Raw genomic sequence first — 57091 nt, forward strand, 5'->3', positions numbered from 1 at the left:
CCTCGAAGCCCCCGGCGGCCGGCTCGCCGCCATCGGCGGCCATCCCCCCGACCTGCGGCGGGAGCTCACCGGCTGCCCGTTCGCCGCCCGATGTCCGCTCGCCACGGAACTCTGCGAGCGACAGGCCCCCGAGCAGCGCACCGCGCCCGGCCTCCCGGACCACCGGGCCGCCTGCCACCACACCGACCGGCTCGAAGGGAGCCCCGTCGATGCCTGACAACGCCCTGGAGGCCGTCGGCCTCCACCGCGCCTTCGGGAGCGTCCCCGCCGTCGACGACGTCTCCTTCGTCCTCCCCGAAGGCGGCTCCCTGGGCATCGTCGGGGAGTCCGGCTCAGGGAAGACCACCACCGCCCGCATCGTCGTCGGCCTGGAGCGGGCCGACGCCGGAGAGGTACGCGTCCGGGGCCGGGCCCGGGCCACCGGCGGCGGCGGCCGGGCCGGGCGCCTGGCCCGCGCCCGCGAGGTCCAGATGGTCTTCCAGGACCCCTACCTCTCCCTCGACCCCCGCACCAGCGTCGAGCAGGTGCTGCGCGAGACCCTGCGCCTGCACTTCCCCGGCACCGACCACGACCGGCGCGTCCGCGAACTCCTCGACCAGGTCGGCCTGGGCACCCGGGCCGCCGACGCCCGTCCCCGGCAGCTCTCCGGCGGCCAGCGCCAGCGGGTCGCCATCGCCCGCGCCCTCGCCGTCGAACCCGCCGTCCTCGTCCTCGACGAGGCGGTCGCCGCCCTCGACGTCTCCGTCCAGGCCCAGATCCTCAACCTGCTCGCCGACATCCGCGAACAGACCCGGATCGGCTACCTCTTCATCACCCACGACCTCGGCGTGGTCCGCCGCGTCACCGACGACGTCATCGTCATGCGCCGGGGCCGCGTCGTCGAGGCCGGCCGCACCTCCGAGGTGCTCGCCGCGCCCGGACACCCCTACACCCGGCTGCTGCTGGAGTCCGTGCCCCGCCCCGGCTGGGACCCCGCGGCCATCGCCGCCGCCCGCCGCGCCCTCTGAACCCTCCCGGGCGCGCCCGCCGCCCGCCGCGCCCCCGACCCCTCCGGCGCACGCGCCCCCGTCCGCCGTGCGCCCACCGCCCGGGGCCTCCTCGCCTCGTACGCCCACTTCTCCCTCTGCGACGACGCCGTCATCAGCGCCCGCTTCGGCGACCGGCGGGCCGAGGAGGCGGCCCGCGCCACCCTCGCCCGCCTCTCTCCGGACCGCGTCGTCGAGCAACTCGACATCGACCGCCTCGGCACCGGTGGCGGCGGCACCCACTGCGTCACCCGGCAGCAGCCCGCCGCCTGAGCGCCCCGTCCCGGCCGTCCGCACCGGACCGGCGCCCGGCACGGCCTCCTTCGCCGGGCCCGCGGCGGTGTGCGGGCATCCGGTGGCGCCGCTGCCCTGTGCCCCCGGCGCCGCGCGTTCCCCGGACCGCCGCGGCGTCGCTGCGTGCCCGGCCGGCGCACGCGCCGGGCCTCGGTCCCGGCGGGCCCTATCCGGCGCCGACGGGGGCGACCGCGGCGGGCGTGATCGTGACGGCCGTCGTCCGGCCGCGGGGCAGAAGGACCGCCGGGCGGCGTACCGACGACGAAATCCGCACTGAAATTTCAGTCAACTCATCGTGCGCGAAGGATTGACTGAAATTTGAGTCAGTTCCTACGGTGTCTGCATCCGAGTGGCGCCCGCACCTTCCCGCGGTGGCCGGCGGATTCGTGGAAGCACCCGTGAACAGGAGCCCGCATGGGGCCAGTTGCCTCGCAGACGAACGATCCCGCCCCCCTCGCCGGGATCGAGCAGCACTCGATCGACTGGGTGCCCCTCTCGGAACGGCACGGCAAGCCGTCGGACGTGGGGGCCATCTGGTTCGTCGGCAGTCTCAACCTCACCGGCCTGGCGACCGGCGTCGTGACCCTCTCGCTCGGCGGCTCGCTGGTCTGGACCGTCGTCGCCACCGTCCTCGGCTCCCTCTTCGGCACGTTCTTCATGGCCTTCCACTCGGCCCAGGGGCCGCAGCTGGGGCTTCCCCAACTCGTGCAGTCCCGACCGCAGTTCGGATACCTGGGCGCGGCGCTCACGGTCTGGGTCTTCGCCCTGGTCAACTACGTCGCCTTCAACACCTCCGACGCGCTCCTCTCCGGCCAGGCCGTGAACCTGCTCACCGGGATGCCGAACACCGTCGGCTACCTGCTGGCCGCCGGGGTGGCGACCGTGGTCGCCCTGTTCGGCTACGAGTGGATCCACCGCATCAACGGGTGGCTCACCTGGCCGTTCGTCGTGATCACCGCGGCCGTCACGGCGGCCGCCCTCTTCGGCGGCGGACTGCCGGACGGCGTCTGGGAGCCCGGCCCCTTCGAACCCGCCCCGTTCATGCTGGTGTTCGTCTTCGTCGCCGGCTTCCAGCTGGGCTGGGCACCGTACGTCTCCGACTACTCGCGCTACCTCGGACCCGACGTCCCGGTCCGCAGCACCTTCTGGTGGACCTACCTGCCGAGCGCGGTCTCCGGCATCTGGGTTTTCGTCCTCGGCGCCGTCGTCTCGGCCGCCGCCCCCGAGGGCACCGACCCCGTGACCGCCCTGAAGCTGGCGGCGGACCGGCTCTTCGACGGATTCGGCACCGTCGCGGTCGTCGTCCTGCTGATCGGCCTGCTCTCCATCATGGCGATCAACCAGTACGGCGGCAGCCTCACCATGATCTCCATCCTGGACTCCTTCCGCCCGGTCAAGCCCACGCGGACGCTCAGGATCGCCACCGTCGGCATCATGCTGGCCGCCGTCGGCACCGTCTCCACCCTCGTCGGCATCGACCGGTTCAACTGGTTCTTCGCCCACGTGGTGGTGGTCCTGACCTACCTCTTCATCCCGTGGACGGCCATCAACCTGGTCGACTTCTTCTTCGTCCGGCGCGGCCAGTACGTCGTCAAGGAGATCTTCAACCCCCACGGGATATACGGCCGGTGGGGCTGGCGCGGCAACCTCGCCTACGCGATCGGCCTCGCCTGCATGGCCCCCTTCATGGTCATCACCGGCCTCTTCGTCGGTCCCGCCGCACGGTTCCTCGGCGGTGTCGACTGCTCCCTCCTCGTCGGCCTCCCGGTGGCCGGCGGCCTCTACTGGGCCTTCGCCCGCAGCCTCGACCTGGCCACCGAGCGCCGGCTGGTCCGGGAGGAGGGGCTGCTGGACCGACTCCACTGACCGCGCCGCAACCCGCACCCGTACCCGTACCCGCACCCCCGTGATTCCCGCGTACCGAACCCCGCAGAGAAGGAGCACCACGTGAAGAACGCACACGACGGCGACCGACCGGGCCTCAGCCGCAGATCCCTCCTCGCCCGCACCGGAGCGGTCGCTGCCGCCCTCGCGGCGGGACCGGTCCTCGGCGCCCGGCCCGCGATGGCCGCCTCCTGGCGCGTGCCCGGCGAGGACGAGGCGCACCGCAGGACCTGGATGGCCTGGCCGTCCAGCACCACGATCTGGGGCGCCGACCTCTCCAAGATCCAGGCCGACATCGCCAAGCTCGCCAAGGAGGTCGCCGCGTACGAGCCGGTCGTCATGTGCGCGGACGGCTCCACCGCCGCCTCGCGCGCCAGGGCCGCGTGCGGCTCCACGGTCACGGTGACCGGCTCGATCCCGGTCTCGGACTGCTGGATGCGCGACACCGGTCCGCTCTTCCGCGTCGACGACGCCGGCGGCCTCGACTCCTTCGGCCTGAACTTCAACGCCTGGGGCGAGAACGCCACCCGCTTCTACGGCATCCCCGCCTCCGCCTACGACAAGGACCGCGTCGTCGCCCAGCGGGTCGCCTCCTACTCGGGCGTGCCCTTCGCGAAGTCGTCCGTGGTCGGCGAGGGCGGCGGGGTCGAGTACGACGGCGACGGCACCCTGATGGCCACCGAGAGCTGCTGGGTGAACTCCAACCGCAACCCCGGCAAGTCCCGCGCCCAGATCGAGGCGGAACTCCTCTCCCGCTTCGGCGCCTCCAAGATGATCTGGCTGCCGGGCGTGAAGGGCCAGGACGTCACCGACGGGCACATCGACGGCACCGCCCGCTACATCAGGCCCGGCGTCGTCATGGTGCAGCTCGCCGGAGCCGTCCGGCCGGACGTCTGGACCGCGAACGCCCGGGCCGTGCGCGACGTCCTGGTCGACGCGACCGACGCCCGCGGCCGCCGGCTCCGGGTCCTCACCATCGAGGGCCCCGACACGCTGCCCCGGATCCCCTCGGGCCGGCGCGCCGAGTTCCTCAGCTCCTACATGAACTGGACGGTGACCAACGGCGCGATCATCACCACCCAGTTCGGCGACACCGCCAAGGACGCGGCGGCCAAGTCGGCCATCGCCGCCGCCTACGGCCGGCCCGTCGTCCAGCTCAACCTCGACGGTCTCTACGGCAACGGCGGCGGAGGCGCCCACTGCGTGACCATGCAGGAACCCGGCCGCTGATCCGGTGAACCGCCGGTCCGGGCCCGGCGCGGGGGCCCGGACCGGCCCGCCGCGGCGCCCCGCCGCCGGGCCGGGGGCGGCTCCGGGCGCGCCGGGGCGCGGCCGGACGGCCCGGCCCGGCGGCCGGATAGCCTGGGCCGATGCTTACCGAAGTGACGGCGACCCGCTACGTCACGCCCTTGCGCGAGGGCGGATCGCTCCCAGGGATCGTCGAGGCCGACGACTACGGCACGTACGTCATGAAATTCACCGGTGCCGGACAGGGTCGCAAGACCCTCGTCGCCGAGGTGATCTGCGGGCAGCTCGCCCGGCGCCTCGGGCTGCGCGTGCCCGAGCTGGTCACCCTCCAGCTCGACCCGGTCATCGGGCTCTCGGAGCCCGACCAGGAGGTCCAGGAGCTGCTCAAGGCGAGCGGCGGGCTCAACCTGGGCATGGACTTCCTCCCCGGCTCGCTGGGCTTCGACCCGCTGGCGTACGGGGTCGATCCGGCGGAGGCCGGCAAGGTCGTCTGGTTCGACGCCGTGATCAACAACGTCGACCGGTCCTGGCGCAACCCGAACATGCTGGTCTGGCACGGCGACCTCTGGCTGATCGACCACGGCGCCACGATGATCTGGCACCACAACTGGCCCGGCGCCGCCGCCTCCGCGGCCAAGCCGTACGACGCCTCCGGCCACGCCCTCGCGCCCTTCTCCCCGGACGTCGCCTCGGCCGCCGCCGAGCTCGCCCCGCTCGTCACCCGCGAGCTCCTGGAGGAGGTCGCCGCCGACGTGCCCGACGCGTGGCTGGCGGACGAGCCCGGCTTCGACTCCACCGACGCCCTGCGCGCCGCCTACGTCGAGGCGCTGCTGCCCCGCGCGGCCACCATCCACGAGCGGATCACCCTCGGCCCGCGCACCGAGCGCCGCCCCCAGCAGCCGCCGGGCTGGCTAGCCGAGCGCCTCGCCCCCCGGCCGGCGGTGGGCGACCGCGCCGGCGCCGGGAGCGGCGCGAAGAACAGCGACACGAGCAGCGACACGAGCAGCGACACGAGCACCGAGAAGGACAGCACCCCGTGACCGACCGCGACGTCTTCGAGTACGCGCTGCTGCGCGTGGTGCCGCGCGTCGAGCGCGGCGAGTGCTTCAACGCGGGCGTGGTCGTCTACTGCCGGGCCCGCTCCTTCGTCGCCGCCCGCACCCACCTCGACGAGGCCAAGCTGGCCGCGCTCGACCCGGCGGCCGACGTCACCGGCGTCCGCGCCGCGCTGCGCGCCGTCGAGGGCGTCTGCCTGGGCGGCGACGCGGCGGGGCAGGCCGCCGGGGACGACGCCGGACGGCGCTTCCGCTGGCTGATCGCCCCGCGCTCGACGGTGGTCCAGCCGGGTCCGGTCCACACCGGCCTCACCGGCGACCCCGAGGCGGAGGTGGAACGCCTGCTCGACCTCCTCGTGCGGTGACGCGCCGCCACCCGCGCACGGTGACGGGGGAGTGACGGGGTGCACCCGGTGGGCCGTTGACACCGGGTGCCAGGGCTTCTAGCGTCTCGTCCTGCGGTCGATACTAAGCGGTCGCTCATGAGCCCGGGGAGAGCCCGGGACCCCTGAGGGCGAGGAGAAGCAAGCATGTCCACCACCGAGCAGCGCGTAGCCGTCGTCACCGGTGCCGCACGGGGCATCGGCGCCGCCACCGCGCTCCGTCTCGCGGCCGAGGGCCGCGCCGTCGCCGTCCTCGACCTCGACGAGGCGGCCTGCAAGGACACCGTCGAGAAGATCACCGCCGCGGGCGGCCGTGCCCTCGCCGTCGGCTGCGACGTCTCCGACGGCGCCCAGGTGGAGGCCGCGATCGCCCGTGTCGCCGCCGAGCTCGGCGCGCCGACGATCCTCGTCAACAACGCCGGCGTCCTCCGCGACAACCTGCTCTTCAAGATGTCGGAGGCCGACTGGGACCTCGTCATGAACGTGCACCTCAAGGGCGCGTTCCTGATGGCGAAGGCCTGTCAGAAGCACATGGTGGACGCGGGCTTCGGCCGGATCGTCTCGCTCTCCTCCTCCTCGGCGCTGGGCAACCGCGGCCAGGCGAACTACTCGGCGGTCAAGGCCGGCCTCCAGGGCTTCACCAAGACGCTCGCCAAGGAGCTCGGCAAGTTCGGCATCACCGCCAACGCCGTCGCCCCGGGCTTCATCGTCACCGAGATGACCGCCCAGACGGCCGAGCGCGTCGGCATGGGCTTCGAGGACTTCCAGGCCGCCGCCGCCTCGATGATCCCGGTCCAGCGCGTCGGCCGCCCCGAGGACGTCGCCAACGCCATCGCCTTCTTCACGGGCGACGACGCGGGCTTCGTCTCCGGCCAGGTCATGTACGTGGCCGGCGGCCCGCTCAACTGACCCGCGGGACCGGCGAGAGCAAGGAGTACGGCATGACCGCACAGCAGCCGCCGGAGCCCTCCGGCAAGGTCGCGCTCGTCACCGGCGCCAGCCGGGGCATCGGCTACGGGATCGCGGAGGCGCTCGTCGCCCGGGGCGACCGGGTCGTCATCACCGGACGCGGCGAGGAGGCCCTCAAGGAGGCCGTGGAGCGCCTCGGGGCGGACCGGGCCGTCGGGGTCGCGGGCAAGGCCCACGACACCGCCCACCAGGCCGCCGCCGTCGAGGCCGCGATGGACGCCTTCGGGCGCGTCGACTACCTCGTGAACAACGCCGGCACCAACCCGGTCTTCGGCCCCATCGCGGACCTGGACCTGGACGTGGCCCGAAAGGTCTTCGAGACGAATGTGATCTCGGCGCTCGGTTTCGCGCAGCGGACCTGGCACGCCTGGCAGAAGGAGAACGGGGGCGCGATCGTGAATATCGCGTCGGTGGCCGGAATCTCCGCTTCCCCCTTCATCGGGGCGTACGGGGTGAGCAAGGCCGCGATGATCAATCTCACCCAGCAGCTCGCGCACGAATTCGCGCCGGTCGTCCGGGTGAATGCCATTGCGCCGGCCGTCGTGAAGACGAAATTCGCCCAGGCGCTCTACGAGGGCCGTGAGGCCGAGGCGGCCGCCTCGTACCCCATGGGCCGGCTGGGCGTCCCGGAGGACATCGGGGGCGCCGCCGCCTTCCTGACCTCGGAACAGTCGGGATGGATCACCGGACAGACGCTGGTCGTCGACGGGGGCATTTTCCTGAACGCCGGAGTCGGGTGACCGATAACCGGACACTTTCCGGATCCAGTGTCCGGATTGGCCCCGGTTGCATCTCGATTGCCTCAAGTGCCCCGCCGGGCTCGCCCATTGACCTGGCGGGGTACTGCGGTATCGTCGGCCGACCCCAGGCTGAACGAGGAGCGTGCACGTGTTCAACCGGACGAGTCTGCAGGCCGCTGCAGCCCTTGCGTCCATATCCCTGGTATCCGGATGCGGTGTTTTCTCGGATACCGAATCCGCCGGGGAGCAGAGGATCACGATCGGGACGACGAGTTCCCCCTCGACGCTCGATCCCGCGGCTTCCTGGGACAGCTCCTGGGAGCTTTTCAGGAATGTCTACCAGACCCTGGTGAGTTTCCCCACGGGAAGTACTTCCCCGAAGCCCGACGCGGCCGAATGCAAATTCACGGACGCGTCCAGCCGCGTCTTCGAGTGCACGCTCCTCGAAGGGCTCAAGTTCTCCAACGGCCACAAGCTCGACGCCAAGGCCGTGCAGCATTCGATCGAGCGGATCCGCACGATCGACGCCGAGGGCGGCCCCAACGGCATGCTCGGTTCGCTCGACTCCATCGAGACCGTCGGCGAGCGCACGGTCGTCTTCAAGCTCAACAAGGCCGACGCGACCTTCCCCTTCGTCCTCGCGACCCCGGCGATGTCGATCGTCGACCCCGCCGAGTACCCGGCCGACAAGCTCCGCAAGGACGGCAAGGTCGTCGGCTCCGGTCCGTACGTCCTCGACGGGTACGAGGTGCGCAAGCAGGCCGAGCTGACCAGCAACCCGAACTACAAGGGCTTCGCCGACCGCAAGAACGGCGGCGTGACCATCAAGTACTTCGACGACTCGGAGGCGATGGTCAAGGCGCTGCGGGCCGAGGAGATCGACGCCACCTACCGGGGTCTGACCGCCGCGGAGGTCACCTCCCTGGAGGAGGACAAGGACGAGAACAAGGGCCTCCAGCTCGTCGAGTCCACCGGCGCCGACATCCGCTACCTGGTCTTCAACACCGAGGACGAGTCCGTCGCCAATCCGGCCGTCCGCAGGGCCATCGCCCAGCTCGTCGACCGCGACGAGCTGGTGAGCAAGGTCTACCGGGGCACCGCCGAGCCCCTGTACTCGATGGTGCCCAAGGGCATCGCCGCCCACACCACCAAGTTCTTCGACACCTACGGCCACCCCGACAAGAAGAAGGCCGCGAAGATCCTGGAGAAGGCCGGGATCGACGAGAAGGTCGAACTGAACTTCTGGTACACGACCGACCGGTACGGCTCCTCGACCGCCGCCGAGTTCGCCGAGCTCAAGCGCCAGCTGGAGGAGTCCGGCCTCTTCAAGGTCACCATCCAGGGCAAGCCGTGGACCGAGTACCAGGCCGCCTACCAGCAGGGGGAGTACCCCGTCTTCGGCCGCGGCTGGTTCCCCGACTTCCCGGACCCGGACAACTTCATCGCCCCCTTCCTGGGCAAGAAGAACGTCCTCGGCACCCCGTACCTGAGCCCGCGGATCACCGACGAGCTGCTGCCCAAGTCCCGCCGCGAGAGCGACCGGGGGGCCGTCACCGACGAGTTCGTCGAGGCCCAGTCGATCATGGTCGACGACGTCCGGCTGCTGCCGCTGTGGCAGGGCAAGCTGTACATCGCGGCCCGCGACGACATCGGCGGCGCCGAGCGCGCGCTCGACCCGCAGACCGTCATGCAGCTCTGGGCGCTGCACCGCCGGGCCAGCTGGTAGCCAAAGGCCCCCACCGCGCCGCCGGCACGCACGGACGCGTGCCGGCGGCGCGGTGCGTGCCGGCGGGCGTCGGTGCGGGAGGCCGCCGGGGGCCGTTGTCGGTGGGGCCCGGTAGGTTCCGTAGCGGAACTGCCGAACCACCGGAGGTTGTGGACCGTGACCGACATCAACATGCTGCCCGAGTCCTGGCGGGGCGTCCTCGGCGAGGAGCTGGACAAGCCGTACTTCGCCCAGCTCTCCGAGTTCGTGGAGCAGGAGCGGGCCGCCGGACCGGTCTACCCGCCGAAGGACGAGGTCTTCGCGGCCCTGTCCGCCACCCCGTACGACAAGGTGAAGGTCCTGATCCTCGGTCAGGACCCGTACCACGGAGAGGGCCAGGGCCACGGCCTGTGCTTCTCCGTCCGCCCCGGCGTGAAGACCCCGCCGTCGCTGCGGAACATCTACAAGGAGATGCAGGCCGAGCTCGGCCACCCGATCCCGGACAACGGCTACCTGATGCCGTGGGCCGAGCAGGGCGTCCTGCTGCTCAACGCGGTCCTCACGGTCCGCGCCGGCGAGGCGAACTCGCACAAGGGCAAGGGCTGGGAGAAGTTCACCGACGCCGTCATCACCGCCGTCGCCTCCCGGCCCGACCCCGCCGTCTTCGTCCTCTGGGGCAACTACGCCCAGAAGAAGCTGCCCCTCATCGACGAGGAGCGGCACATCGTGGTGAAGGGCGCCCACCCCTCCCCGCTGTCGGCGAAGAAGTTCTTCGGCTCGCGGCCGTTCACCCAGATCGACGCGGCCGTCGCGGCCCAGGGCCACGACCCGATCGACTGGCGCATCCCCGACCTCGGCTGAGCCTCGGCGCGATCGGGGCCGCGGCCGGTTAGCGTCGGTGCTCCACGCAGTGCGAGCGCCGGGAGGCCGCGGTGACCGAGCAGCAGCGGACGTCGGACGAGACGGTCCTGACCAGGATCGGGCAGGCCAGAATGCTGCTCCACGGAGGCGACCGGGAGGAGGCCCGCAACCGCCTCGGCGCCCTGTGGCAGCAGCTGGGCCCCGACGGGGACCCGCTGCACCGCTGCACCCTCGCCCACTACCTGGCGGACACCCAGGACGACCCGGACACCGAACTGGCCTGGGACCTGCGCGCCCTCAGCGCCGCCGAGGGGCTGGAGGACGGGCGGCTGGCCGCGCACGACTCGGCGGCCGCCCTGCGGGCCCTCTACCCCTCGCTCCACCTCAACCTCGCCGCGGACTACGCCAAGCTCGCCCGTCCGGACGCGGCCCGGTCCCATCTGGAACGGGCCCGCGCCGCCTCCGAGGCGCTCGACGACGACCGGTACGGGATGGGCGTCCGCGCGGCCATCGAGCGGCTGGACCGGCGGCTCCGCGAGGGGTGAGCCGCGGGGCGCCGCACCGGGGGCTCAGCGCGCCCGGACGCCCCGGCACAGTCCGGCCTGCACGCTCGCCGGGTCCCAGCCGCCGTACCGCTCGCCCAGCGCGCACACGTCCGTCCGGGTGACCGGAGGCGCCTCCCGCAGCTGCTCCGCCGCCCGTTCGAGCTCCGGCTCCCCGGGCGCGGCGGGGGAGGGCGGCGCCGGGGCCGACGGGGCGGACGAGGGGGCCGCGAGGGCGGGGGAGGAGGAGGGCTCCGGGGCGGCGGCGCGCGGCGGGGCCGCGTCACCGGTGGCGCGCCGGGTCTCGCCCCGCGGCGGGGCCGTGGTCGGCGCACGGGACGGCAGGGCCGCTTCGAGCGCCTCCCGGGCCGGCCCCCGGAGGGCGATCTGCGGCTCCACGTCCTGGGCGGGTCGTACGGGGTCGGTGGCGGGCACCGGGGCCGGGACGGACGCCGGGGGCGGCCCGTCGACGGCCGTGCACCCGGTCAGGACGGCGACGACGGCCGCCCCGGCCAGGAGCTGCGCGGGGGTTCGGGATGCATGCACCCGCGCCACTCTGCTGGTCGTGCGGCGATCTTCGAACCCCTACCGGCGGGGAATGCCCCGCACGGGTGAGCGGCGGGTCACCCTCCTTGACACCGCCGGGGCCGGGACGGAGGCGGGACCGGGTGCGGGAGCGGTCCTCGGCCCCGCGGCGGAGCGGGCGTCCCGTCAGGCTCCGGTGGCGCCGTCGATCCGCTCGCGGATGAGGTCGGCGTGGCCGTTGTGCCGCGCGTACTCCTCGATCATGTGGAGGTAGATCCAGCGCAGGTTGATGAGCTCGCCCGTGCGGTGGTGGGCGCTCGCGCCCAGGTCGTCGAGCGCGTGCCGCGCGGCCAGCCCGCGGGCGTGGGCGATCTCGGCCTGCCAGGCGGCGTACGCCTCCTCGTAGCTGTCGTCCTCGGTGACGTGGAGGTCGCGGTCGAAGTCCTCGTCGGTGGCGTAGAGCCACGAGGTCCGCTCGCCGCCCAGGACCTTGCGGAACCAGCCGCGCTCGACCTCGGCCATGTGGCGGACCAGGCCGAGCAGACTGAGCTCCGAGGGCGGGGTGGAGAGGGTGCGGAGCTGTTCGTCGGTGAGGCCCGCGCACTTCACCGCGAGGGTCGCGCGATGGAATTCGAGCCACTGCTCCAGGGCCTGGCGCTCGCCGGTGGTGGGGTCGGGCCAGACGCGCTCGGGCACCGCGGTGTGATCGGTCGTCATGGGGGGCATGGTGACGGACCGCCGGGGAGCGGCGCCAGCGGTTTAGCGTGACGGCCCGGTGAGCATTCCGCGCAGCAACTCGTCGAAACCGGTCCGCAGTTCCGCGCGGCTCGGCACCGCCGCGTGGAAGGAGCCGGCGGCACAGGAGAACATCAGCCCCTCGCACCACGCGATGACCGAGAGCGCGTGCCGCTCCGGGACCGGCGAGCCGGCGCCCCGCATCATCGCGGTCACCGGAGCGTGGAAGGCGGCGCCGGTCCGGTCGAAGAAACCGCGCAGTTCGGGGCGGCGGGTGGCCTCCAGGGCGAGTTCGTAGCGGGAGACGAGGAGCGCCCGGTGGTCGGTCAGGTACCGGTGCAGGGCGAGGGCCAGGGCGTCCGCGAGGACCCCGGGATCCGCGCCCGGCGGCGGCAGCTCGTGCGGCGCGAGGACCTGGGCCTCCCGCTCCGCCTGGCGCCGCACGGCGGTCTCCAGGAGGGCCTGGCGGGTGCGCGCGTGGTTGGAGGTCGAACCCTGCGGCAGGCCGGCCCGCTCGTCGACCGCGCGGTGGGTCAGCCCGCGCATCCCGCGCTCCACCAGCAGGTCGAGCGCCGCGTCGCCGATCCGTTCGGCGCGGGTCGGGGGAGCGGGGGAGGCCGGGGCCGGGGTGCGCGCGGTCATGGGGACAACCTACCCATCGCCCCGTGACTACACCTGTAGTACGGTCGTGGCGTCCGGTCGACTACAGCTGTAGTTGCGGGTGGACGGTGCCGCGCGCCCTCCCGAAGAGCCGCCCCGCCCGTCCTGCCCGCTTCGCCCGCCCCGCCCGTCCTGACCGCCCCGAGGGAGCAGCCATGTCACAGCACCGTGCCGTCGTTCTGGGAGCGGGCATCGGCGGCCTCACCGCCGCCGTCGCCCTCCACCGGCGCGGCTGGACCGTCACCGTCCTCGAACGCGCCGCCGACCTCGCCCCCGTCGGCGCCGGCATCGCCCTCGCCCCCAACGCCCTGCGCGCCCTCGACGTCATCGAGCTGGGGGACCCGGTCCGCGCACGCGCCGCCTGGCAGGGCGACGGGGGCATGCGCACCCCGGACGGGCGCTGGCTCGCCCGCACCGACGCCCGCGCCGCCGCCGCGCGCTTCGGCGACCCCCTCGTCCTCCTCCACCGCGCCACCCTCGTCGAACTCCTCGCCTCCGCCCTCCCCGGCGACGCCGTCCGCACCGGCGCGCCCGCCGCGCTCGACCACCCCGGCGACGCCCGGACCCCCGCCCGCGTCACCACCCCCGACGGCACCCTGGAGGCCGAACTCCTCGTCGCCGCCGACGGCATCCGCTCCGCCGCCCGCACCGCCCTCTTCCCGGCCCACCCGGGCCCCCGCTACTCCGGCTGCACCACCTGGCGGCTCGTCGTCCCCGCCCCCGAGCACCCCTTCGCCCCGCACGAGACCTGGGGCGCCGGACGCCTCTGGGGCACCCAGCCCCTCAAGGACGGACGGATCTACGCGTACGCCATGGCCGCCGCGCCCGCCGGTGCCCACGCCCCCGACGGCGAACGCGCCGAACTCCTCCGGCTCTTCGGCGACTGGCACCACCCCGTGCCCGGGATCCTCGCCGCCGCCGACCCCGCCCGGGTCCTCCGCCACGACGTCCACCACCTCGTCGACCCGCTGCCCGCCCACCACCGGGGCCGCACCGCCCTCCTCGGCGACGCGGCGCACGCGATGATGCCCACCCTCGGACAGGGCGGGAACCAGGCCATCGAGGACGCCGTCGTCCTCGCCCACCACGCCCGCACCCCTGCCGGCTTCGACCCGGACCTGGCCCTCCCCGCGTACACCGCCGACCGGCTGCCCCGCACCACCGCCCTGGTCCGCAAGGCGGCCCGCACCGGTGCCCTCACCCTCGTCTCCGCCCGCCCCGCCGTCGCGCTCCGCGACACCCTCGTGCGGACCGTGTCGCGCCTCGGCCCCGGTTTCGTCCTCCGCGGCTTCGACGGCATCGCCGACTGGCGGCCGCCGCTCGCCCCCGACCCGCCCCGCGTAAGCTGACCAGCGCGAACGGCCCCCGTGCCAGGGGCCGTCGAACCACCGCACGACGGACCGCCGCGAAGCGGACCAGCGCAGAGGGAGAGACCCCGTGAAGATCGGCTGCATCGGACTCGGCGACATCGCCCGGAAGGCGTACCTGCCCGTCCTCGCCACCCTCCCCGGGGTCGAACTCCACCTCCAGACCCGCACCCCCGCCACCCTGGACCGGGTCGCCGAGACCTTCCACCTGCCGGAGGCGCGCCGCCACCGGGACCTCGACTCGCTGCTCGCCGCCGGACTCGACGCCGCCTTCGTGCACGCCTCCACCGCCGCGCACGCCGAGATCGCCACCCGCCTCCTCGACGCCGGCGTCCCCACCTACGTCGACAAGCCGCTCGCCTACGACTACGCCGACTCCGAGCGGATCGTCGAACTCGCCGAGAAGCGGGACGTCTCCCTCGCCGTCGGCTTCAACCGCCGGCTCGCCCCGGGCTACGCCCAGTGCCTCGACCACCCGCGCGAGCTGATCCTGATGCAGAAGAACCGCATCGGGCTCCCCGAGGACCCGCGGACCTTCGTCCTCGACGACTTCATCCACGTCGTCGACACCCTGCGCTTCCTGCTCCCCGGCGAGGCCGACCACATCGACGTCCGCGCCCGGATCCGCGACGGCCTGATGCACCACGTGGTGCTCCAGCTCTCCGGCGACGGCTTCACCGCCATCGGCGTCATGAACCGCATGAACGGCTCCACCGAAGAGGTCCTGGAGGTCTCCGGCCAGGACACCAAGCGCCAGGTCCTCAACCTCGCCGAGATCGTCGACCACAAGGGCCAGCCCACCGTCCGCCGGCGCGGCGACTGGGTGCCGGTCGCCCGCCAGCGCGGCATCGAGCAGGCCGTGCTCGCCTTCCTCGACGCCGTCCGCGACGGCCGCGTCCTGAGCGCCCGCGACGCCCTGCTCACCCACGCCCTGTGCGAGCGCGTCGTCCGCGACGCTCTGGAGCAGGCCGCCTGAGCGCCCCGGCACCCGCCGCCGCGCACACCGCGCCGACCACGACGAACGCCCCGTACAGCGGCCAGTCGCCCCAGCGGGCGTACCCGGTCGTCACCTCCGAGAGCGGCAGTTCGCGCACGACGGCGGTGCTCGCGTCCGTCCCCACGGCCGGCCCCGCGCGCCGGCCGTCGGGGCCGTAGGCGGCGCTGATCCCCGTCAGCGTCGTGTGCACCACCGGACGGCCCGTCTCCGCCGCGCGCAACGCCGCGAGCGACGCGTGCTGTGCGGGTGCCCAACTCCGCTGGAAGGTGCTGGTCGCCGACTGCACCACGATCAGATCGGCCCCGTCGCCGACCAGGCGCCGGCTCATGTCGGGGAAGGCGGACTCGAAGCAGACCAGCGGCCCGACCGCCAGGGGCCGCCCGCCGTCGGGCAGACGCATCACCACCGGCGCCGTGCCGCGCCGCCGGTCCTCCTCCGCCGCCTTGCCCACCGAGGTCGCCCAGCCGAGCAGCCCGCGGGCCGGCACGTACTCGCCGAAGGGCACGAGCCGCATCTTGTCGTACCGGTCGCCGGTCGGTCCGTCCGGCGCGAACAGCAGCGCGCTCTTGTAGATGCCGGGCCGGTCCGCGCGCCGCGCGTCCACATTCACCAGCAGCGGCGCGTCCACCGTCCGCGCCAGCGCGGTCAGCCGCGCGGCGAGCGCCGGATCCCCCGCCGGATCCCGCCCCACCCCGCTCTCGCCCCACACCACCAGGTCGAGCCGCTGCCCGGCCAGCCCGCGCGTCAGCTCCACCGCCCGGTCCAGGCGCCGCTCGGCACCGTCCGGACCGCCGTGCACCCCCGGCTGCACCATCGCCACCCGCACCGAGCCCGAGACCCGCGGCGCTGCCACGCCCCACGCCGCCGTCCCCACCACCAGCGCGCAGGCGGTGAGCCCCGCCACCCCCACCGCCCGCGGCCCCGGCGCGACGCACAGCAGCACCGCCGCCGTGTTCACCGTCACCACCAGCAGGCTCACCAGCCACACCCCGCCCAGCGACGCCAGGCGCAGCGCCACCGGCACCTCCCACTGGCTCGCCCCGAGCAGCCCCCACGGCCCGCCCAGCCCCTCCCACGACCGCACCAGCTCGATCAGCAGCCACCCCGCCGGCACCGCGCCCAGCGCCGCGACCGCCCGCCCCGGAGTCGGCGTCCCACCGAGCAGCGCCCGCACGAGCATCCCCCACGGCAGCCAGAGCAACCCCATCAGCACCGCCATCACCAGCAGGAACACGTGCACGCTCGGCAGCAGCCAGTGGTGCACGGCCAGCAGGAAACCGATACCCCCGCACCACCCGTCCAGCGCGGCGCGCCGCGCCCCCGGAGCCGTACGCACCAGCAGCATCCAGGGCACGAGACAGACGTACGCCCACCACCACAGCCCCGGCACGGGGAACGCGAGCGCGGGCAGCGCCCCCAGCCCCACGGCGAGCAACGACCGCCCCGCCCCGGCCCCCCGCCGCCCCGCCCCCGACCGAACGCCCGGCTCCGGTCCGGGACCTGGGCCCGGCGCGAGGACCGGCTCCGGCCCGGCGTCCGGCTGCGGTCCCGGGCCCGGCTCCTCTCCCGGGTCCCGCTCCGCGCGTCCGGTGGAGTTCCGCGTCCGCCGGAAGGGGTTCCGCATGGATGCCTCCCGCCCTTCGCCTCCAGTCTGCGCCCGCCCGCCGGAGCGGGCCGGTCGGACGATCCGGTCAGGGCGCGCCGCCTGGGACCGGCCGGTCCCGGCGAGCCGTCCGGCCCGGCGGTCCCGGCGAGCCGTTCCGGCCGGCCGGTCACGGCAGCCGGCGCCAGCGCTCCTCCACGACGACCGAGCGCAGCCGCCAGCCGTCGGCGGTGCGGCGCGCGGTGAAGGCGTACCGGCCGCCGCAGACGAAGTCGTCGCCGGAGGTCATCCGCATCGGGTTGACGTAGTCGGCGCGGACGTCGGCCGCGTCGCCGGTCTCGGCGTAGCCGCCGGGCCGGTGGAGCGTCACCCGGCGGTTGACGATCAGGTGCTGGCGCACCGGGAAGAGGGTCATCGTCCCCGCCAGCCAGTCGGCCACCTCGGCGGCCGGCCCCTCGATGCCCCCGGAACCGGTGTAGTCGGCGCGCCCGTCGGGGGTGAAGAGCGCACGGTAGGCGGTCCAGTCGGCGTCGTCCACGGCTGCCGCGTAGCCGGTGACGAGGTCGTCCACGGCGAGCCGGTCCATCACGTTCGCGAGGTCCACGCGCTGCGTCATCGCCTCAGTGTCGGGCAGCGCGCCCACGGCGCCAAGAGGCGTGCGCGGGCCGTCCCGTACGACCGCCATACTGGCCGGATGCGCATCGACGTCGACCCCGCCCGGACCGACCCCGCCGCCGTCTACCGGCTGCTGACGGCCACGGTCGTCCCCCGGCCGATCGCCTGGGTGTCCACGGCCTCCGCCGACGGCACGGACAACCTCGCCCCGCACTCCTTCTTCACCATCGCCTCGGTGGACCCGCCGGTCGTGCAGTTCACCTCCGTCGGCCGGAAGGACACGCTGCGCAACGTCGAGGAGACCGGCGCGTTCGTGGTGAACTTCGCGCCGGAGGGCCTCTTCGAGCAGATCAACGCGACGGCGACCGACTTCCCACGGGGGACCAGCGAGTTCGACGCGTGCGGCGTGGCGCGCGAGCCGAGCCGCCGCGTGAAGGCCCCGCGCGTGGCCGGCTCCCCGGTGGCCCTGGAGTGCGAACTGCACAGCACGCTCCGGATCGGCGACTCGACGGTGGTCTTCGGGCGGGTCGTGCACGTGGCCGTCGACGAGGCGTACCTGACCGACGGGCACCCGGAGATCACCCGGCTCCGTCCGCTGACCCGGCTCGGCCTGGACGAGTGGGGCACCCTGGGCGGCATCCGCGAGATCGCCCGCGTCCCGTACCAGGCCTGAGCGGGCGGCCGGAGCACGAACGGAACCGGGGCGGGTCCCGCGTCGACGCGGGACCCGCCCCGGTTCCGTTCGGTCGTGCAGCGACCGGTGGACCGGCGGACAGCCGGTGGACTGCCGGCCCGGCGGACGGGTGGGCCGGGTCAGTCGCCGGACTCGCCCGCGTGCGGGCTGAGGACGTCCGTGCCGACCAGGACGAAGAGCAGGATGCCCAGCGCGATCCGGTAGATCACGAACGGCATGAAGGACTTCGTCGTGATGAACTTCATGAACCAGGCGATCACCGCGTAGCCCACGCCGAAGGCCACGATCGTCGCGAAGACCGTCGGCCCCCAGGAGACGTGCCCCTCGCCCGCGTCCTTCAGCTCGAAGAGGCCGGAGGCGAGGACCGCGGGGATCGCGAGGAGGAACGAATAACGGGCGGCGGACTCGCGGGTGTAGCCCATCAGCAGGCCGCCGGAGATGGTGGCGCCGGAGCGCGAGACGCCCGGGATGAGGGCCATCGCCTGGCAGAAGCCGTAGATCAGGCCGTCGCGGATGCCCAGGTCCTTGAGCGTCTTGCGCTCGCGGACCACCCGGTGCCGGCCGCCGATCTCGTCGCGGGCCGCGAGCCGGTCGGCGATGCCGAGGACGACGCCCATGACGATCAGCGTGGTGGCGATGAGCCGCAGATCGCGGAACGGGCCCTCGATCTGGTCCTTCAGCGTGATGCCGAGGACGCCGATCGGGATGGAGCCGACGATCACCAGCCAGCCCATCTGGGCGTCGTGGTCGGAGCGCATCGACTTGTCCCTCAGCGAGCGGAACCACGCCGTGACGATCCTGCCGATGTCTTTGCGGAAGTAGATCAGGACGGCGGTCTCCGTGCCGATCTGCGTGATCGCCGTGAAGGCCGCGCCCGGGTCCTCCCAGCCGGCGAAGGCGGCGGTCAGCCGGAGGTGCGCGCTGGAGGAGATGGGAAGGAACTCCGTCAGCCCCTGGACGAGTCCGAGGATGAACGATTCGAACCAACTCATGGGGCTTGGGCCGTCCCGTTTGTACTAGTGCGGTCAGTAGGTCGAGCGCACTGTACCGCCCCAAGGTGACGTGTTCGTGATCAGACGGCGTCGGCGGGCCCCGCCGCCCCGCTCCGCCCCGTACGGTTTCAGGAAGCGGCGACCGGTACCGGCTCCGACACCGGTACCGGCTCCGACACCGGCTCCCCGGCGGTCGGCCGGCGCAGCGCGTGCCGCTTCCGCCAGGCCACCACCGCGGCGGCGAGCCCCGACACCACGATGAAGCCCGCGGAGATCAGGAACGCCGGCGAACCCGGCTCGCCCGCCTGGGCGCCGGCCACCACGTAGGCCGCCGTGTTCGGCACCGTACCGATCGCCGTCGCCAGCAGGAACGGCACGTATCCCATCCGGGAGACCGCGGCGCAGTAGTTGGCGGCGGCGAAGGGCACCCCCGGGAAGAGGCGGATCGCCAGCATCGAGCGGAAGCCGTGCCGGCTCAGCTGTCCGTCCGCCGCCCGCAGCCACCGCCCCTTGAGCAGCGGCCGCAGCGCGTCCTGCCCGAGGACCCGGCCCAGGGTGAAGGAGATCCCGGCGCCCAGCACCGTCCCCGCCACCGCCGCGGTCAGACCGAACGCGGAACCGAAGAGCGCCCCCGCCGCCAGGTTCAGCACCGGGCGCGGCACGAACGCCGCCGTGCACACCCCGTACGCCAGGGCGAACAGCATCACCGCGCCCGCGCCGTCCGTCCGCGGCCACCCCGAGGAGAGCAGCCGCTGCGGTTCGTACAGCACCACCAGGGTCGCGGCGGTGAGCAGGACGAGCGCGAGGAACGAGAGCCGGGACCGGGGCGCGAGCAGGGCCCGGGAGCAGCGGACGGCGAACGGGTCCGTCGGCCGGGGCACGGGAGCGAGCATCCCGGGAGAGTAACGGAGAACTCCGTATGATCGCCGTAATGTGCGTCATGTCCACCCCCGATCCCGTCCGGGACCCGGCCCCGTCCGGGACGGTCTCCGACTCCGCCGATGGCGCCGCCGTCTCCGGCTCCGCCGCCGTTTTCGTCTCCGACTCCATCGATGTCGATGTCGATGTCGCCTCCGGGCACGCGGACGTGCCCGGAAGCGAACTCGCCGACGCGGTCATGAGCCGGCTCACCACGCTCTACCCGGCCGCGGGGAACCCCTTCCGGGCGCAGGAGATGGTCGCGTACATGAAGGGCGTGGCGCCCTTCCTCGGCATCCGGACGCCGGAGCGCCGCGCCCTCTCCCGCACCGTCCTCGACGGCACGCCCCGCCCCGACGAGTCCGACTGCGCGGCGGTCGCCCTGCGCTGCTTCGCCCTCCCGGAGCGCGAGTACCACTACTTCGCCGTCGACTACCTGCGCCGGCACGTGAAGCGCTACTCCTCCGGATTCCTGCCGGTCGCCCGTCGGCTGGTGACCACCGTCTCCTGGTGGGACACCGTCGACCACCTCGCGGCCCACGTCGTCGGCGGGCTCGTCGCCGCCGACCCCGCGCTCGCCCGCCAGATGGACGCCTGGATCGACGACCAGGACCTCTGGATCGCCCGCACCGCCCTCCTCCACCAGCTGCGGTTCAAGGAGGACACGGACGCCGACCGGCTCTTCGCGTACTGCCTGCGGCGCGCCGCGGACACCGACTTCTTCCTCCGGAAGGCGATCGGCTGGAGCCTCCGGGAGTACGCCAAGACCGCCCCCGGCGAGGTGCGGGCCTTCGTCGCGGACAACCGTTCCCTCCTCTCCCCGCTCTCCGTCCGCGAGGCCCTCAAGCACCTGTGAACGACCCCGCCGGGGGCGCGTCCCGGCGGCTGCGCGAAACTCGGCCCATGAGCGACAAGGGAACGCCCACGGGCGACGCGGCGGCCGGGGCGACGGGCGGCAGGACGGCACTCGTCCTCGGAGCGGGTGGCCTCGTCGGCGCCGCCTGGGAGGTCGGGATCCTCCACGGGCTCGCCGAGGCGGGCGTGGACCTCTCCGGTGCCGACCTCGTCGTGGGCAGCTCCGCCGGCGCCGTCGTCGGTGCCCTCCTCACCTCCGGCACCCTCACCCTCCCCGAGCTGTACGCACGCCAGCTCGACGGCACCGACGCCGAACCGGCCGTCCGCTTCGGCGCCGGAACCCTCCTCCGCTACACCCTCGCGGTGCTCACCTCCTCCACCCCGGAGGCGTACGGGCGCAAGCTCGGCAGGCTCGCGCTGCGCGCCCGCACGGTCGACGAGGCCACCCGGCGCGCCACCGTCGCCGCACGGCTCGGCGACGTCACCGACTGGCCCGCCGCCGGCCGCCTGCGCGTGACCGCGGTCGACGCGTGGAACGGCGCGCTCGGCGTCTTCACCGGCGGCGGTGACGACGGGGGTTCGGGCGCCGGCTCCGGCGGGAGCTCAGGCGCCGGTGCCGGCGCAGGCTCCGGCTTCGCCTTCGGCGCCGAGGGGAGTCCCGACGGCGTCGGGCTCGTCGACGCGGTCACCGCCAGCTGCGCCATTCCCGGCGCCTGGCCGCCCGCGACCCTCGCCGGCCGCCGCTGGATCGACGGCGGCATCCACTCCACCGCCAACGCGCACCTCGCCGCGGGCTGGGAACGGGTGGTCGTCGTCGCGCCCACCGCGATGGGCAGCAAGGCCGTGCACACCCCGGCCCGCCAGGCCGCCGATCTGATCGCGTCCGGCGCGCGCGTCAAGGTGATCACCCCCGGCGCGGAGGCCAAGGCCGTCATCGGTGCGCGTGCCCTCGACCCCGCCCAGCGGGGCGCCGCCGCCCGCGCGGGACGCGCCCAGGCCGCCGCGCACGCGAGGGCCGTCGCCGCCGTCTGGACGGGCTGACCGTCCGCGGAACGAAACGGAACGGAACGGCCGGGCGGAGCGGCAGGACCGGGCGGAGCGGCGCGGCACGACTGCGGCGCGGCACTCGGCCCGTAAGCCCGGGTACGGGCGCGGAGTACGGGCGTGCGAGACGCGCACGGGCACGAGCGGTGTCTGTGCGGTTGCACAATGGAGGGGTGAACGAGCAGATTCCCGTCCTGCGCGACGTCGACCACGGCACCGCGCGTCTCATGCCCGATGTGGACCGGGAGCGGGCCTGGCTCCTCACGGTCGACGGTGCCCCGCAGTCGTACGTCGACCTCGACGCGCCCGACCACCTGGAGTTCGAGTACGCCCGCCGGCTCGGGCACGTCGTCGACGGCGCCGCGGCGGCGGGCGCGCCGCTGGACGTGCTGCACCTCGGCGGCGGCGGGCTCTCGCTGCCGCGGTACGTCGCCGTCACCCGGCCCGGTTCGCGCCAGGACGTCGTCGAGGCCGACGGCGGACTCGTCGCGCTGGTCGCCGAACACCTGCCGCTGCCGGAGGGCTCCGGTGTCACCGTGCACACCCACGACGCGCGCGCGTGGCTGGAGGCGGCGCCCGCGGCCTCGGCCGACCTGATCGTCGGCGACGTCTTCGGCGGGTCGCGCGTCCCGGCGCACCTGACCTCCGTCGCGTACGCGCGCGAGGTCCGCCGCGTGCTGCGCCCGGGCGGGACCTACGCGGCCAACCTGGCCGACGGCGCGCCCTTCGCCTTCCTCCGCGGCCAGCTCGCCACCTTCGCGACGGTCTTCCCCGAGACGGCCTTGGTCGCCGAACCGGCGGTGCTGCGCGGCCGGCGTTTCGGGAACGCGATCCTGGTCGCCTCCGACGCCCCGCTCGACGTCCCCGGCCTCACCCGCCGCGCCGCCGGGGACGCCTTCCCCGCGCGGGTCGAGCACGGGGCGGCGCTGGCCCGGTTCACCGGGAACGCCGCTCCGGTCGACGACGCCGAGGCGGTGGGGTCACCCGTTCCGCCGGACGGCGCCTTCGGCATCGGCTGACGCCCCGGGCGCGGGAACCATCCCGGCACCGGCGCCGCCCCCGGCGACCACCACGGTGCCCGTGCCGGCCCCCCCGCCCGTGCCGGTCCCCGCGTCGACGGCGGTTCCCGGAGCACCCTTCGCCGTCGTCGCGCCGTGCGGCCGCCGGGTCATGTTGCGCACGTCGGGGACGAGCAGCACGAGCGCGGTGACGAGCGTCATCAGCGCGACCGCGCCCCACAGGGATTCCTTCCGGCCGAACGCGGCCTCGGCCGGGCCCGCGAGCGCGGTGGACAGGGGCAGCAGCGCGGTCGAGCCGAACCAGTCGTAGGCGGAGACGCGGGAGAGCTTCTCCTCGGGGATCTCCTGGTGCATGGTCGTCATCCAGGAGACGCCGAAGATCTCCATCGCCACACCGCTCACGAACATCACCGCGGTGAGCCCCACGGGATGCAGCGGAACGGCGAGCGCCGCCGAGGGCAGCGCGATCGGGAACACGCCGAGCGTGCCGACGAGCAGCATCCGGCGCGGCTTCCAGCGGGTCATCAGGATGGCGCCGGCGACCGTGCCCACGCCGTATCCGGCGAGCGCGATGCCCCAGGGACTGGCGCCGCCGAGCTCGTCCCGGGCGACCAGCGGCCCGTACACCGCCTCGACGGCGCCGATGAGCGCCACCACCACCGAGAACTGCGCGACGATCGACCAGAGCCACGGCCGGCCGATGAACTCCTGCCAGCCCTCGCGCAGATCGGCGAAGAGCCCGCCGCCGGGCTTGCGCTCGGGGATGCCGCTGACGTCGAGGAACGCCCGCAGCGCGCCCGCCACCGCGAAGGCGAGGGCGTCGACGGCGAGGACCCAGCCGGGGCCGACGAAGGCGACGAGCGCGCCGCCGAGCGCGGCGCCGCCGATGCCCGCTCCGTGCATCGCCATCCGGTAGAACGCGAAGGCGCGGCCGGCCTGCTCGCCCGTGACGCTGGACATGAGCATGCCCTCGGCCGCCGGGTTGAAGAAGGCCTGCCCGGTGCCGCAGAGGCCGGTGAGCACCATCATCTGCCAGAGCTCGGCGGTGCCGGAGAGGACCAGGACGGCGAAGACGGCCTGGGAGACGAAGTTGAGCGCGTTGGCCGCGACCATCACCCGGTGCCGGGGTATGCGGTCCGCCACGGCGCCGCCGATGAGCAGGAAGAACACGAGCGGCAGGAAGCGCGCCATCGCGACGAGGCCCACGTCGCCCGCGTCGCCGCCGGACTCGAAGACGGCCCAGGTGGTGGCGATCAGGGCGCCGTGGGCACCGAGACTGGTCACGATGGTGGCGGCGGTGAGCAGCACGTAGTTGCGCCCGGCCCATTCGGGGCGGCGGCCGCTGCGGGGAGAGGCGGAGCGATTCGTCACCCCGGGACTATCCCCGGCACCTCCCCTTCCTGCCAAACCGAATATCGGACGGCCGGGGCTCCTCTACGGCCGGGACTTCCCTACGGCCGGGACTTCTCGACGTTGAGGGCTCCTCGACGTTCAGGACTTCTCGGTGAGCCGGACCGTGGAGAGGATCTTCTGGATCGTCGCGTCGGGGAGCTCGTCCTTCACGCCGTCGGCCGCGTAGAGCAAGAAGGTCGCGTAGTCGTTCTCGGCGTTGAGGAAGGTGAACGCGATCGACTTGCCGTCGGTCTCGCACTTGTTGCGCTTCGTCACGTTCGGCGCCGTCGCCGTCGCCATGCTGCCCTTGAGCCCGGACGCCGTGGTGTACGGCACGGGGGCGGTGACCTTGATGGACTTCTCGGGCATGTGCTGGGCGAACGCGGCCCACACCCAGGTCCCGGCCTGCGCCCGCGCCGCCGAGGCGGTGTCCGTGGCGCCCTTGTTGCCCTTCGTGCCGGCGGCGCCGAGGCCCCAGGTCTCCGGGGTGCCGTTCTTGTCCTTGTCGAAGGCGCACCACTTGCTCTTGAACTCGGCGGGGCCGGACATGACGACCAGCGGGCTGCCGTCGCCCTTCTTGGCGTCCCCGAAGCCGGTGTACGTGGTGGGCTTCAGGACCTCCCACTCCGGCGGGACGTCGAAGAGGGTGCCGTACGTCGGGTTGTGGACGACCTTCCAGCCGGGGATCGTGGGCTGGAACGTGGTGCCGTCGCGCGGGTTGTCGATCTCCGTCGAGGCGCCGTCGGACGGCTCGGACGGCTGCCCGGAGGGGTCCGTCGAGGGGGCGTCGGACCCCGGGGCGGAGGCGGTCGTCGTCGGCTTGTCGGCGACGTTCTTCTTGTCGTCCCCGCCCGTGACGAGGAAGACGGTCACGCCTGCCGCGACCACCACGGCGGCCGCCGCCACGACCGCGATGAGCGTCGAGCGCCTGCTCCCGCCGCCGGACCCCTGGGGCGGGGTGGGGGCGGGCACCTGGTACTGCGGCTGCGTCGGCTGCTGGTACGGGTTCGGCTGCGCGTACCCCTGCTGCGGATAGCCGGGCTGCTGCTGCCATCCGCCCTGCTGCGGGTAACCCGGCTGCGTCGGCTGCTGGTAGGGGTTCGGCTGCTGGTGTCCCGGCTGCTGGTACCCCGGCTGCGTCGGCTGCTGGTACGGGTTCTGGTTCTGGTCCTGCGGGTTCTGCTCGCCCCCGGGCGGCTGCTGTCCTGGCCACATGGGCCGTAACGATAGAGGGGCGGGGGCGGCCGGGCCATGCCCGGGCCCCGCCGCCGGGGAGGCGCGGGGTCGCCGGAGGCATGGCCAAGACGGCTACTCATGGGTAACATCACGGCCATGAGCGCAGACCAGAAGTCCGTCGGCGACATGCTCGCCGCCACGGTCCCCATGGCCGGAACCCTCAACCTGGAGTTCCTGGAGACCACCGCCGAGCGCGCCGTCGTGCGCCTGCCCGACCAGCCCGCCTACCACAATCACGTGGGCGGCCCGCACGCCGGCGCCATGTTCACCCTCGCCGAGTCCGCCAGCGGGGCCATCGTGCTCGCCGCCTTCGGCGACCAGCTGGGCCGCGCCGTGCCGCTCGCCGTCAACGCCGAGATCGCGTACAAGAAGCTCGCCATGGGCGTCGTCACCGCGACCGCCACGCTCGGCCGCCCCGTCGCCGACGTCGTCGCCGAACTCGACGCCGGACAGCGCCCCGAGTTCCCGGTCCGCATCGACATCACCCGCGAGGACGGAGCCGTCACCGGCGAGATGACCGTCCTGTGGACGCTGCGCCCCAACAACCCGGGCAAGTAGCCGAGGCGAGCGGCAGGCGGCCCGGGCACCCGGTCTGGGCAGGTGCCCGGGCGCGCAGCCCGCAGATCGCCGGCCGGTCGTCCCCGCACACCGACAGGTCCGCCCCCGCACCCTCCCTTCGGGTGCGGGGGCGGACCTGTCGGTGTGCATCGGCCCAGGAAGGGCTCGGGCATCGGGTGTACCGGCCGGCCGGGCGGACGGCCGGGCAGACGGACGACCGGGCCGGTCGCCGGAGCCGATACGCGAACTCGTGCACTCCGCTCCGAGGCTCGGCCGTGCACCTTCCGAACCGATCGGCGTGCCCGGGCACCCCGGACCTGGGCAGACGCCCAGGAAGCGCGCGGAGCGCCCGTGCCGTGCCGAGCCCCCGTACCCTGCCCCGCCCGTGCTCCGCGCCCGTTTCCCGCCCGTGCCCCGTGACCGCGACCGAGGCTGTCAGGTCACGGTCGAGGCGTGTCCCGGGCGCCGGGTAGGCTGCCCCGGCGTGCCCGACGCGGGGCACGCCACCGCAGCGGCCCCCGATCGGCGCCGCGCAGGCACAACGGGAGGAACCCGCGTTGCACGTCCAGGAATGGCTGGAGACCATCCCGCCCGTCGCCATCTACGCGCTGGTGGGGGTGGTGATCGGCCTGGAGAGCCTCGGCATCCCGCTCCCCGGCGAGATCGTCCTCGTCAGCTCGGCCCTGCTCGCCTCCCAGCACGGCGACATCAACCCGTACGTCCTCGGCGGCTGCGCCACCGCGGGCGCGATCATCGGCGACTCGATCGGGTACGCGATCGGTCGCAGAGGCGGCCGTCCCCTGCTCGCCTGGCTCGGCGGGAAGTTCCCCAAACACTTCAGCGAGGCGAACATCGCCCTCGCCGAGCGCTCCTTCCAGAAGTGGGGCATGTGGGCGGTCTTCTTCGGCCGCTTCATCGCCCTGCTGCGGATCTTCGCAGGGCCGCTCGCCGGCGTGCTCCAGATGCCGTACTGGAAGTTCCTCATCGCCAACGTCTTCGGCGGCATCCTGTGGGCGGGCGGCACCACCGCCGTCATCTACTCCGTCGGCATCGTCGCCGAGGCGTGGCTGAAGCGCTTCTCCTGGCTGGGCCTGGTCCTCGCGGTCCTCATCGGCGTCGCCTCGATGCTGATCATCAAGAACCGCGCCAAGAAGGCGGCCGCGGAGGTCTCCGCACAGCGCGCGGAAGCGCCGCTGGAGCCGGTCGCGGCCGACTGACCGGCGCGCCGCGCGGACGGCCGCACCCCTCGCACGCCGGAGGGCGGCACCCGGGGATCGTCCCGGGCGCCGCCCTCCGTTGCGTACATGAGCAGCCGGGCGGCCCTCCCCGCGAGACGAGGGGGAAAGACGCCGGTCCCGCCTGTCTCACACGCCCCACAATCCCTGCCGGTCCCACGAGTCTCACAGGTCCTGCCGGTCCCGCAGGTCTCGCCGTTCCGCCGGTCCCGGCGGTGGTGAGAGGGCCGGCGGCGCCGAAGCGACCGGCCGAGGTCAGTCCTCGTACGCCTCGGCGTGGCCCTTCGCCAGGTGGAGGTACATCTCGGCGTTCAGCCGGATGCCCGCAAGCTCCTCCTCCGTCAGCGCCCGGCGCACCTTCGCGGGGACGCCGGCGACGAGCGAACCGGGCGGGACCTCCATACCCTGCGGCACCAGCGCCTGCGCGGCGACCAGCGAGCCGGCGCCGATCCGGGCGCCGTTGAGCACCGTCGCGCCCATGCCGACGAGGACGTCGTCCCCGATGACGCAGCCGTGCACGGTCGCGTTGTGCCCGACCGTCACGCGATCACCGATCGACACGGGGAAACCGGGGTCGACGTGGACGGTGCAGTTGTCCTGGATGTTGGAGTCCTCGCCGACGGTGATGGGGCCGCAGTCGGCGCGGAGCACCGCGTGGTACCAGACGCTGGCGCGCGCGCCGAGCGTCACCTCGCCGAGGACCACCGAGGTCGGGGCCGTGAAGGCGGTCGGGTCGACGCTCGGCTCCTTGCCGCCGACGGCCTTGATCAAAGCCTCTGCCATGGGGTCACTCCTGGGGGTCTCTACGGCCCGTCCGGCCGTGGTGGTGTCGCGCCTTCCGGTTGTCTGCCCGCACCCTATGACGAGCCCATGACGGACATCACAGGGGACCGCGCCGACCGGGCCCGACGCCGCCGACTACGGTGTCGGGGTGCCCAAAAACGGAAACACGTTCTCATCCCTCGCCGCCTGGCGGCGCCGGGTCGTCGCCCACGCCCTCCAGGGCGGATGGCGCTGGGCGCAGCAGGCCGGCGCGGTGACCGCGGAGCATCCCGGGCGGCTGAGGTTCCGGCGGCTCGGCGCGGGCACCCGGCTCGCCTTCCCGCAGGGCACGCTCTTCGGGGAGCGCTGGATCGAGATCGGCGAGTGCTGCATCATCGCCGAGCAGGTCACCCTCACGGCGGGGATGCTGCCGGGTCTCGACCTCGGCACGGAGACGGTCCTCACCCTGGGCGACGGCGTCGTCCTCGGCCGCGGCAGCCACGTGATCGCCGACACGACGATCACCATCGGCTCGGACACCTACTGCGGGCCGTACGTCTACATCACCTCGACCAACCACAGTTACGACGACCCCCACGAGCCCATCGGCCGCCAGTGGCCCCGCTCCGAGCCGGTGTCGATCGGCCCCGGCTGCTGGCTGGGCACGGGCGCGGTGATCCTCCCGGGCGCGCGGATCGGCCGCAACGTCGTCGTGGCCGCCGGCGCGGTCGTACGCGGCGAGGTGCCGGACCACTCGGTGGTGGCGGGCGCCCCGGCCAGGGTCGTACGGCGCTGGGATCCGGAACGGGGATGGCAGCCGCCGCTGCGCACCCCGGCCCCGAAGCCGATCCCGGAGGACGTCACCCCCGAGCAGCTGGCGGCGCTGGCGGCCTGGGAGATCGAACAGGCGGAAGCAGAAGCAGAAGCGGATGCGGAAGTGGTGACGGTGGCAGTCGTGGGGAGCGGGGCGGACGCGGTGGCGCAGGCGGCGGTGGCCGACGCGGGCACGGCCGTCACGGGGACGCCCGAGGGCGCGACGGGGGCGCGGAGCTCCTGACCGGCCCCCACCGGCCTTCGCCCGGGGCCTCCGCAGGGCGCGGAACCACCGGCACCACCCGTACCACCGGTGCCGCCCTCGCTAGCGGTCCCACGTGCCCTCTCGTGACCCTCGCCCCCGTGCGAAACCGGCGCGCCGCCCGTGTCAGCCGCCCGCGATGAGAACGGTGCCGACGAGCGCGAGGCCCGCCCCCGTCGCCTGGATCGCGCGCAGCCGTTCCCGGAGCACGCCGAAGGCGGCGAGCGCGGTCACGACCGGGTAGAGGCTGGCGAGGACGGCGGCCACGAGCACCGGGCCGCGCTGCGCGGCGAGCGCGTACGTGCCGTTGGCCGCCACGTCGGCGAGGCCCACGAAGGCGAGCGCGGGCAGGGCGCCGCGGATCACGCCGAAACCCTCCTCCGGCAGCGCGCGGCCCCCGCGTCGCACGGAGAGGTACAGCGCGCCCCCGCCCACGGCCACGTTGGTGACGCGCTGCACGAACAGCGCGAGGAAGAGGCCGGTGAGCGTGGTGGACGCCTCGGCGATGAGCGCCATGACGGCGCCGAACCCGAACGCCGCGAAGAGGGTGAGGACGACGGCCTGCCGCTGCACGGGCGCGCCGCGCAGCTCGGGGCCGCCCGCGAGCACGATGCCCACGACCGCCGCGACGATGCCGCCGACCTGGAGCAGGCCGGGGCGGTCGCCGAGCACCAGGCCGACCGTGACGGGGACGACCACGCCGAGCGAGCCCAGCGGCGAGACGACGCCCATCGGGCCGAGCGCGAGGGCCTTGTAGAAGGCGAGCATGGCGGCCGGGCCGACGACGCCGGCGGCGACCGCGTACCAGAGCCCGGGCCCGGCCTCGGTCCAGGCCGAGGTGGCGAGGACGACCGAGCCGAGGACGACGACCGCGAGGCTCTGCGAGACCACGACGACGGTGAGGGCCGGGATGCGCCTCGTGAGCAGGCCGCCCCCGAAGTCGGCGAAGCCCCACAGGAGGGCGGTGGCCAGGGCGAACACGGCGGTCATGGAGGTCCTCGCAGGCAGGTACGGGGTGAAGCGGGGCAGTACAGTGCAGTGCACGATCGAGTGCACCTCACCGTAGTGCAATGCAGTGAACTATGTCATCCAGGATATTGGACGGAATGTGTCGGACCTCGACCAGCTGACCCAGTCGCTCGCCCGCAACCTCAAGCGCTGGCGCAACGAACGGGGCTTCACCCTGGACGCGCTCGCCGCCCGTTCCGGGGTCAGCCGCGGCATGATCATCCAGATCGAACAGGCCCGGACCAACCCCAGCGTCGGCACCACCGTGAAGCTGGCCGACGCCCTCGGGGTCTCCATCACCACCCTCCTCGACTACGAGCAGGGCCCCCACGTCCGGCTCGTCCCGCCGGAACAGGCCGTCCGCATGTGGTCCACACCGGCGGGCAGCAGCACCACCCTGCTCGTCGGCACCGAGGCCCGCGGCCCCCTCGAACTGTGGTCCTGGTCCCTGGTGCCCGGCGAGGGCAGCGCCTCCGACCCGCACCCGCAGGGCACCACGGAGCTCCTCCACGTCACCGCCGGCGTGCTCACCCTCGTCGTCGACGGCGTCGAGCACGCCGTCCCCGCCGGCACCTCCGCCGTCTTCGAGGCCTCGGCCCCGCACGCGTACCGCAACGACGGCGACGAGACGGTCCAGATGACCATGGCGGTCTCGATCCCCCCGGCGCGCTGAGGCGCGGCACGCTGAGGCGCGGCGTGCTGAGGACCGACGCGCCGGGGTCGGGGCCGGGGCTGAGGCTCGGGCCCAGGGTGTCCGGGAGCCGGGAGCCGGGAGCCGGGAGTCGGGGGACGGGGGACGGGCGTCGGGGTTCCGGGGTTCGAAGATCGCACACCGGAGCCCGACGTCCCGCGGCCCGAGGCCGGGACCCGGTTCGTACGCTGAGACACCCGGCCGCACGCCGGCCGGGTGCCGCTAGCGTGCCGCACATGCGCGCACCCATCGGAGACTTCGACGACGCCCGCCCCGCCACCGACTGCCTCGACCTGCTCACCCCGCCGGTCGCCGCAGCCGTCCGCGCCTGGACGGGCCCCGTGCCGGCCGACCGGATCCTCTACGTCGACACCGACCCGACCATCGCCGACACCGCCGTCTTCGTCGAGCACCACGGCCCGGAGCTCCTCGAACAGTCCGCGAACTGCGTCGTCCTCGCCGGCAAGCGCGGCGAGACGACGACCCTCGCGGCGTGCGTGGTCAAGTCCGGCACCCGCGTCGACGTCAACGGCGTCGCGCGCAAGCACCTCGGTGTCCGCAAGGCGCGGTTCGCGCCGATGGACACCGCGACCGGCGACACCGGCATGGAGTACGGCGGCATCACCCCCATCGGCCTCCCCGCCGACTGGCCGCTCCTGGTCGACGCCACCGTCGTCGACACCGAATGGGTGCTCATCGGCAGCGGCCGCCGACGCGGCAAGATCATCGTCCCGGGCAAGGCATTCGCCCAACTTCCCCACGCCGTGGTCCTGGAAGGGCTGGGCCTGCCCCAGGCCTGACGACGCGGCCGCGCAGCGGTGCGGACACGACGACGGCCGCCCGGCGCACCCGCCGGACGGCCGTCGTCGCCCGCAACCGCACGGCACGACCCCCGGGCCGCACCCGCTCGGCCCTCTGCGCGCCGGACCGATGGTTACGCGCGCCGCGCGCCGGGCTGCCCGCCGCGTGCCGCACGGCAGGCCGGCCGTCCGGCGTCACGCATGGGCATCAGCCCAGTCGCGGGATCTCGATCGCGGGGCAGCGGTCCATCACCATGTCCAGCCCCGCGTCCGTCGCGCGCGCGTACGCCGCCTCGTCGACGACACCGAGCTGGAACCACACGGCCTTGGCCCCGATCTCCCGCGCCTCGTCGGCGACCGCGCCGGCGAGGTCGCTGTTGACGAAGACGTCCACGACGTCGACGGGGAAGGGGATGTCGGCGAGGGACGCGTAGCCCGGCTCGCCGTGGACCGTCTCCGCCTTCGGATGCACCGGGACGATCCGCTTCCCGAAGCGCTGGAGGACGGCCGCCACCCCGTACGCGGCACGCTCCCGGTTCGAGGAGAGGCCCACGACCGCCCAGGTGTCGCCCGTGCCCGTCAGGATCCGGCGGACGGTCTCCTCCTCGGAACGCTCCGTCGCCTCGGTGGTCGTGGTGTCGACGCTCATCCCTGGTGCCTTCCTTCTGTCCGTACGGGGTCTTCCTCCGTTACGAACCCGCCGCGCCTTCGGATCCTTCCCGCCCGGCAGCCCGGGAGCCCGGGGATTAGGCGGCTCGGGAACCGGGCAGCCCGGGAACCGGGCAGCCCGGGAACCGGGCAGCCCGGCTCGGGTGTGCCCGCCGCCTCATTCCTCCCAGGAACGCCGTTCGTCCTCCCGAGGGGCCGACACGACGGACGGGCGCTCCGGGCCGAAGACCATCACCGGCCGCTCCTCGTCCCACGTCCGCCACCCCGGGTCGCCGTCCGAGGCGAACGCCACCCAGGCCGCGTGCACGGCCGCCGCAAGTTCGCGCGGCGCGCCCGGCCCCGTCAGCGCTTCCGCCTCGGGCGTGTCCAGGGTGTCGAAGACGAAGCCGAGCTCCAGCGCGTGGCAGGCGCCCAACCCGAGCACTGGCGACGGCCACCCGAACTCGTACACGAACGTGCGTCCCGCCGCCCCCGCCCGCAACCGCGCGTCCGCCATCCTGTTCAGCGGCACCCGCAGCAACTTGTCGGTGGCGAGCGCGCCCAGGACCTCACCGGGCCGTGCCTGCGGCCGGTTCGCCCGGTAGACCCGCGCCGTACGCGACGGGACCCGCGTCTTCCACAACGCGAGCCGCAACATCAGCGGGGACAAGCGTTCCACGAGCCCACTCGGTACGAACCAGAGCCGGTACTCCTCCGTCGTCGTTCCCAGCAGCAGGTCGACCCCGGCGGAGTCCACGCCCGGCTCCGAGGCGCGGGACGAGCCCGATCCGGCAGCGACGTACGGGAGCGAGTCTCCGGGACCGTTCCCCGCCGCTTCACCCAGCACCCCCTTGGGCGATCGCCCAGCCCCCGAGCCGACCTCGGCCTCGACCCCGGTTCCTGCTCCTGCTCCTGTTCCTGTTCCTGCTTCGGCTTCGGCCTTTGCCCTTCCCCTGACCTCGTTCCCACCCGGCACCCCGGTCGCCGTGAGGGCCTCCGCCGGGTCGCGCGGCAGCACCTCGCCGTCGACCACGATCTGGAAGGAGTGCCCGCTTCCCGTCAGCGGCGACCCCTTGGCCGTCACCTCCGTCTGCGCCGTGAGCAGCAGCTCCCGGTCCACCGCGGCGAACGCCTCCGCCGTCGCGGGGACCCCCAGCCGCTTCGCGATCGCCTCCGTCGTCCGCCGCGCCCGCTCAGGCGGCAGCGCCATCGGCGCGCCACTCTGCACGACCGCTCGCCGGAACAGTCCGCGCGCGAGCGGCGAGGCGAGCAGCGCGGCGATCGAGATCGCGCCCGCCGACTCGCCGAAGACCGTCACCCGCCCGGGATCACCGCCGAACGCCGCGATGTTCTCCCGTACCCATGCGAGCGCGGCGATCTGGTCACGCAGCCCGAGATTGGCAGGGGCGTCGGGAAAGAACCCGAACCCCTCCACGCCGAGGCGGTAGTTGACGGAGACGAGGACCACGCCGTCCCGCGCGAACGCGGTCCCGTCGTAGACGGGCACGGCGTTCGAGCCGTGAAGGAGCGACCCGCCGTGGATCCACACCATCACCGGCCGGCCGCAGACACCCTGGACAGGGCCCGCGCCCGTGCCCCCCTCCTTGCCCGCGGTCGGCCCCTCCGGCCCCTCCGATCCTTCCGGCCCTTCCGGACCCCAAGGGGCCCAGACGTTGACGTTGAGGCATTCGTCGCCCTCCACCGCGGGGTCGGGCAGCAGCGCGTCGAGCGGAGGGGCGTAGGGCCGCTTCGGAGCGGTCGGCCCGAACTCCGTGGCCTTCCGCACCCCCTCCCACGGCTCCACCGGCTCCGGCGCCCGGAACCTGCGCGGCCCGAACGGCGCCCGCGCGTACGGCACACCGAGGAAGCGGGCCACGCCGTCCGCCGCGAACGCGCCGCTCACCCTCCCCGCCACGAGCACGGCCTCCGGCGCCCCTCCCGCGCCCGACCCCGTCCCACGCACCGCGTCCTGATCCTGATCCGGCGTCGTCATGGCTGCGTCCTTCCGTACCGAGCGTGCGTGTCGTGCGGATGATGCCCCGGGAACCGCCGGGACGGGAGAGCTCTGCCGGGACGGCGACGCCGCTGTGCAGCTGCCCAGAACAGGCCCGGCCGACCCGGCCGCGACACGGGCCGATCCGGGCTCGGTGCGGACGGCCGCGTCACGCCCCCAGGCCCTCGGCCCTCGCCGTGCTCGCGTCAGTCGGCCGACGCCACCAGCGCGCGCTTGAGGACCTTGCCGGTCGGGCCGAGCGGCAGGGCGTCCACGAACCGGACGACGCGCGGGTACTTGTGGCGGCCGAGCCGTTCCCGCGCCCAGTCGACGAGCTCCGCCTCGGTGAGGGCCGTCGTGCCCGCCCGGCGTACCACCACCGCGCACACCTCCTCGCCCTTCGCCTCGTCGGGGACGCCGATCACGGCGACCTCGGACACCGACGGGTGCCGGACCAGGACCTCCTCCACCTCGCGCGGGTAGATGTTGAAACCGCCCCGGATCACCAGGTCCTTCTTCCGGTCGACGATTCGCAGGAAACCGTCCTCGTCCCGCGCGCCCAGGTCGCCCGTGCGGAACCAGCCGTCCACGACCGCGGCCGCCGTCGCCCCCGGATCGTCGAGGTAACCGGCGAAGACGTTGTGCCCCCGCACCACCACCTCACCGACCTCGCCGTCCGGCAGCAGCCGGATCTCCCCGTCGAGCGCCGCGTCGGCCACTCCGACCTCGACACCCCACACCGGATGACCCACCGTGCCGGGCCGCCGCCCGAGGTGCGGCTGGTTGAACGTGGCCACCGGCGAGGTCTCCGTCAGGCCGTACCCCTCCAGGATCTGCGTCCGGAAGGTCTCCTGGAAGCGCTCCAGGACGGCGACCGGCAGCGCCGCGCCACCGGAGATCGCGGCGCGCAGCGCCTCCGGCCGCCGGTCCGACACCGCCGCGGCCTCCACCAGCGCGTGGTACATCGTCGGCACGCCCATGAACACCGTCACACCTTCGTCGGCGAGCACCTCCAGCGCCGCCGGCCCGCTGAACCTGGGCATCAGCACAAGCGTGGCGCCCTGGCGGAGCGTGCCGTTCATCGCGCACGTCTGGCCGTAGCTGTGGAACAGCGGCAGACAGCCGAGGACGACGTCGTCCTCCCCGAGACCGAGCAGGTCCTGCGAGGTCACGGCCGCGTTCATGACGATGTTGAGGTGGGTCAGCCGCGCGCCCTTGGGCCGCCCCGTCGTGCCGCTGGTGTAGAGGATCACCGCCGTGTCGGACGGGTCGGCCGGCTCGGGCGCGGCCAGCGGTTCGGGCGCGGAGGGCGCTCCCCGGAAGGCCCGCACACCGGCCGCGCGCGCCGCCTCGTCGGCGACCGTCCACAGCGGGCCGCCGCTCACGATCGCGACCGCGCCACTGTGCTCCAGCACAAAACGCACCTCGTCCGCGACGAGCAGCGCGTGCACCGGCACCACCGTGGCACCGGCGGCGAGCGCGCCGTAGTAGACGCGCAGGAACTCCGTGGTGTTCGGCAGCAGCACCGCCACCCGGTCACCCGGCTTCACCCCCGCCTCGCGCAGCCCTGCGGCGCAGCGCAGCGCCGCGTCCCACAGCTCGCGGTAGGTGAACCGGCTCGCGCCCTCGACGACGGCGATCCGGTCGGGGAAGTGGCGGGCGGACTCACCCAGCACGCCGGCGACGCTCAGTGACATGACACGCTCCAGAGACGTGGTGCTGACGGCGGTGTCAACATTCCGTGACACGGCACAGAATCGATCGTGGAAGCACCCCGAAGCCATGTGCAGACGCCCACCATGCGCCTCCACGGGCTGGGCATCGGCCCCTCAGCGACTCCCGGCACGTGGCAATCGCCAAAGCGCGGCGCTACGGTGCCAGCCATGACGCCCCGCCCGCCCGGCGCCCCCGACCCCTCGCCGGACCGCACGCCGGACCGTTCGTCCGTTCCCTCCCGGCGCCCGCCCTCCGGCCCGCCGGCCGCGCCCCGCGCGCGCACCCCGCTCGGCTCGGCAGGCGACTCCGGCGCCCTGCGCCGCTCCCTCGCCGCCGCGCTGCTCTCCGACGTCGACCGGCTCACCGACCGGGCCGTGGCCGACATCCGCGCCCACTCCGGTACGTACGCCTCCGGCGACCCCGTCACCCACGAGGACCTCTGGGCGATCTGCCGCGACAACCTGCTGCGCGCCCTGGAGGACTTCGGCGGGCTCGCACCCACCGACGGCGACTTCGAGGGCGCGGCTCGCGAGACCGGCCGCCGCCGCGCCGAACAGGGTGTGCCGCTCGACACCGTCCTCCAGGCCTACCGGCGCGGTGGACGCATCCTGTGGCAGGTCATGGCCGAGCACCTGCGCACCCGGGCCGGCCGCCAGGCGGACAGCCGCGACCTGGAACTCGACGTCGCCGGCGCCGTCTGGGAGACCATCGACCGCTACTCGGTCGCCATGGCCGACGCGTACCGCCTCGGTCAGCTGGAGCTCCAGAACCAGCAGGACACCCGCCGGGCAGCGCTCTTCGAGGCCCTCCTCGACGGGCGTGCCGACGACCCCGCCGTCGCGTCCGCCGCTGCCGCCGCGCTCGGCGTCCCCGCCCAGGACCGGTACGTCGTCGTGGTCGCCACCCAGGACCCGGCCGCCCCGCCCCGCCCGGCCCCCGTCCTGGAGGCGCAGGGCCTCTGGTCGTACTGGCGCCCGCGCTCGGGGCGGTACGCCGGCATCGTCCGCCTCCCACGCCGCGACACGCCCGCCGGCCGGACGCCGCCCCTGCCCGGAGCGGGCCCCGACCCGGCGCTGCTCCGCCTCCTCGACGCGCTCCGCGAACGCACCGGCGCCACGGCAGGCGTCTCGCCCGAGTTCGAACGCCTCTCCCAGGCGGGCCGCGCCCTCCGACTCGCCGAACAGACCCTCCGTACCCTTCCTGCCGGCAGCGGCGAGGCCGCCGTCTTCGACGCACGGCTCACCGAGATCCTCCTCAGCGGGCGCCCCGACATCGCCGAACGGATCGTCACCGTCCACCTCGGACCCATCCTCGTCACCGGCGGCGAGCGCGCGGCGCTCCTCACCACCCTCCGGGTCTGGCTCGACCACGGCTGCTCCGCCTCCCGCGCCGCGGAACTCCTCTACTGTCACCGCAACACCGTGCTGAACCGCATCGGGCGCGTCGCCGAGCTCACCGGCCGCTCCAGCGAATCGGGCGAGGCACGCCTCGGTTGGGCACTTGCCCTGCGCGCCCTCCCGTACGTCGGGCTCCCCGACGCCCCCGGCTCTCCCTCCGCCACCGTGGACCCGCCCAGTCCGGGGGGCGCGGAGCGCGACGGGTACGGCACGTAGGCTGGCTGAATGCAGGAGCAGTACCGCACGCTGGCCCGCGAGGGCGTCCACGAGACCGAGATCAACCGTTCGCGCTTCCTCTGTGCACTCGCACCGGTCGCCGACGAGCGCGAAGCGCAGGAGTTCGTGGCGCGGATCCGCCGGGAACACCCGACGGCCACCCACAACTGCTTCGCCTACGTGCTCGGCGCCGACGCGTCCGTCCAGAAGGCGAGCGACGACGGCGAACCCGGCGGCACCGCAGGCGTCCCCATGCTCCAGATGCTGCTGCGCCGCGAGATGCGGTACGTCGCCGCGGTCGTCACCCGCTACTACGGCGGGGTGAAACTCGGTGCCGGCGGTCTGATCCGGGCGTACGGCGGCGTGGTCGGCGAAGCCCTCGACGCACTCGGCACCATCACCCGGCAGCGCTACCGGCTCGCCACCGTCATCGTCGACCACCAGCGGGCCGGAAAGCTGGAGAACGATCTCCGCTCCACCGGCCGCGCCGTCCGGGACGTGCGATACGCCGAAGCCGTCACCATCGAGATCGGCCTCCCCGACGCCGACGTTCCCGCCTTCCGCTCCTGGCTCGCCGACGCCACGGCCGGCACCGCCACCGTGGAACTCGGCGGCGAAGCGTACGGCGACGCCTGACCCCCACCCCCAGGGCAGATGCCCATCCACCCGCGCCGCGCCCACTGGTCCACCCGCGCAGGTATCCACCTACCTGCACTTACGATGCGCGCGGGAACAAGCTTGCCCGCAGTCCTGGGCATCGGCCCCTTCCGGTCGTGCCTTGTTCCTCCCCGCCGACCCGCCTCCTCCCCACCCCGCATCTCCCTCATGTGGCCCCGCCCACCACCCCCGCCGGGATAGCGTGGTGGACACACACGAACGGACCCGGGTCACCGGACGGGAATCCGGCACCAGGGCGAGGAGCGGCGCGCGCATGCGGGGTGGGACGACGACGTGAGGTTCCTGCACACCTCGGACTGGCACCTCGGCCGGTCCTTCCACCGCGTCGGCCTCCTCGACGCACAGGCCGCCTTCCTCGACCACCTCGTCGCCACCGTCCGCGACCGCGACGTGGACGCCGTCCTCGTCGCCGGCGACGTGTACGACCGCGCCGTGCCGCCGCTGCCCGCCGTCGAGCTCTTCGACCGCGCGCTGCACCGCCTCGCCGAGGCGGGCGTGCCCACGGTCATGATCTCCGGCAACCACGACTCCGCCCGCCGCCTCGGCGTCGGCGCCGGACTCCTCGGCCGCGCCGGCATCCACCTGCGTACCGACCCGGCCGGCATCGGCACCCCCGTCGTCCTCGCCGACGCGCACGGCGAGGTCGCCCTCTACGGCCTGCCGTACCTGGAGCCCGCGCTCGTGCGGGAGCAGCTCGGGGCCCGGCGGGGCGGCCACGAGGCAGTGCTCGCCGCCGCCATGGACCGGGTCCGCGCCGACCTCGCCACCCGGCCCGCCGGGACGCGTTCCGTCGTCCTCGCGCACGCCTTCGTCGCGGGCGGCGCGGCCAGCGACAGCGAGCGCGACATCACCGTCGGCGGCGTCTCCGCCGTCCCCGCAGCGGTGTTCGACGGCGTCGACTACATCGCCCTCGGCCACCTCCACGGCGCCCAGACCCTCACCCCCCGCGTGCGGTACTCCGGCTCCCCGCTCGCCTACTCCTTCTCCGAGGCCGATCACCGCAAGACGACGTGGCTCGTCGACCTCGGCGCCGACGGCGCCGTCACCGCCGCCGAGCGCGTCGACTGCCCCGTGCCCCGCCCGCTCGCCCGGCTCCGGGGCCGCCTCGACGACCTGCTCGCCGACCCCGCGCACACCCGCCACCAGGACTCCTGGATCGAGGCCACCCTCACCGACGCGGTGCGCCCCCACGACCCGATGGCCCGGCTCGCCGAACGCTTCCCGCACACCCTCAACCTCGTCTTCGAGCCCGAACGCGCCGACACCGACTCCCTCGCCTCCTACGCCCAGCGGCTCCGCGGCCGCAGCGACCAGCAGATCGCCGAGGACTTCGTCGCCCACGTCCGCGCCGGCGGCGGACTCGACGCGGCGGAACGGACCGTGCTGTACGGCGCCTTCGACGACGTCCGCGTCGACGCCGCCACCACCGAGCGCGAGGGGGGCCGATGAGGCTGCACCGGCTGGAGATCACCGCCTTCGGTCCCTTCGGAACCACTCAGACCGTCGACTTCGACGCCTTGTCCACCGCCGGGCTCTTCCTCCTCCACGGTCCCACCGGCGCCGGCAAGACCTCCGTCCTCGACGCCGTCTGCTTCGCCCTGTACGGAAGCGTGCCCGGCGCCCGTCAGGCGCCCGGAACCACACTCCGCAGCGACCACGCGCCCGCCGGAACCCTCACCGAGGTCCTGCTCGACCTCACCGTCGGCGGCCGCCGCCTGGAGATCAGGCGCAGCCCCGCGCAGCCGCGGCCCAAGAAGCGCGGCGGAGGTTTCACCACCGAGAAGGCGCAGAGCACCCTGCGCGAGTACGACCCCGCCACGCGCGCGTGGACCGGTCTCAGCAAGTCCCACCAGGAGATCGGCGAGGAGATCACCCAGCTCCTCGGCATGAGCCGGGACCAGTTCTGCCAGGTCGTCCTGCTGCCACAGGGCGACTTCGCCCGCTTCCTGCGCGCCGACGCCGAGGCACGCGGCAAGCTCCTCGGCCGCCTCTTCGACACCCGCCGCTTCGCCGCCGTCGAGGAACGCCTCGCCGAGCTGCGCCGCGTCGCCGCCCACCGCGTCGAGGAGGGTGACACCCGCCTTCTCGCCCTCGCCCACCGCATGGCCCAGGCCGCCGGAGGCCTGCCCGCCGCCGACGCCCCCGTCGACGGGCGGCCCGGCGAGCCCGGCCTCGCCGACTCGGTCCTCGCCTGGGGGGCCGTGGCCCGCACCGAGGCCCGCGAGGCCGCCGACATCGCCGCCGTACGCTTCACCTCGGCCGAACACGCCGAGGCGCACGCCCGCGCGGCCGCCGCGCACGCCCGGGAGCTCGCCGCCCGCCAGACCCGTCACGCCGACGCGCTGCGCCGCCGCGAGGCGCTGACCGCCCGGATCCCCGAGCGGGACGGCGACCGGCACGCCCTCGACCTCGCGCTCAAGGCCGAACGGGTCGCCCCCGCCCTCGCCCTGCGCCACGACGCCGAACGCGAGCACGCCGGGGCGCTGGCCGTCCGGGGATCGGCCCGTTCCCTGCTCCCTCCCGACCTCGCCGAGGCTCCGGCCGAGCAGCTCTCCACCCTGGAGAACCGGCTCCGCGAGGAACTCGGCGGCCTCGCCGCCGCCCGCCGCGCCGAGGGCCGTGCCGCCGCGCTCGCCGAGGAGAGGACCCTCCTCGAACGGGAGGCCCGCGCCGACGAGGACGCCCTCCAGGAGGCCACCGACTGGCTCGCCGACTGGGAACCCCGGCGCGCCGCGCTCCAGCAGCGCGTCGACGCCGCGCACGAGGCGGCGGCCCGAGCCGAACACCTCGCCGGCCGGCTCGACCCCCTGCGCCTCCGGCTCGCCGCCGCCCGGCGCCGCGACGACCTCGCCACGGCCCTGAACCGGGCCGAGGAGCGGTACGCGACCGCCCGCGAGCACCGCAACACGGCACACGAAACCTGGCTCGACCTCAAGTCCCGCCGACTGCGCGGCATCGCCGCCGAACTCGCCGCCACCCTCACCGACGGCCACCCCTGCCAGGTCTGCGGCTCCACCAGCCACCCTGCGCCGACGCCCACCACCGCCGACCACGTCGACCGGGCCGCCGAAGAGGCCGCCTACGCCCGCTACACCCAGGCCGACGAGACCGGCCGCGCCGCCGAACGCGACCTCGCCGCCACCCGCGAGGCCCTCGCCGGGGCTCGCGAGGAGGTCAGGACCCTCGCCTCCCCGGGACAGGCGGACCCCCAGCCCACCGTCGGCGAACTCGCCGCCGAGGCCGAGGAGCTGACCGCCCGCCACGCGGAGGCGCACGCCCTCGCCGCCCGGACGCACGCGGCGCGCGAAGCGCTGGCGCACGCCGAACGCGAACACGAGAAGAGGGCAACTGCCCAACGCGAGGCGGAACGCCGCGTCGCCGCCCGGACCTCGCGACGCGAGAGCCTCGACCGGCAGCGGGCCGAGCTCGCCGAGGAACTGGACCGGGGCCGGGGCGCGTTCTCCAGTGTGGCCGAGCACGCCGACCGCCTGGAACGGCGCATCGCCCTCGTGGTCGACGCGGCCGGAGCCGTACGCGCGGAGGAGCTCGCCGCCGACCGCCTCAAGAAGGCAGATGCCCAACTCGCCGACGCCTCCTACCGGGCCGGGTTCACCACCCCCACGGAGGCCGCCGCCGCCCTCCTCGACGAACGGAGCCGCCGCGCGCGCCAGCAGCGCCTGGACGTGTGGCAGGCCGAGTCCGCCGCCGTCGCCGACCGGCTCGCCGAACCCGGCACCGAGGAGGCCGCCGCGCTCCCGCCCGCCGACCCCACCGCCGCCGAGGCCGCGCACACCGCCGCCGAGCGGGCCCTGCGGGCCGCCGGCGCCGGACTCGCCGCCGCCCGCGAGCGCGTCACCGGCCTCGCCGAACTCGCCCGCCGGGCCGAGACCGAGGTACGGCGCCTGGGCCCGCTGCGTGCCGAACACGACCGGGTGGCACGGCTCGCCGGCCTCACCGCCGGGACCTCCGCCGAGAACGAGCGCCGCATGCGCCTGGAGGCGTACGTCCTCGCCGCCCGGCTCGAACAGGTCGCCGCGGCCGCCTCGGCGCGCCTCCAGCGCATGTCCTCCGGCCGCTACACGCTCGTGCACTCGGACGCGCGCGCGGGCGCGCGCCGCAGCGGCCTCGGACTCCACGTCGTCGACGCCTGGACCGGCAACGAGCGCGACACCGCCACGCTCTCCGGGGGCGAGACGTTCTTCGCCTCCCTCGCCCTCGCGCTCGGCCTCGCCGACGTCGTCACCGACGAGGCAGGCGGCGTCCGTCTCGACACCCTCTTCATCGACGAGGGCTTCGGCAGCCTCGACGACCAGACCCTCGACGAGGTCCTCGACGTCCTGGACTCGCTGCGCGAACGCGACCGCAGCGTGGGCATCGTCAGCCACGTGGCCGACCTGCGCCGCCGGATCCCGGCCCAGCTGGAGGTCGCCAAGTCCCGCCACGGCTCGTCCGTCCGCCTGCACCCGGCCGGGGACGGACTCAGCGGCTGACGGAACGGCGGGGGAGCGGTGACGAGTAGACGACGCTGGTCGTCACCGAACCGAGCGTGCCGATCTTCCCGGAGATCTCCTCCAGGTGCCGCATGGAACGGGCGGCGACCTTGATCACGAAGCAGTCGTCGCCGGTGACGTGGTGCGCCTCCAGCACCTCGGGGGTGACGGCGACCAGGTCGTGGAAGGGCTTGTAGTTGCCGGTGGGGTAGCGGAGCCGTACGAACGCGAGGATCGGCAGCCCGAGGCGTTCGTGGTCCACCACGGCGGTGTACCCGGTGATCACCCCGGCCTCCTCCAGGCGGCGCACCCGCTCCGTCACGGCCGACGGCGACATGGAGACGGCGCGGGCGAGCTCGGCGTAGCTGGCCCGGCCCTGGGCCTGGAGTGCGTCGAGGATCCGCCAGTCGGTGGCGTCCGGGGCGTAGTCGTTCATGGACCGAGCCAACAGGGGTTTCCCCGGCGGATCAAGTCGTCCGCCGGGGAAACCTCCCGCCGGGGTCGGTCAGAGCCGGGAGATCTCGTCCACGAGGTCGTCCAGGCCCAGCGGTCCCTGGCTCAGTGCGGCCATGTGCCACGCCTTCGCGTCGAAGGCGTCGCCGTGCGCCGCGCGGGCCCGCTCGCGGCCGAGCAGCCACGCCCGCTCGCCCAGCTTGTAGCCGATGGCCTGCCCCGGCATGGACAGGTACCGCGTCAGCTCGCTCTCCACGAACGCCGGCGGACGGCTGCTGTGCCGCTGGAAGAACTCCTGCGCCAGGTCGGGCGTCCACCGCTCACCCGGGTGGAACGGCGAGTCCGCCGGGATCTCCAGGCCCAGGTGCATGCCGATGTCCACGATCACCCGGCACGCCCGCATCATCTGCGCGTCCAGGTAGCCGAGCCGGCGCTCCGCGTCCGGAAGGAAGCCGAGCTCGTCCATCAGCCGCTCCGCGTACAGGGCCCAGCCCTCGGCGTTGGCGCTCACCATGCCGATGGTGGCCTGGTAGCGGGAGAGGCTGTCGGCGACGTGCACCCACTGAGCGATCTGCAGGTGATGCCCGGGCACGCCCTCGTGGTACCAGGTCGACACCAGGTCGTACACGGGGAACCGGGTCTGCCCGTCCACCGGGAGCCAGGTGCGGCCGGGGCGCGAGAAGTCCTCGGAGGGCCCCGTGTAGTACGGGGCGGCGGCGCCGCCCGCCGGCGCGATGTGCGACTCCACCTTCCGGACCCGCTCGGCGAGCTCGAAGTGGGTCCCGTCGAGCGCGTCGATCGCCTCGTCCATGAGCTGCTGCAGCCATGCGCGGACCTCGTCGACGCCCTCGATGTGCGTACCGTGCTCGTCGAGGTGCGCGAGCGCCTCCCACGGGTCCGAGCCGGGCAGGATCCGGTCGGCCTCGGTGTGCATCTCCTCGCGCAGCCGGTGGTACTCGGACCAGCCGTAGGCGTACGCCTGGTCGAGGTCCAGGTCGGTGCCGTTGAAGTAGCGGCTCCAGCGCCGGTACCGCTCGCGGCCCACGGTGTCCGGTGCGTCGGCGACGGCGGGGGCGTACGTCTCGCGCATCCAGTCCCGCAGGGCCGCGACGGCGTCGCTCGCCCCGGCGGCCGCCGCGGCGAGCTCGGCGCGCAGCTCCTCCGGGAGTGTGTCGGGGCGGGCCGCGGCGTACTCCTCGAACCAGCCCGGCGCGCCGTCGGCGCCCGCCCAGTCGGTCAGCTGACCGACGAAGGTGGCGGTGGCCCGCGGCCCGCCGAACAGCTTCCGCTCCAGACCGAGCGCGAGCGAGGCCCGATACCCCTCCAGCGCGGCCGGAACGGCCCGCAGCCGCTGGGCCACGGCCGCCCAGTCGTCCTCGGTCTCGGTGGGCATCACGGTGAAGACGATCCGGACGCTGTGCACCGGCGAGCGCATGTTGCTGACCGCGCACAGGCCCTCGTCGGCGTCGTGCACGGCCAGCTCGGCGGTGAGCCGCTCCCGGAGCAGGCGGGCACAGCGCCGCTCGGCGTCGCTGTCCGCGCCCGGGGTCCGCTCCGCCTCGTCGAGCAGGGCGAGGGTACGGCGGGCGAGCTCGGCCACGGCTTCCTGGCCTTCGGGGGAGAAGTCCGGAAGCCGTCCGGCGCTCTCCCGGACTCCCAGATGGGTGCCGGTGATCGGGTCGAGGGCGATGAAGTCGTCGACGAAGGCGTCGGCGACCTGACGGGGCAGATTGCTGCGGGAACTCTCTGGCATGTGACTCATCCTGGTGCCTCCGCCGGTCTCCCGTCACCCTCGACCGGGCTCATACGGCTGACAAGGACGCTCCCGCGCCGGGCGGCATCAAGGGGCCGCAGTCCCACTGCTGGAAGATCAGTCTCGTCTCGACCCGCGCCACCTCGCGCTGCGAGGTGAACTCGTCCAGGACGAGTCGCTGCAGGTCGGACGGGTCGGACACGGCGACGTGCACGAGGTAGTCGTCGGGACCCGTGAGGTGGAACAGGGCCCGAGACTCGGGCAGGGCACGGATCCGGTCGACGAACGGACCGATCAGTTCCCGCCGGTGGGGCCGGACCTGCACGAGCAGCAGTGCCTCCAGGCCGCGGCCGAGTTTGGCCGGATCCAGTCGCAACTGGTGCCCGAGCACGACACCGGTACGGCGGAGCCGGGCCACCCGGTCGAGGCAGGTGGAGGGGGCGACGCCGACTTCGGCGGCGAGCTCCCGGTAGGTGGTCCGGGCGTCGTTCTGCAGGAGGCGGAGAATGTGCAGATCGACCGTGTCCAGTACGACAGATTCGGCCATCGGCCGAACGTAGCACGGATGTATGCCGCTACTTCCCGGTATCCGTTCACAGTGCGGCCATGGACGCCATGGATCACGCCCCTTCGGTCACCCCGAGGGCGCTCGCCACCGAAGCCGTGCACGCCGGCCGGGAAGACCTCGCCGCGCTCGGGGTGCACGCCCCTCCGCTCGACCTGTCCACCACCTACCCGTCGTACGACGCCCGCGCCGAGGCCGCCCGCATCGACGAGTTCGCCGCCACCGGCGCGCGCCTCGAAGGCCCGCCCGTCTACGCCCGCCTCGACAACCCGACCGTCGCCCGCTTCGAGGAGGCCCTGGCGAGGCTGGAGGGCACGGAGGCCGCCGTGGCCTTCGCGAGCGGCATGGCCGCCCTGACCGCGGTCCTGCTGGCCCGCGCCGCCCAGGGCCTGCGTCACGTCGTCGCGGTCCGGCCGCTCTATGGCTGCAGCGACCACCTGCTGGACGCCGAGCTGCTCGGCACCGAGGTGACCTGGACCGACCCGGCGGGCGTCGCCGACGCCATCCGCCCGGACACCGGCCTCGTCATGGTCGAGTCCCCGGCCAATCCGACCCTGGCCGAGGTCGACATCCGCGCCGTCGCCCACTCCTGCGGCACGGTCCCGCTCCTCGTCGACAACACCTTCGCCACTCCGGTCCTCCAGCGCCCCGCCGGTCTCGGCGCGCGCATCGTGCTGCACAGCGCCACCAAGTACCTGGGCGGGCACGGCGACGTCATGGGCGGCGTCGTCGCCTGCGACGAGGAGTTCGCCCGCGAGCTGCGCCGGGTGCGCTTCGCCACGGGCGGCGTGCTCCATCCTCTCGCCGGCTACCTGCTGCTGCGTGGGTTGTCCACGCTGCCGGTGCGCGTCCGGGCGGCTTCGGCCACGGCTGCGGAGCTCGTGCGCCGCCTCGCCGCCGACGCGCGGATCGAGCGTGTCCACTACCCGGCGATCGGCGGCGCCATGGTCGCCTTCGAGGTGCACGGCGACCCGCACGAGGTGATCGCCGGCGTCAGGCTGATCACCCCGGCGGTGAGCCTGGGCAGTGTCGACACTTTGATCCAGCACCCGGCGTCCATCAGTCACCGCATCGTGCGCGAGGGCGACCGATGGGCTGCGGGCGTCAGCGACCGGCTGCTGCGGATGTCGGTGGGCCTGGAGGACGTCGAAGACCTGTGGCGCGACCTGACCCAGGCGCTCAGCGCTCGCTCTGCCGAGCCTGCTGGGGTCGCTCGCTCCGTCGCGGTGCCGAGTCCAGCCGAGCGGTGATCACCAGCGTCCCCTCTTCGATCTGGTAGTCGAGGGGGAGGTTCAGCGCGCGCATGGCTGCGACCATGCCGGTGTTGGACGCCTGGGTCACGGCGTAGACGCTGTCGCATCCCGCCTCCTCGGCCATGGCCACGAGCCGGCCGAGGAGTTCGGCGCCGATGCCGCGCCGCTGCCAGTCGTCCTCCACCAGCAGTGCCACCTCGGTCTCGTCACCGTCCCACAGCAGGTGTCCGAGAGCGACGAGACGTCCGGACGCGGTCTGTACGGCGAGGGTGCGCCCGAACCGCGGGCTCAGCAGGTGGTCGAGGTAGCGGTCTGCGTCGCCGACCGGCCCGTGGTAGCGAAGGCTGAGGGTGCGTGCGGAGCAGCGGTCGTGCATGGCGCGTGCGGGTACCAGATCCCGCTGGTCGGCGCGGCGGACGGTGATCTCGTTCCCCTCAGGGAGGGTGAGGACGTCCTGGCTGCGCGGGACCCGGGGGCCCAGCCGTGCATCGAGCTCGACGAGTGCGCGGGCGCGGGCGAACTCGGTCGGGGTGAAGGGAAGGTACGGCCGCTCGATGAGCAGCGTGCCGCCGCTGGGGTCGCGCAGCTTCATCACGGTCTCTTCGAGCACGCCCTCGACGGGTGCCTGTTCGCCGGTCGGACGGCCGGTCAGCGAGACGGCCGGCACGGAGTGCAGCGTGCACCGCCCGAGGAGCTGGCGGAGAGCGAGGGGCAGTTCGGCGGCGTCGAGCGCGGTCCGGGTGGCGAGACCGAGGACCCGGGTGGGGGTGTCCACGAGGTCGTGGGCATCGGCCCGCTCGGTCCAGGTGTCCCGCCCGCCGGCGGCTCCGATCTCTCGAGCGAGAGCGCCGGAGGAAAGGGTTGCCGGGGCGCGGAGCAGGAACTCGTCGACCGTTCCCTCGGTCAGCGGGTGGGTCTGCAGCGTGAGGATGTCGACGTCGAGCAGGGCGAGCACGGTGCACAGTGCGGCCAGGCTGCCCGGAGCGTCGTCGACCGTGGTCCTCATCCGCCACAGCACGGTCTCGACGACCTCCGGGGCCCGGTCCGACGCGGCGTCCGTGTACCGTTCCGCGGGGTCGCCGGAAGCGTGCGCCGGCGCGGACGCTCCCTTGGCGGCGGGTGGGGCATGACTGTGCCTTCGCGCCCACCATGTGTGGAAGCCGGCGGTGGCCATCAGAGCGATGGCCGAGAACACCAGGAGGTAGGGGCCGTCGGGACCCTTGACGATGGTCTTGGCGATCGTGTCGGCCACCACCACGGCGGTGAACAGGGCGGCGAGTTCGATCAGGTCGTGCCGCCAGTGGTGCGGGCGGCGAGTGCTCTTCGAGGACGTCACATCGGTCATGACTTCACTGTGACCGAGAGGTGTTGCGTGATCACGAACGCTTTGTGACTGGCGGGTTAAGTGGCGATCTGGAGGATTTGCGACTGATTCAGGACGTTTCTGTCGCGCTTTGATCGCTCCCCTGGCGGAGTGCGTTCCGCAGCCGCCTCGCCTGCGTCACCAGCTGTGACGAGCCCCGCGCCGCGGCGTGCCGTTCCAGTCCCGCGAGCTGTCCCGTCGCCCCACACCGTTCCACACAGTCCGCCGCAATGGCCAGCAGTTCACCCAAGCCGCGCATGGGCTGCTCGGCTTCCAGTAGAGGCGGCAACGCCTCCGACAGGATCGTCCACACGGTCCCGTACGCGCCCGTGGCAGCCGCGGTGCGGGCCGCGTCCGCGAGGCGGTTCGGCTTCATCGAGCGTTCGGCAAGAAGCCAGGCCAGATCCCTTCCCACCTGCCGGGCATCCAGATCCCCTCGTGAGGCCAGGACGAGCAGTGCGTCCACCGCACGAAGCCGGTCGTCCGCGTCACGGCAACCGAGGCCGAAGGCGAGCACCAGGGCGACGGCCCGGCCGACCTGTCCCTCCCCCTCGGCCAGAAGCGTCAGCGGGCCGGTCACGTCCCGTGCCGAATCCCCGTCGACCGCGCTCGCCATCGAGGACAGCAGACATGCCGCGAGCAGCTCGCGGTCGGCGGGCAGCAGCGTGGCCCAGCGCTCGGGAACCTGCTCCCAGTGGTAGCAGCGGCGCGCGTTCGGCAGCAGGCCACCGGCGAGCCAGTGCAGGCCCTTCGGGAACTCGTCACGGAACTCGGGACGCTTCGCCATCTCGACCAGGATCCGATCGACCAGCCACCAACGACCGGACTCCTTCTCCCCTCGCGGATGGAATCGAACCGTGGCGCCCAGAGGGTTCTCCGACCGGAGCCACTCGGCCAGCCGTGCCCCGGCCTTGCTGCCGAGCGCCTCCGCTTCGTCGGCGGCCTGTACGGCGGCGGCGTCCTGGCGGCGCACCCGCAGCAGGGCGTGCCCCAGGTCCATCGGCGCCGGTTCGAGCCCCGCGTCCGCGTACTCGCGAAGCCGGCGCACCAGCTCCAAGGGATCGATCCCCCCGGTGTGGCGGGTGGGCGTGGACAGGAGCAGCGGCAGTGTCCCGCCGCCGATCAGATGCGCGACCTCCCAGACCCGGATGTCCTGCGTGACCTCCATCGCCCCGTGCACACAGGACGTCATCGGAACGGTCTGGTTCCGCCCGGCTCGCGTCCGTTCCCGCTTCACCTTCCCCACGAGAGCCGCGAGCACGGCGTCCAGGCCACGCGCCCCGTGCCGGAAGTAGTCGTACCCGGTGTGGCCGAGGAAAGCGCCCGAATCCTGCCAGTACGCGTCGGCGAACGCCTCCTTCACCCGCGACGCGACCCTCTCCTTGTCCTTGTGCGCGTGCCGTACAAGGCCGTCGAGCGCCACCTCGAATTCCATGGCATCGCCCGCGCGACGCTGCTGCACCAGCAGGTCCTCCACGAGCTCCTCCAGGCTTCCCTCCGTATCCCGCAGGATCTGAGGCTCCGGAACGGGAGGCAGGATCTCCTCGTACAGCAGGTGCTCCGGTTCCCCGAGGCCGCTCCCGAAGACCGTCTCCGCCGCCGACCTGTGCGCGGGACCGAGCAGTGAGGCCGCCTGGCCCAGCTCGCGGCGTGTCGCCTCGTCGACGGCCTTCAGATGGCGGGCCACGACCTGCAGCGCCCGCTCCTGAACCTCCGAGTCGTCGTGACCGAACGCGTCGGCGACCACCGGCAGCACCTCGCCCGCGAGCGCTGGGTTCTTCGTGAGGACCTTGTTCACCAGCGTCAGCTGGGCCCGCAGGAGCTTCTTCTCCGTACGGAACAACACGCCCGCCGTCATCTCAGCAAACGCCCCGCCCGGCAGCGCCCCCTCGAGCGCCAGCCCGGACAGTATCTTCTGCGCGTACCCGGCGACCGTCGAGGTCGCGTCGGCGGTCATGCCGATCCAGTCGGCGATCCGGTCCCGCCGCTCATCCGCGTTCGGCGGCACCAGCTGCAGCAGGGCCAGTGGGAACCGCAGGTCACGGGAGCGTCCGCCACGCAGCAGCCGCGACACACAGAGGTCGACCAGCTCCGCGCGGTCGAGCACCCCTTCCTCCGTGAGCTTCGACAGCGCCGACGGCCAGTGAGCCGCCGAACCTTCCGTTCCCGACCAGGTCAGCTGGTCCGGGGTCTCCCGCATCGCGAGGGCATGGGCGACGAGCACCGGTGTCTGCGGATCGTTCCGCAGCGTCGTCAGGAGCCTGTCGTCGGTGATCTTCCGCATCCACCCGAGCACGTAACCGTCCGTCGCCGGAACCGTGGCTCCGGAGCTCTCCACCAGCGCCCGGATCAATGGGTAGCTCTCCTCGGCGACAGCGGGCTTGGCCGCCAACCGGTGAGCCACATCCGCACGCCACACGGGCGTGCGGTCGGTGAGCACCCGTAGCGCCAGGGCGCCGTCCTCCGTGCGCCAGCTCAGCAGATCACGCCCGCCCAGCCAGCTCGCAGCCGCCGCGGCCCCCGTGTGGCAGCCCGCTCCCGCGACGTACAGCGCCCGCCGGACCCGCGTCGCCTCCTGCCACCGGCTCCAGTCCCAGGAGCGCACCTCGGCGCGCAGGGCCTTGAGCCGTGTCAGCGCCTCCGCTCGGTCGGCCGCCTCCAGGCGCTCCAACAGCGCCGGCACCTCGCCGGCCCGGCCCGCGCGTACTGCCTTCATCAGGGCGTCGACGCCTTCGTCGTCGCCCTCGATCGTCCCGCTGATCACCTTCGTCGTCATCTCCGCCCCCATGAGTGGCTCGTTCCGTTCCTGCCGGCCGCTGTCGACGGCTCGGCCCCCGCGGTCATGCAGCCCCCGCCACGACCATTCCGCCGCGGACCATCCGTACCGCCAGCGCGTGCTTGCAAGGCCCACGACGTCCGCGGTGGTCGGCCCACCACGCACACGTGCAGGTCGGTGTCCCGTCCGACCAGCGCACCCGGTACCGACGCTCCCCGGAGACCACCGTCGCCAGATCCCCCTCCAGACACACCGCACCGTCCGCTACCAGGCGTCTCGCCGAGACGAGACGGGGATTGTGCCGCTCCGCGCGGTCCGCGTCGTAGGGGAGTTCCCGATGGAAGTACGCGGCGTCCGCGACGTCGTAGCCGACCCGGCCGGCGGTGCCCAACCGCGTCAGGGCGGCGCGGACCCGATCGACGGGGAGACCGGACTGCTCGGAGAGATCGGCCGGGTCGATCCGCGGCTCCCAGGCGAGAAGGACCGCGATCAGCTCCGCGTCCGCCGCGGCGTCGTCCGTCGCGAGGGCCTCCAGCACCCCTCCCTCCCCGGAGAACCCTCGGGCCGGATCGGGGGAGAGGGTGAGCGTCAGTCTCATCCCCGGCAGAACCACCTCCCAGGCGCTGGGCGCGGCCGGACCGTCGGCCACCGGCCCGTACACACGGAACCCCGTCGCGAACCGCAGAACCCTCTCCAGGGCGGCGAGCCGGTCCGGTCCCGGCAGACACACGGCCCCCGCCCCCGGCCGCGTCGTCGGGCGTAGTGTCCGACCCGACTGGACTACCCACAGCGGCGGCCTTCCCCGACTCTGCGAGCGCGGCAGCCCACGCAGGAACCGTACGGCCTCGGCGCCGGTCAGCTCGGCCCGCAGATCGAAACGGGCCGAGGCGACCTGCGCCTCCGCGAAGCCGCGCAGCCAGCGGTCCGGCAGGGGAACCTTCTTCTCCACCACGGATCCGGCGAGCGTCGTGACCGCCATCTCCTCCGGACCCACCCGCAGATGTATCGGATCGTTCCCGGTCATCCGCGAAAGCGCCTCCCGCAACGGGTCGTTCACGTCCACGTTCGTCGTGCCGTGGCCCGTCTCCGCACCGCCCAGGCCCTCGTCGAGCACGTCGAGCCGCGCGTACACACCGCCGCAGGCGGAGAAGGACTCGAACCGCAGCCGGTCCCCGTTCCCCGTGACGACGGGATCCAGGGAGCCCGGTCTCGCCCGCTGGTGGTAGCGGGCCGCGGCCACGTCCGCGACCGCCAGCAGACCGCGGGCGGCGACCTGCGGCGACGCCAGGAACCCGGCGAAGAAACGGGGGTGCGCCTCTGCGCCGCGAGGGGTCAGACCTCCGGCCGTCTCCAGGCCGAGGAGGCGGCCGGAAGCCGTGGACTCGAGGGAAGAAGGGCGTGCGTAGGCGAGCGCCTGAACGGATCGCGTCATGCAAACGACCGTAGGGCCTCCCACTGACATCGCGCTTTTGTCCACAGGCCGGCCTGTGGACAAAAGCGCATCGGCGAAGACCGGGCTACTGTCCGACCAGCCCCGGTCGCAGGACCTTCGTGAACAGCACGGTGTCGTCATCCCCCCGCAGACGGACCGTCAGTTCGCCGCTCCCTCCGTCGATGTCGACCTCCCCGAAGTACTGGGGACTCTCCATCGGGGAGACGTTCGCCCGCTCCGGCGCCCGCACGAAGACCCGCTCCGGACCGAACGTCGCATCCAGCTTGTTGGCCGGGAAACCGCCGGCGGCCAGCGGTCCCGACACGAACTCCCAGAAGGGAGCGAAGTCCTGGAAGGCGGCCCGCTCCGGCGCGTAGTGCTGCGCCGAGGTGTAGTGGACGTCCGCGGTCAGCCACACCGTGCCGGTGATCCGCCGGTGCTTGACGAAACGCAGCAGCTCGGCGATCTGCAGCTCCCGCCCGAGCGGCGCGCCGGGATCGCCCTGCGCGATCGCCTCGAAGGCGGTCGCGCCGTCCGGCACGACCAGTCCGATCGGCATGTCGGCGGCCAGCACCTTCCACACCGCTCGTGACCGCGACAACTCGCGCTTCAGCCAGGCGAGCTGCTCCGTACCGAGGATGCCGGTGGCGTCGTCCGCCTGCCGCCCGGCGGAGTTGGCATTGCGGTACGAGCGCATGTCCAGCACGAAGACGTCGAGCAGCGGCCCGTACCGCACCACCCGGTGCATGCGGCCGCCGGTTGCCGCCCCCACCGCTCCCGGACCGGGACCGGCTCGCAGGGTGGAGACCGGGAAGTACTCGCTGAAAGCGCGCGACGCCCGGGCCGCCAGCACGTCCACGTCCTTCTCCGCATAGCGCGCGTCGTCGAGGATCTGTCCCGGGTACCAGTTGTTGCGCACCTCGTGGTCGTCCCACTGGACCACCGTCGGCACCTGTGCGTTGAACGCCCGGACGTTGCGGTCGAGCAGGTTGTAGCGGAAATTACCCCGGTACTCGTCGAGAGTCTCGGCGACCTTCGCCTTCTCGGGAGTCACCAGATTGCGCCAGACCCTGCCGTCGGGGAGCGCCACCGACGCCTGCAGCGGCCCGTCCGCGTAGACGGTGTCGCCGCTGCAGAGAAAGAAATCGGGGTCGAGGCGGCGCATGGCCTCGAAGGCCCTGAACCCCCCGATGTCCGGATTGATGCCCCAGCCCTGACCGGCGATGTCCCCGGACCAGAGGAACCGGACCCCGTCGAGACGTCGCTCCGGAGCCGTACGGAAGGTGCCGAGAACGGGTTCACTCGTACGGCGCGGGTCATCGAGGTCGGAGAGTACGACCCGGTAGTGGATCTGCTCGCCCGGCGGAAGACCCCGGAGGAACGTCGTCCCCGTGAAGTCGGAACCCGCACCCAACGACGGCCCGTGATGGCGGCGGACCCGTCGGAACGACTCCGTCGCCGACGTCTCGACGATCATTCGTGCGGGCCGGTCCGACCTCGCCCACACCAGCCCCGAGCGGGCGGTGACGTCACCCGTCTGCACACCCCACCGGGCCTCGGGGCGCCCCGACAGAGCGAACGCCGGCGCCGCGAGTCCGGCGCCCCCGAGGGCGAGCCCCGCGGAGGCCGCGAGGGAGCCGCGCAACAGACTGCGGCGCGCGGGCGCCGGCGGAAGCGGAGCGGCGAGATGACGACCGGGCGGATTCGCGGGCATGTGAGACCTCCGAGAGGGCAACGGGGCGAAAGCGACGTCATCGCACGACGCCAAGGCCGAACTCCAGGAAGAGGGTTCGCGCCGAACCCCTGCCTAACCGCCGGGAGCGGCCACCGCGCGAACCCCGCGTGAATACCTCACTCCCGCCGCTCCACGCCGCGGCCTCACCGCGCGTCGAACGCCTCCGCGACCCGTCGCACTCCGGCCGCGATGGCCGTCGGTGTCTGATGCGCGTACCCGATGACGAGCCGCACGTTTCCGTCCGCCGGTCGCCTCGTCCCGTACTCCTCCAGCGCGCGCAGGGCCACGCCCGCGTCCGCCGCGCGGGCCAGGAAGCGGTCGGTGGGCCCGTAGCGGTCCGGAAGGCAGGCGATCACGTGCAACCCGGCCGCGATCCCGGTGACCGAAGTCCCGGGAAAGCAGGCGTCCAACGCCGTCAGCAGCGCGTCGCGCCGCTCTCGGTAGACGCGCTGACAACGGCGCAACTGCCGGTCGTACCCACCACTCGTCACCAGGTGCGCCATCGTCGCCTGATCGAGCGCCGGATGCCCCAGATCCATCGTCCGCTTCCGCTCGACGACCTCGTCGAGCAGCGACCCGGGCACGACCATCCAGCCGAGCCGCAGCCCCGGCGCGAGCGACTTGCTCACCGAACCGGCGTACACGACCCGTTCGGGATCCAGCCCCTGGAGCGCGCCCACGGGAGCCCGGTCGTAGCGGAAGTCGCCGTCGTAGTCGTCCTCCAGGACGTACCCGTCCACCGCCCGCGCCCAGTCCAGGAGCATGCCGCGCCGCTCGGCCGACCACGCGATCCCGGAGGGGAACTGATGGGACGGCGTCACCACCACGGCACGCACACCCGCCGCGTCGAGAGACGCGGGAAGCAAGCCCTCGTCGTCGAGGGGAAGCCACATCGTCTCCAGACCGGTCGCCGCGAAGAGCCGAGCGTGCTCAGGGCTCCCGGGGTCCTCCACCCCCACCCCGGCGTGGCCCCTCGTCCGGAGTACGGATCCCATCAGCGTCGCCGCCTGCGCCACCCCCGAGCACACCACGAGGCGATCGGGGTCGGCCACCACACCCCGCCGCCGGGCCAACAGCCCCGCGAGCGCGGCACGCAGCACGGGCAACCCGCGTGGATCCGGGTAGCTGAGTGAGTGGTGCGGCAGCGCGGCGAGCACCGCCCGCTGCGCCGTCGCCCAGGCCGAACGGGGGAAGAGGGAGAGGTCCGGCACACCGGGCCGGAAGTCGACGGTGGCCTCGGAGCCGTACGCGTCCGGCGGCGGCGGTGCGTGCACGCCGGGGGACGTGACAGCCCGCATCGTTCGAACCGCGCCGCTCACCCAGGTGCCCGAGCCCCGGTCGCTGCGCAGGTAGCCCTCCGCCGTCAACTGCTCGTACGCCTCCGTGACCAGCCCCCGGGAGACGCCCAGGTCCGCGGCGAGCGCCCGGCTCGACGGCAGACGCGTGCCGGCGCCGAGCCGTCCGGTCCGCACCGCCTCGCGCAACGCCTCCTGCAGCGCGTGGCCGCGTCGGCGCGCGGGCGCCGAGGCGGCAGGAAGCAGCACCTCCCACGCCGGTTGTGCGTCGGCGTCCCGTGCCGAAGGCCTCGCCGTCGTACTCGAAGTGGTCCCCGATGGCGTCATGGAAGTGGACCTTAACCCGGGCCGCACGGCTCCCTAGCGTCAGGAGCATGAACGCGAACGCCCTGCGCGGAGTCCTGCTCGTGACCCTCGCCTACGCTCTCGTCGGTGCCTCCTTCACCGCCAACGGCCTGCTCGGCGACTACCCGTACGCCGGCGGCCAAGCCCTCCGGTACGGCGCCGCCTGCCTCCTCCTGCTCCCGCTCGTCGGCCGCGGCGGACTCGCGCCGCTCCGTCTCCTCACCCCCGGCCAGTGGGTGAGGATCGCCGCCCTGGCCGCCGTCGGCATGGTCGGCTTCAACCTCGCCGTCCTCGCTGCCGAGCGCACCGCGGAACCCGCGGTTCCCGGAGTCGTCGTCGGCTGCGCACCGGTCGTGGTCGCCGTCCTCGTACCGCTGCTCGAAGGCCGGAGGCCCGCGCCGGTCGTGCTGTACGGGGCCCTCCTCGTCGCCGCAGGCGCCTTCACCGTGCAGGGGTGGGGACGCACCGACCTGGTGGGGCTCGGCTGGTCGGGGGTGGCTCTCGTCGGCGAGGTCGGGTTCACCGTGCTCGCGGTGCCCGTGCTGCGTCCGCTCGGGCCCAAGCTGCTCACGTTCGCCGTCTGTGGTGTCGGGGCGGTGGAGGCCGCGCTGCTGGGGCTTCTCGTGGACGGGGCCGATTTCGTGCGGATGCCGACTGCGGTCGAGACGGGCGCGTTGATGTGGCAGGCGGTGCTCGCCACGGTCGTCGGCTTCGTCCTCTTCTACATGGCGGTCCAGCGCATCGGTATGGAGCGTGCCACGCTCTATACCGGGGCCATCCCCGTGGCGGCCGCGCTGAGCGCGGCCGCGGTCGGCGAGGCGACCCTCGGTCTGCCGCAGGCGGCCGGCGGCCTGCTCGTCGGGGCCGGTGCCGCGCTGGGCACCGGACTGCTGACGGGCAGGACGGGTAGGACGGGCAAGGCCGGTAGGACGGGCAAGGCCGGGAGCACGGACAAGGTCGGGAGCCCGGAGCACGCGGGCAGGGCTGACAGGACGGGTAGGACTGACGGGACGAGTGGGGTAGACGGGACGGGCGCCGCGGCGAGGGCGGAGCAGGACTCCATCGCCGCCGGAGAAGGCGGGCTGGACGCCACGGCGGAGGCCGGTTCAGCCGGTGGCGCTGCCGTCGAGGATCACGCGGGCGACGAGCGCGGGGTCGTCGTTCATGGGGACGTGACCGCAGCCGGGCAGCCGTACGAGGCGCGCTCCGGGGAGGGTGCGCTTGGCGCGCACGCCCTGGCGGCGCAGCAGCAGCCGGTCCCGGGTGCCCCAGGCGATGGTCACCGGCAGCGACGGGATGTCCTCGCCGAAGAGGACGGTCCGGCCCGCGGCGAGGGTCTGGTGGAAGCCGGTGGCCTCCCGCAGCGCGAGCGTCTCGGCGACGACGGCCTCCGGTGAGCGGCGGCCGGGCCGGGCGTAGATCGTGCTGGTGAGCGCGGTGCGCCCGGCCGGGGTCCGGGAGAGCCGGTCGATGAGGGGGCGGGGCATCGACAGGGC

Annotated in this window: 50 protein-coding genes and 2 pseudogenes (2 of these 52 cut by a window edge); 29 read left to right on the forward strand and 23 right to left on the reverse strand. The window is 73.7% G+C overall.

All coding sequences use genetic code 11. The annotated features are described in order from the left end of the window. The 12 genes and pseudogenes from IE287_RS13755 to IE287_RS13810 all read left to right on the forward strand — a co-directional run. Window positions 1-217 carry the final stretch of an ABC transporter ATP-binding protein gene (locus tag IE287_RS13755; RefSeq protein ID WP_189849302.1) on the forward strand. Its footprint begins 779 nt before the window's first position, so 217 of the gene's 996 nt are visible here — the last part of the coding sequence; the start codon falls outside the window, past its left edge; it ends in the stop codon at window positions 215-217. After that, a complete protein-coding gene (locus tag IE287_RS13760; RefSeq protein ID WP_189849303.1) occupies window positions 210-1007 on the forward strand; it encodes an ABC transporter ATP-binding protein in 798 nt (265 codons plus the stop codon). The genes IE287_RS13755 and IE287_RS13760 overlap by 8 nt, the downstream gene beginning before the upstream one ends. 87 nt (window positions 1008-1094) lie before the next feature. After that, a pseudogene (locus IE287_RS13765) lies at window positions 1095-1298 on the forward strand (agmatine deiminase family protein); the annotation flags it as partial. 435 nt (window positions 1299-1733) lie between these two features. Beyond that, on the forward strand, window positions 1734-3185 hold the full coding sequence (locus tag IE287_RS13770; RefSeq protein ID WP_189849304.1) for a purine-cytosine permease family protein: 1452 nt from the start codon (window positions 1734-1736) through the stop codon (window positions 3183-3185). Window positions 3186-3266: 81 nt separating this feature from the next. Further along, complete coding sequence (locus tag IE287_RS13775; protein ID WP_189849305.1) at window positions 3267-4433, forward strand: agmatine deiminase family protein; 1167 nt, start codon at window positions 3267-3269, stop codon at window positions 4431-4433. Window positions 4434-4573: 140 nt separating this feature from the next. Next, on the forward strand, window positions 4574-5491 hold the full coding sequence (locus IE287_RS13780) for a HipA family kinase (RefSeq protein ID WP_189849306.1): 918 nt from the start codon (window positions 4574-4576) through the stop codon (window positions 5489-5491). After that, entirely contained in the window at window positions 5488-5871 is a 384-nt protein-coding gene (locus tag IE287_RS13785; RefSeq protein WP_189849307.1) for a DUF3037 domain-containing protein, read from the forward strand. The genes IE287_RS13780 and IE287_RS13785 overlap by 4 nt, the downstream gene beginning before the upstream one ends. A gap of 165 nt (window positions 5872-6036) precedes the next feature. Beyond that, on the forward strand, window positions 6037-6798 hold the full coding sequence (gene fabG / locus IE287_RS13790; protein WP_189849308.1) for a 3-oxoacyl-ACP reductase FabG: 762 nt from the start codon (window positions 6037-6039) through the stop codon (window positions 6796-6798). Between the two features lie 32 nt (window positions 6799-6830). Further along, window positions 6831-7598, forward strand: coding sequence for an SDR family oxidoreductase (locus tag IE287_RS13795; protein WP_189849309.1), 768 nt, complete (start codon window positions 6831-6833; stop codon window positions 7596-7598). Window positions 7599-7746: 148 nt separating this feature from the next. Beyond that, window positions 7747-9324 carry an ABC transporter substrate-binding protein gene (locus tag IE287_RS13800; protein WP_189849310.1) on the forward strand — a complete coding sequence of 526 codons (1578 nt, stop codon included), beginning with the start codon at window positions 7747-7749 and terminating at the stop codon, window positions 9322-9324. 156 nt (window positions 9325-9480) lie between these two features. Continuing rightward, the gene (gene ung, locus IE287_RS13805) at window positions 9481-10164 is read left to right on the forward strand and encodes a uracil-DNA glycosylase (RefSeq protein WP_189849311.1); all 684 of its coding nucleotides are present in this window, start codon (window positions 9481-9483) and stop codon (window positions 10162-10164) included. Between the two features lie 71 nt (window positions 10165-10235). Continuing rightward, window positions 10236-10709: a hypothetical protein gene (locus IE287_RS13810; RefSeq protein ID WP_189849312.1), complete on the forward strand. Its 474-nt coding sequence runs from the start codon at window positions 10236-10238 to the stop codon at window positions 10707-10709. A 24-nt stretch (window positions 10710-10733) separates the two neighbouring features. Here IE287_RS13810 and IE287_RS13815 read toward each other — a convergent pair whose 3' ends face one another. The 3 genes from IE287_RS13815 to IE287_RS13825 form a co-directional block, all read right to left on the reverse strand. Further along, window positions 10734-11252, reverse strand: a complete 519-nt coding sequence (locus tag IE287_RS13815) for a hypothetical protein (RefSeq protein WP_229883475.1) — start codon at window positions 11250-11252, stop codon at window positions 10734-10736. 165 nt (window positions 11253-11417) lie between these two features. After that, window positions 11418-11957, reverse strand: coding sequence for a DinB family protein (locus IE287_RS13820; protein WP_189849314.1), 540 nt, complete (start codon window positions 11955-11957; stop codon window positions 11418-11420). Window positions 11958-11990: 33 nt separating this feature from the next. Beyond that, window positions 11991-12608 (reverse strand): TetR/AcrR family transcriptional regulator, encoded by a 618-nt coding sequence (locus IE287_RS13825; protein ID WP_189849315.1) that lies wholly within the window; start codon window positions 12606-12608, stop codon window positions 11991-11993. 173 nt (window positions 12609-12781) lie between these two features. Between IE287_RS13825 and IE287_RS13830 the strand changes: the two genes are divergently transcribed. Both IE287_RS13830 and IE287_RS13835 read left to right on the forward strand, forming a co-directional pair. Beyond that, a complete protein-coding gene (locus IE287_RS13830; RefSeq protein WP_189849316.1) occupies window positions 12782-13975 on the forward strand; it encodes an FAD-dependent monooxygenase in 1194 nt (397 codons plus the stop codon). A gap of 88 nt (window positions 13976-14063) precedes the next feature. After that, window positions 14064-14969 (forward strand): Gfo/Idh/MocA family protein, encoded by a 906-nt coding sequence (locus IE287_RS13835; RefSeq protein WP_189849317.1) that lies wholly within the window; start codon window positions 14064-14066, stop codon window positions 14967-14969. Here the strand turns inward: IE287_RS13835 and lnt are convergent. Next, on the reverse strand, window positions 14914-16614 hold the full coding sequence (lnt, locus tag IE287_RS13840) for an apolipoprotein N-acyltransferase (protein ID WP_373307847.1): 1701 nt from the start codon (window positions 16612-16614) through the stop codon (window positions 14914-14916). The genes IE287_RS13835 and lnt overlap by 56 nt on opposite strands. A 148-nt stretch (window positions 16615-16762) precedes the next feature. Continuing rightward, on the reverse strand, window positions 16763-17209 hold the full coding sequence (locus tag IE287_RS13845) for a nuclear transport factor 2 family protein (RefSeq protein ID WP_189849319.1): 447 nt from the start codon (window positions 17207-17209) through the stop codon (window positions 16763-16765). A gap of 78 nt (window positions 17210-17287) precedes the next feature. Here IE287_RS13845 and IE287_RS13850 point away from each other — a divergent pair, with 78 nt between their 5' ends. Further along, window positions 17288-17881, forward strand: coding sequence for a flavin reductase family protein (locus IE287_RS13850; protein ID WP_189849320.1), 594 nt, complete (start codon window positions 17288-17290; stop codon window positions 17879-17881). A gap of 140 nt (window positions 17882-18021) precedes the next feature. On the opposite strand, the gene IE287_RS13855 is transcribed toward IE287_RS13850, so the two are convergent. Together IE287_RS13855 and IE287_RS13860 are read right to left on the reverse strand one after the other, a co-directional pair. Further along, window positions 18022-18894, reverse strand: coding sequence for an undecaprenyl-diphosphate phosphatase (locus IE287_RS13855; protein ID WP_189849321.1), 873 nt, complete (start codon window positions 18892-18894; stop codon window positions 18022-18024). Between the two features lie 128 nt (window positions 18895-19022). Further along, entirely contained in the window at window positions 19023-19787 is a 765-nt protein-coding gene (locus IE287_RS13860; protein WP_189849322.1) for a TVP38/TMEM64 family protein, read from the reverse strand. Between the two features lie 224 nt (window positions 19788-20011). On the opposite strand from IE287_RS13860, the gene IE287_RS13865 reads away from it, so the two are divergent. The 3 genes from IE287_RS13865 (at window position 20012) to IE287_RS13875 (ending at window position 22730) form a co-directional block, all read left to right on the forward strand. Further along, entirely contained in the window at window positions 20012-20668 is a 657-nt protein-coding gene (locus tag IE287_RS13865) for a DNA alkylation repair protein (RefSeq protein ID WP_189849538.1), read from the forward strand. A 47-nt stretch (window positions 20669-20715) separates the two neighbouring features. Next, on the forward strand, window positions 20716-21708 hold the full coding sequence (locus tag IE287_RS13870; RefSeq protein ID WP_189849323.1) for a patatin-like phospholipase family protein: 993 nt from the start codon (window positions 20716-20718) through the stop codon (window positions 21706-21708). A 176-nt stretch (window positions 21709-21884) separates the two neighbouring features. Then, window positions 21885-22730, forward strand: a complete 846-nt coding sequence (locus IE287_RS13875) for a spermidine synthase (RefSeq protein WP_189849324.1) — start codon at window positions 21885-21887, stop codon at window positions 22728-22730. On the opposite strand, the gene IE287_RS13880 is transcribed toward IE287_RS13875, so the two are convergent. Then, complete coding sequence (locus IE287_RS13880) at window positions 22692-24101, reverse strand: MFS transporter (protein WP_189849325.1); 1410 nt, start codon at window positions 24099-24101, stop codon at window positions 22692-22694. The genes IE287_RS13875 and IE287_RS13880 overlap by 39 nt on opposite strands. A 120-nt stretch (window positions 24102-24221) precedes the next feature. Continuing rightward, a complete protein-coding gene (locus tag IE287_RS13885; protein WP_189849326.1) occupies window positions 24222-25337 on the reverse strand; it encodes a DUF8017 domain-containing protein in 1116 nt (371 codons plus the stop codon). Window positions 25338-25454: 117 nt separating this feature from the next. Here IE287_RS13885 and IE287_RS13890 point away from each other — a divergent pair, with 117 nt between their 5' ends. Together IE287_RS13890 and IE287_RS13895 are read left to right on the forward strand one after the other, a co-directional pair. Continuing rightward, window positions 25455-25916: a DUF4442 domain-containing protein gene (locus IE287_RS13890; RefSeq protein WP_189849327.1), complete on the forward strand. Its 462-nt coding sequence runs from the start codon at window positions 25455-25457 to the stop codon at window positions 25914-25916. A gap of 557 nt (window positions 25917-26473) precedes the next feature. Continuing rightward, window positions 26474-27133 (forward strand): DedA family protein, encoded by a 660-nt coding sequence (locus IE287_RS13895; RefSeq protein ID WP_189849328.1) that lies wholly within the window; start codon window positions 26474-26476, stop codon window positions 27131-27133. Window positions 27134-27406: 273 nt separating this feature from the next. Here the strand turns inward: IE287_RS13895 and IE287_RS13900 are convergent, their stop codons facing one another. Continuing rightward, window positions 27407-27934: a gamma carbonic anhydrase family protein gene (locus IE287_RS13900; protein WP_189849329.1), complete on the reverse strand. Its 528-nt coding sequence runs from the start codon at window positions 27932-27934 to the stop codon at window positions 27407-27409. 148 nt (window positions 27935-28082) lie between these two features. Here IE287_RS13900 and IE287_RS13905 point away from each other — a divergent pair, with 148 nt between their 5' ends. After that, on the forward strand, window positions 28083-28970 hold the full coding sequence (locus tag IE287_RS13905; RefSeq protein ID WP_229883477.1) for an acyltransferase: 888 nt from the start codon (window positions 28083-28085) through the stop codon (window positions 28968-28970). A gap of 144 nt (window positions 28971-29114) precedes the next feature. Here the strand turns inward: IE287_RS13905 and IE287_RS13910 are convergent, their stop codons facing one another. Further along, a complete protein-coding gene (locus IE287_RS13910; RefSeq protein ID WP_189849540.1) occupies window positions 29115-29978 on the reverse strand; it encodes a DMT family transporter in 864 nt (287 codons plus the stop codon). Between the two features lie 118 nt (window positions 29979-30096). Here IE287_RS13910 and IE287_RS13915 point away from each other — a divergent pair, with 118 nt between their 5' ends. Continuing rightward, the gene (locus IE287_RS13915; protein ID WP_189849539.1) at window positions 30097-30669 is read left to right on the forward strand and encodes a helix-turn-helix domain-containing protein; all 573 of its coding nucleotides are present in this window, start codon (window positions 30097-30099) and stop codon (window positions 30667-30669) included. Between the two features lie 254 nt (window positions 30670-30923). Next, on the forward strand, window positions 30924-31487 hold the full coding sequence (locus IE287_RS13920) for a YbaK/EbsC family protein (protein WP_189849330.1): 564 nt from the start codon (window positions 30924-30926) through the stop codon (window positions 31485-31487). A gap of 208 nt (window positions 31488-31695) precedes the next feature. Here the strand turns inward: IE287_RS13920 and IE287_RS13925 are convergent, their stop codons facing one another. The 3 genes from IE287_RS13925 to IE287_RS13935 form a co-directional block, all read right to left on the reverse strand. Next, complete coding sequence (locus tag IE287_RS13925; RefSeq protein WP_189849331.1) at window positions 31696-32136, reverse strand: CoA-binding protein; 441 nt, start codon at window positions 32134-32136, stop codon at window positions 31696-31698. Between the two features lie 177 nt (window positions 32137-32313). Next, a complete protein-coding gene (locus IE287_RS13930; protein WP_189849332.1) occupies window positions 32314-34128 on the reverse strand; it encodes a carboxylesterase/lipase family protein in 1815 nt (604 codons plus the stop codon). A gap of 206 nt (window positions 34129-34334) precedes the next feature. Continuing rightward, window positions 34335-35825 carry a long-chain-fatty-acid--CoA ligase gene (locus IE287_RS13935; RefSeq protein ID WP_189849333.1) on the reverse strand — a complete coding sequence of 497 codons (1491 nt, stop codon included), beginning with the start codon at window positions 35823-35825 and terminating at the stop codon, window positions 34335-34337. A 186-nt stretch (window positions 35826-36011) separates the two neighbouring features. On the opposite strand from IE287_RS13935, the gene IE287_RS13940 reads away from it, so the two are divergent. The 4 genes from IE287_RS13940 (at window position 36012) to IE287_RS13955 (ending at window position 42625) form a co-directional block, all read left to right on the forward strand. Then, window positions 36012-37457, forward strand: coding sequence for a PucR family transcriptional regulator (locus IE287_RS13940; RefSeq protein WP_189849334.1), 1446 nt, complete (start codon window positions 36012-36014; stop codon window positions 37455-37457). A 9-nt stretch (window positions 37458-37466) separates the two neighbouring features. Next, the gene (locus tag IE287_RS13945) at window positions 37467-38093 is read left to right on the forward strand and encodes a YigZ family protein (protein WP_189849335.1); all 627 of its coding nucleotides are present in this window, start codon (window positions 37467-37469) and stop codon (window positions 38091-38093) included. Between the two features lie 315 nt (window positions 38094-38408). Beyond that, complete coding sequence (locus IE287_RS13950; RefSeq protein WP_189849336.1) at window positions 38409-39584, forward strand: exonuclease SbcCD subunit D; 1176 nt, start codon at window positions 38409-38411, stop codon at window positions 39582-39584. Next, complete coding sequence (locus IE287_RS13955) at window positions 39581-42625, forward strand: AAA family ATPase (protein ID WP_189849337.1); 3045 nt, start codon at window positions 39581-39583, stop codon at window positions 42623-42625. Before IE287_RS13950 ends, IE287_RS13955 begins: the two co-directional genes overlap by 4 nt. Here the strand turns inward: IE287_RS13955 and IE287_RS13960 are convergent. The 3 genes from IE287_RS13960 to IE287_RS13970 all read right to left on the reverse strand — a co-directional run bounded on the left by IE287_RS13960 (window position 42615) and on the right by IE287_RS13970 (window position 45378). Beyond that, complete coding sequence (locus IE287_RS13960) at window positions 42615-43061, reverse strand: Lrp/AsnC family transcriptional regulator (protein ID WP_189849338.1); 447 nt, start codon at window positions 43059-43061, stop codon at window positions 42615-42617. The genes IE287_RS13955 and IE287_RS13960 overlap by 11 nt on opposite strands. Before the next feature lie 69 nt (window positions 43062-43130). Then, entirely contained in the window at window positions 43131-44831 is a 1701-nt protein-coding gene (locus tag IE287_RS13965; RefSeq protein WP_189849339.1) for a DUF885 domain-containing protein, read from the reverse strand. 49 nt (window positions 44832-44880) lie between these two features. Continuing rightward, the gene (locus tag IE287_RS13970) at window positions 44881-45378 is read right to left on the reverse strand and encodes an Lrp/AsnC family transcriptional regulator (RefSeq protein ID WP_189849340.1); all 498 of its coding nucleotides are present in this window, start codon (window positions 45376-45378) and stop codon (window positions 44881-44883) included. A gap of 59 nt (window positions 45379-45437) precedes the next feature. Here IE287_RS13970 and IE287_RS13975 point away from each other — a divergent pair, with 59 nt between their 5' ends. After that, on the forward strand, window positions 45438-46646 hold the full coding sequence (locus tag IE287_RS13975; protein ID WP_373307848.1) for a trans-sulfuration enzyme family protein: 1209 nt from the start codon (window positions 45438-45440) through the stop codon (window positions 46644-46646). Here the strand turns inward: IE287_RS13975 and IE287_RS13980 are convergent. The 5 genes from IE287_RS13980 to pdxR form a co-directional block, all read right to left on the reverse strand. Further along, window positions 46576-47994 carry a GNAT family N-acetyltransferase gene (locus IE287_RS13980; RefSeq protein ID WP_189849341.1) on the reverse strand — a complete coding sequence of 473 codons (1419 nt, stop codon included), beginning with the start codon at window positions 47992-47994 and terminating at the stop codon, window positions 46576-46578. The two genes, IE287_RS13975 and IE287_RS13980, sit on opposite strands and share 71 nt — an antisense overlap. 88 nt (window positions 47995-48082) lie before the next feature. After that, on the reverse strand, window positions 48083-50788 hold the full coding sequence (locus IE287_RS13985) for a DUF7824 domain-containing protein (RefSeq protein WP_189849342.1): 2706 nt from the start codon (window positions 50786-50788) through the stop codon (window positions 48083-48085). A gap of 64 nt (window positions 50789-50852) precedes the next feature. Then, complete coding sequence (locus IE287_RS13990) at window positions 50853-52220, reverse strand: SWIM zinc finger family protein (RefSeq protein WP_189849343.1); 1368 nt, start codon at window positions 52218-52220, stop codon at window positions 50853-50855. 85 nt (window positions 52221-52305) lie between these two features. Continuing rightward, window positions 52306-53934, reverse strand: coding sequence for an alkaline phosphatase D family protein (locus IE287_RS13995; protein WP_189849344.1), 1629 nt, complete (start codon window positions 53932-53934; stop codon window positions 52306-52308). A 164-nt stretch (window positions 53935-54098) separates the two neighbouring features. Further along, window positions 54099-55577 carry a MocR-like pyridoxine biosynthesis transcription factor PdxR gene (gene pdxR / locus IE287_RS14000; protein ID WP_189849345.1) on the reverse strand — a complete coding sequence of 493 codons (1479 nt, stop codon included), beginning with the start codon at window positions 55575-55577 and terminating at the stop codon, window positions 54099-54101. A 47-nt stretch (window positions 55578-55624) separates the two neighbouring features. On the opposite strand from pdxR, the pseudogene IE287_RS14005 reads away from it, so the two are divergent. Continuing rightward, a pseudogene (locus tag IE287_RS14005) lies at window positions 55625-56413 on the forward strand (EamA family transporter); the annotation flags it as partial. Between the two features lie 288 nt (window positions 56414-56701). Here the strand turns inward: IE287_RS14005 and IE287_RS14010 are convergent. Then, window positions 56702-57091 carry the end of an alpha/beta fold hydrolase gene (locus IE287_RS14010; protein ID WP_189849346.1) on the reverse strand. The gene runs 447 nt beyond the window's last position, so only the last 390 of its 837 coding nucleotides appear in the window; its start codon lies beyond the right edge, outside the window; its stop codon occupies window positions 56702-56704.

Source organism: Streptomyces omiyaensis, assembly GCF_014650895.1.
Taxonomy (GTDB): Bacteria; Actinomycetota; Actinomycetes; order Streptomycetales; family Streptomycetaceae; genus Streptomyces; species Streptomyces omiyaensis.

What these genes read in the sequence shown, in the direction of transcription:
- IE287_RS13920 (WP_189849330.1), top strand. Translation starts at nt 30,924, where the DNA reads ATGCGCGCACCCATCGGAGACTTCGACGACGCCCGCCCCGCCACCGAC.
- IE287_RS13990 (WP_189849343.1), bottom strand. Translation starts at nt 52,220, where the DNA reads ATGACGCGATCCGTTCAGGCGCTCGCCTACGCACGCCCTTCTTCCCTC.
- IE287_RS13930 (WP_189849332.1), bottom strand. Translation starts at nt 34,128, where the DNA reads ATGACGACGCCGGATCAGGATCAGGACGCGGTGCGTGGGACGGGGTCG.
- IE287_RS13870 (WP_189849323.1), top strand. Translation starts at nt 20,716, where the DNA reads ATGAGCGACAAGGGAACGCCCACGGGCGACGCGGCGGCCGGGGCGACG.
- IE287_RS13855 (WP_189849321.1), bottom strand. Translation starts at nt 18,894, where the DNA reads ATGAGTTGGTTCGAATCGTTCATCCTCGGACTCGTCCAGGGGCTGACG.
- IE287_RS13795 (WP_189849309.1), top strand. Translation starts at nt 6,831, where the DNA reads ATGACCGCACAGCAGCCGCCGGAGCCCTCCGGCAAGGTCGCGCTCGTC.
- fabG (WP_189849308.1), top strand. Translation starts at nt 6,037, where the DNA reads ATGTCCACCACCGAGCAGCGCGTAGCCGTCGTCACCGGTGCCGCACGG.
- IE287_RS13935 (WP_189849333.1), bottom strand. Translation starts at nt 35,825, where the DNA reads ATGTCACTGAGCGTCGCCGGCGTGCTGGGTGAGTCCGCCCGCCACTTC.
- IE287_RS13985 (WP_189849342.1), bottom strand. Translation starts at nt 50,788, where the DNA reads ATGACGACGAAGGTGATCAGCGGGACGATCGAGGGCGACGACGAAGGC.
- IE287_RS13970 (WP_189849340.1), bottom strand. Translation starts at nt 45,378, where the DNA reads ATGGCCGAATCTGTCGTACTGGACACGGTCGATCTGCACATTCTCCGC.
- IE287_RS13830 (WP_189849316.1), top strand. Translation starts at nt 12,782, where the DNA reads ATGTCACAGCACCGTGCCGTCGTTCTGGGAGCGGGCATCGGCGGCCTC.
- lnt (WP_373307847.1), bottom strand. Translation starts at nt 16,614, where the DNA reads ATGCGGAACCCCTTCCGGCGGACGCGGAACTCCACCGGACGCGCGGAG.
- pdxR (WP_189849345.1), bottom strand. Translation starts at nt 55,577, where the DNA reads ATGACGCCATCGGGGACCACTTCGAGTACGACGGCGAGGCCTTCGGCA.
- IE287_RS13860 (WP_189849322.1), bottom strand. Translation starts at nt 19,787, where the DNA reads ATGCTCGCTCCCGTGCCCCGGCCGACGGACCCGTTCGCCGTCCGCTGC.
- IE287_RS13770 (WP_189849304.1), top strand. Translation starts at nt 1,734, where the DNA reads ATGGGGCCAGTTGCCTCGCAGACGAACGATCCCGCCCCCCTCGCCGGG.
- IE287_RS13780 (WP_189849306.1), top strand. Translation starts at nt 4,574, where the DNA reads ATGCTTACCGAAGTGACGGCGACCCGCTACGTCACGCCCTTGCGCGAG.
- IE287_RS13980 (WP_189849341.1), bottom strand. Translation starts at nt 47,994, where the DNA reads ATGACCGATGTGACGTCCTCGAAGAGCACTCGCCGCCCGCACCACTGG.
- IE287_RS13825 (WP_189849315.1), bottom strand. Translation starts at nt 12,608, where the DNA reads ATGACCGCGCGCACCCCGGCCCCGGCCTCCCCCGCTCCCCCGACCCGC.
- IE287_RS13850 (WP_189849320.1), top strand. Translation starts at nt 17,288, where the DNA reads ATGCGCATCGACGTCGACCCCGCCCGGACCGACCCCGCCGCCGTCTAC.
- IE287_RS13960 (WP_189849338.1), bottom strand. Translation starts at nt 43,061, where the DNA reads ATGAACGACTACGCCCCGGACGCCACCGACTGGCGGATCCTCGACGCA.
- IE287_RS13885 (WP_189849326.1), bottom strand. Translation starts at nt 25,337, where the DNA reads ATGTGGCCAGGACAGCAGCCGCCCGGGGGCGAGCAGAACCCGCAGGAC.
- IE287_RS13910 (WP_189849540.1), bottom strand. Translation starts at nt 29,978, where the DNA reads ATGACCGCCGTGTTCGCCCTGGCCACCGCCCTCCTGTGGGGCTTCGCC.
- IE287_RS13975 (WP_373307848.1), top strand. Translation starts at nt 45,438, where the DNA reads ATGGACGCCATGGATCACGCCCCTTCGGTCACCCCGAGGGCGCTCGCC.
- IE287_RS13965 (WP_189849339.1), bottom strand. Translation starts at nt 44,831, where the DNA reads ATGCCAGAGAGTTCCCGCAGCAATCTGCCCCGTCAGGTCGCCGACGCC.
- IE287_RS13900 (WP_189849329.1), bottom strand. Translation starts at nt 27,934, where the DNA reads ATGGCAGAGGCTTTGATCAAGGCCGTCGGCGGCAAGGAGCCGAGCGTC.
- IE287_RS13945 (WP_189849335.1), top strand. Translation starts at nt 37,467, where the DNA reads ATGCAGGAGCAGTACCGCACGCTGGCCCGCGAGGGCGTCCACGAGACC.
- IE287_RS13820 (WP_189849314.1), bottom strand. Translation starts at nt 11,957, where the DNA reads ATGCCCCCCATGACGACCGATCACACCGCGGTGCCCGAGCGCGTCTGG.
- IE287_RS13955 (WP_189849337.1), top strand. Translation starts at nt 39,581, where the DNA reads ATGAGGCTGCACCGGCTGGAGATCACCGCCTTCGGTCCCTTCGGAACC.
- IE287_RS13760 (WP_189849303.1), top strand. Translation starts at nt 210, where the DNA reads ATGCCTGACAACGCCCTGGAGGCCGTCGGCCTCCACCGCGCCTTCGGG.
- IE287_RS13995 (WP_189849344.1), bottom strand. Translation starts at nt 53,934, where the DNA reads ATGCCCGCGAATCCGCCCGGTCGTCATCTCGCCGCTCCGCTTCCGCCG.
- IE287_RS13865 (WP_189849538.1), top strand. Translation starts at nt 20,012, where the DNA reads ATGAGCCGGCTCACCACGCTCTACCCGGCCGCGGGGAACCCCTTCCGG.
- IE287_RS13845 (WP_189849319.1), bottom strand. Translation starts at nt 17,209, where the DNA reads ATGACGCAGCGCGTGGACCTCGCGAACGTGATGGACCGGCTCGCCGTG.
- IE287_RS13890 (WP_189849327.1), top strand. Translation starts at nt 25,455, where the DNA reads ATGAGCGCAGACCAGAAGTCCGTCGGCGACATGCTCGCCGCCACGGTC.
- IE287_RS13925 (WP_189849331.1), bottom strand. Translation starts at nt 32,136, where the DNA reads ATGAGCGTCGACACCACGACCACCGAGGCGACGGAGCGTTCCGAGGAG.
- IE287_RS13940 (WP_189849334.1), top strand. Translation starts at nt 36,012, where the DNA reads ATGACGCCCCGCCCGCCCGGCGCCCCCGACCCCTCGCCGGACCGCACG.